The sequence below is a fragment of the Streptomyces sp. NPDC026500 genome (assembly GCF_055567635.1).
The window spans coordinates 173,015-229,546 of sequence record NZ_JBVHQB010000004.1 but is presented as its reverse complement, the minus strand read 5'-3'; the positions used below and the strand labels follow the sequence as shown (position 1 = coordinate 229,546).

Genomic DNA, 56,532 nt, shown 5'->3' with positions numbered 1-56,532 from the left:
CCTGAGTCCGTACCGCGTACGTGACCGGGCTGCCCCGCGCACACGTTCTCCTTCCGGTTCCATCGCCACGGCGAGAACCGTGCCGCGTTCCCGACCGAATGCATCCGTGCCCGGCGCACACCCACGCCCCGCACTCGACAGTGACGGAATTCCCAGTGATCACGACAACGGGCCTCACCAAGGTCTACCGCTCGCGCGGCCGTGAAGTGACCGCCCTCGACGGCGTCGATCTGCATGTCCGCGAAGGCGAGGTGTACGGCGTCATCGGTCAGTCCGGCGCCGGCAAGTCCTCGCTCATCCGCTGCGTCAACCTCCTGGAGCGTCCCACCTCCGGCACGGTCACCGTCGCCGGCCAGGACCTCACGGCCCTCGCCGGGCGCGGTCCGCGGGCCGGCCGGGAACTCCGCCAGGCGCGCAGCCGGATCGGCATGGTCTTCCAGCACTTCAACCTGCTGTCCACGCGGACGGTTCAGGACAACGTCGAGCTGCCGCTCGAGATCCTCGGCGTCTCGGGCAAGCAGCGGTCCTCCAAGGCCCTCGAACTCCTCGACCTGGTCGGTCTCTCCGACAAGGCCAAGGCGTACCCCGCGCAGCTCTCCGGCGGTCAGAAGCAGCGCGTCGGCATCGCCCGCGCGCTGGCCGGCGACCCGAAGGTGCTGCTCTCCGACGAGGCGACCAGCGCCCTCGACCCGGAGACCACCCGCTCCATCCTTCAACTGCTGCGCGACCTGAACCGCCGGCTGGGCCTGACCGTCCTGCTCATCACCCACGAGATGGACGTCGTCAAGACGGTCTGCGACTCGGCCGCGCTGATGGACAACGGCCGCATCGTCGAGTCCGGCACCGTCAGCGAACTCCTCGCGACGCCCGGCTCCGAGCTGGCCTCGGCGCTCTTCCCGGTCAGCGGCGACGCCTCCGGCGACGACCGCACCGTCATCGACGTCACCTTCCACGGAGAGTCGGCCACCCGGCCCGTCATCTCGCAGCTCTCGCGCACCTACAACATCGACATCTCGATCCTCGGCGCCGCGATGGACACCGTCGCGGGCAGGCAGGTCGGCCGGATGCGCATCGAACTGCCCGGTCGCTACGAGGAGAACGTCGTGCCGATCGGCTTCCTGCGGGAGCAGGGCCTGCAGATCGACATCCAGGACGCCCAGCCCGCGCTGGTGAAGGAAGGTGCCAAGTGAGCTGGTCGGAGATGCAGCCGCTGCTGTCCCAGGCGTGTTGGGACACGCTCTACATGGTCGGCTGGTCCACGCTCATCGCGATCGTCGGAGGTCTGCCGCTCGGCGTCCTGCTCGTCCTCACCGACCGCGGCGGCCTCCTGCAGAACGTGGTCGTGAACAAGGTCATCGGGCAGGTCGTGAACATCGCCCGCTCGCTGCCGTTCATCATCCTGATGGTCGCGCTGATGAGCTTCACGCGCACGATCACCGGAACGACCATCGGACGCGAGGCGGCCATCGTCCCGCTCGCCGTCGGCGCGATCCCGTTCTTCGCGCGGCTGGTCGAGACGGCTGTCCGCGAAGTGGACGGCGGGCTCGTCGAGGCCGTGCAGGCGATGGGCGGCAACACCTGGACCGTCGTCCGCAGGGTCCTCGTACCGGAGTCGCTGCCCTCGCTGATCTCGTCGGCGACCACCACGGTCGTCGCCCTCATCGGCTACTCGGCGATGGCCGGCACCGTCGGCGCCGGCGGGCTCGGCGACATCGCGATCCGCTACGGCTACCAGCGCTTCGAGTCCGGACTGATGTGGATCACGGTCGGCATCCTCGCCGTCGTCATCTCGGCCATCCAGTTCGCCGGCGACTACGCGGCCCGCACCCTGCACCGGCGCGGCGGGCACTCCGGTGCCGCCCCGAAGCTGCGGCTGCTGAAGGCCCGGAAGCCCGCGTCGGCGGACGTCGGCCAGGCCGCCTGAAACACCTCGGGGTCCCGGCGCGGGTCCCCGGCTCTCCCACCCGCACATTTCCCCGTTCACCCCAAGACGGGGCAGCTCCACCCATGAGGAAAGGCACTTTTCGTGCGTAACACCGCAAAGATCACCACCGCTGTCCTCGCCGCCGGAGCCCTCACCCTCGGGCTCAGCGCCTGCGGCTCCGGCAAGGACTCCGCCTCCGACACCAGTGGACCGCTCGTCGTCGCGGCCAGCCCGGTCCCGCACGCCGAGATCCTCGACTACGTCAAGGACCACCTGGCGAAGAAGGCGGGCCTGGACCTGGAGGTCAAGGAGTTCACCGACTACGTCACGCCGAACACGGCGACCGAGGACGGATCCGTGGGCGCCAACTACTTCCAGAACCAGCCGTACCTCGACGACTTCAACCAGAAGAACGGCACCCACATCGTGCCGGTCGTCACGGTGCACCTGGAGCCGCTCGGCCTCTACTCCCACAAGGTGAAGAGCGTCGACGCCCTGAAGAGCGGTGCGACGGTCGCCGTCCCGAACGACACGGTCAACGAGGCCCGCGCGCTCAAGCTGCTCGCGGCCAACGGGATCATCACGCTCAAGGACGGGGCGGGCAACAGCGCGACGGCCAAGGACATCGCGAAGAACCCGAAGAACCTCAAGTTCAAGGAGCTCGAGGCGGCCCAGACCCCGCGCTCCCTGGACGACGTCGACGCCGCGGTGATCAACGGCAACTACGCCATCGAGTCCCACCTCAAGCCCGCCGAGGACGCCCTCGTCCTGGAGTCCGCGACGAACAACCCGTACGGCAACTTTCTCGCCGTCAAGAAGGGCAACGAGGACGACCCGCGCGTGAAGAAGCTCGCGAAGCTCCTGACCTCGCCCGAGGTCAAGAAGTTCATCGAGGACAAGTACGCCGGCTCCGTCATTCCGTCCTTCAAGTAGGCCTGGGGCCGGGCCATTTGCCACCGGCGGCCTCCCTCGTCACCGCACGGGGTCCACTCCATTACCCGGAGTGGACCCCGTTGGGCCGTTCAGTGGTTTCATGCTGCATGCTGGGCAGTTCAGCGGACCAGACGGTATATCAGGTCCGGAGTCCCCGACGGTTACGGAGCGTCGCATGACGAGCACCTTCCCCGACATCTCCATCAGCACGGAGCGGTTGGTCCTGCGTGCGCTCGACGAGGACGACGTGTCTCCGCTGGCCGAGATGATGAACGACGAGATGGTGGCGGCCTGGACGTCGATCCCGCAGCCGTTCTCGGAGGACGGTGCCCGCGACTGGATCACCGACTACGCGCCCACGGAGCGCACCGAGGGGCGTGGACTCGACCTCGCCGTCACCGAGTTCCTCACCCAGCGCCTGGTCGGCATCATCCAACTCGGCAAGACGAACTGGCGCGTTCGCTCCACCGAGCTCTCCTACATCATCGCCCCCTGGGCGCGCGGCGAGGGCTACGCGTCCGAAGCCGCGCTCGCCACCGCCCGATGGCTCTTCCGCGACCAGAAGTTCGAGCGCATCGAACTGCGTACGGCCGCCGGCAACACCGCCTCGCAGCAGGTCGCCCAGAAGATCGGCTGCATCAGCGAGGGCGTGCTGCGCAGCGCCTGTATAGCGCGCACCCGGACCGAGGACGGCGCCTGGGTCGACCTGCGCACCGACTTCATCGTGTGGAGTCTCGTGCCGGAGGACCTCGACGGCATGGGTGGACGCCTCGCCGACACCGGCGGCTTCACCTCGTTCAACGACTGGAACTGAGCGGACCGGGCAGGCGTACGGCATTCCGCGCGCCGTGATCTCGCATACGTACGGGAACGGCCGTGGTGAGTCATATACGGTCGCGTCGAGTCATATGGGTGCACGGGAGTCACCTCACCGGACCGCGGTGGCATGGACCGGACGCGTGATCCGGGCACGACGGGACCCCTCCCGCGCCACGCCGACCGGCACGGCGCCGCCGGGCCCCACCAGGTACCCTCACGGAGCCCGCCCGGGCTGCACCTGACGACCTGCGAAGACCTTCTGGAGACTGAGGACGATGGCCGACCGGGTCACGGTGATCGGCTGGGACGGCTCGCCGCTGACCGCCGCGGCGCGCTCCGCTCTCGGTGCCGCCACGCTGGTGGCCGGCGCGGCCCACCATCTCGCACTCCCCGAAGTGCCCGAGGGCGCCGAACGCGTCCGGCTCGGCAGCGTGGCCCTCGCCGCCCGCAGGATCGCGAGCCACCGGGGCACCGCCGTCGTCCTCGCCGACGGGGACCCAGGATTCTTCGGCGTCGTACGCACCCTGCGCGCACCCGAGTTCGGCCTGGAGGTCGAAGTCGTACCCGGCGTCTCCTCGGTGGCCACGGCCTTCGCCCGCGCCGGAATGCCCTGGGACGACGCGCAAGTGGTCGTCGCACACAGCCGCACCCTGCGACGCGCGGTGAATGTATGCCGAGCCCACACCAAGGTCGCTGTCCTCACCTCACCAGGCGCCGGACCCGCCGAACTCGGGCTGCTTCTCGAAGGAGTGCACCGCACCTTCGTCATCTGCGAAGAGCTCGGCACCACCCGTGAACAGGTCACGATCCTGACCTCCGACAAGGCGGCCGACCACACCTGGCGCGACCCGAACGTCGTGATCGTCATCGGTGGCTTCGTCGCCGCTGCCGAAGGGGGCGGCTGGATCGCCGGCCGGGAGCCCGGCAACGAGCCGCGCGGCTGGGCGCTGCCCGCCGGGGCGTACGGCGGCGCACTCGGCGAAGGCGAGACGGATCTGCTGCGCGCCGCCCAACTCGCCCGGCTGGGACCGCGCGTCGGCGACCTCGTCTGGGACATCGGTTCCGGCAGCGGCGCCTTCGCCATCGAGGCCGCGCGCACCGGTGCCGCCGTCATCGCGGTCGACCGCAGTCCGGGCTCCTGCGCCCGCACCGAGCACTCGGCCCGCCGCTACGGCGTCCAGATGCAGATCGTGCAGGGCAGCGCCCCGCACATCCTGGAAGACCTGCCCGAACCGGACGTCGTCCGCGTCGGCGGCGGGGGAGCGGCGGTCGTCTCCGCCGTCGCCGATCGCCGGCCCCAGCGCATCGTCGCGCACGCCGCGACCCGGGACGCCGCCGAACTCATCGGCCGCGATCTGACCGAGCACGGCTACGACGTCGAGTGCGCCCTCATTCAGTCCGTCGAACTCGATACAAGGGCCTGGACGGAGAAGGAACGGAGCGTCGCGTTCCTGCTCAGCGGCCGTCTGCCGGATCGCGCCCCGTGATCCTGTTGTCCTACTGCGCGCGGTAGGCTGGCCGATCGTTGTACCGCTCCCTGGGGGTCGGCCTTTCGTAGGCCAATGTCCGGAAAACCCGCCCGTTTTGAGGCGTGTGTGGTACGGCAGAACCGGAGGACGCGCAACGTGGCGCAGTCCACAGCGGGCGCTCGCGGATCACGCTGTCGCGAGGGCGGGATGACCGGGACAATGCCAGTTAATGGCTTTGTCGTCTTTGTTGGCCGGTCGTTCGTGCCGCTGGGCACGCACGCTCGTTCTTCACTGTGGGGCGGTCGGTGCGCCGTTCCGGGCGAGCTGGACTTGGAAGCACTAACCGATGGGCGAGGGGTACGCATGACCGACACCGGCCAGGTCCCGGGCGAGGGATTGCCGGAGAACGCAGGCATGGTGGAGCAGCCGGGCGTCACCACGCCGGGCGGGTACACCTTCCTCGACCCCTCCGAGACCGCCGTCGAGGACGACGACCTCCTCCTGATGCCGGGCGCGCCCGGTGCCCAGGGCGCCTGGGGCAACGAGGTGCCGCCGCCGGCCCCGATGCCCTTCACCGACGAACCCGGCCCGCACGAGACCGACGGTCGGGACAGCGCCGCGATCGACCTCGCCGCCGTCCGCGGGCCGAGCCCGGCGCCCGCCCCGCAGCCCGTGCCGCCGCGCCGTCCGCTGCACCTCGGTCCGCCCACGCCGGACGGGTCCTCCAGTCCGGTGCGCTCTCTCGCCGACCGCGGACCCGCGGGCTCCCGCACCGGCTCGATGCCCAGCCCGGTCACTCCGCTGCGCCCCGCAGGCCCGCCGACCGCCGGTCCCGAGTACCTGGACGTGCCCCAGCCCGGCGAGGCTCTGCCGCAGGGTGCGGTGGCGTGGGGGACTCCGCCGGTGGAGGGCGAGGCCCTGGCTGCAGAAACGGTCGTCCCGGAGGCGGGACAGCTGCCCGCAACCGCGGTGGGCGTGGAGGCCGGACCGCTTCCCGAGGTGCCGCAGGCCGCGGAGGCCGAGCAGGCGCCCGGGTTCGTGGCGGCGGCCTTCGTGCCCGACCCGGCACCGGCGCCCGATGCCGCCCAGGCGTCGATGCCGCAGCTCGACGAGCTGTCGTTCGACCTCCAGGACCAGGCGGACGGACAGGCTCCCGACGCCGTGCCCGCGACGGACGGTTCGCCCGCACCGCAGGCTCCAGACGCCCCGCACTTCCCGGACACTCCGCACACCCTCGGCACGCCGGACATCACCGACGCCGCCGGACAGCCCGTCGGCGCGGCGGAGACGTCCGCGTACGAGGCCGCACCGGTGCAGATCCCCGAGGACGCCGGGCACGTCGTGCCCGCGCAGCACCCCGCCCCCGCCGAGGACCTCGCCGCCGCGCAGGTCCCGCCGCAGCCCGTCGGCCAGGACATGTACGGAGCCGACCCGGCCGAGCTCGGAGCCCAGGAGGCCGGGTTCGCCGACCCCGCCATCCACATGCCGGAACCGGCTGTCCGGTTCGCGGACGAGGCATCCCTGCCGGGAACCGAGCAGTCCGTCGGTGCCGCGGCCCCGCACGCTTTCGAGGCCCCGGAGTCCGCGCTGTCGGCGCTCTCCGCGCGCTCGGCGGAACTCTCGCAGGGCGGGCAGGACGACGGCCTCGAAGAGTTCCAGGCACAGCAGTTCAACGACCGGCCCGCGTTCGCCGAGAACGGCGCCGCCCACTCCGAGGACGCCGCCTTCTCCCACAACGGCGGCGCCTTCGCCGGGCCCGGCACCACCGAGGGCCGGCACGGCGTACCGGTGGGCGTGTCCACGCACGCGGACGCCTCCCACCCCGCCGCGGGCCACTCCCACGGCGACCAGCACTACGCGAGTGCCCCGGACGAGGTGGGCGCCCCGGGATTCCCCGGCGAGCCCCTGGTGCCGCAGGCCGACCGGAGCCTCGGCCAGTTCGTGCCTGTCGACGGCACGGTGCCGACGACCCCGCACCTGGCCCCGACCCCGCCGCACGCCATGACCGTGCCGCCGCTGCCCGTCGAGGAGCAGCCGCCGGCCCAGGAGCCCGCGCCGACCGCGGCCGTCATGGCACCCGCCCCGATCGAGGAGATCTCCGGGGCGACGTCGGAGCCTGTCGCCCAGACGCCCGTGCCCGCCCCCCGGGAAGCGGAGGCCGCGCCCGAGGCCATGCCCGAGCCCGCCCCCGTACCGGATCCGCTCGCCGCGGAGCCGGAACCCGTAGCCGCACAGCAAGCGGAGGACCTGCACACCCAGGTCGCCGACCAGGAAGAAGAGAGCACGGCCGTGGTGGAAGACGTACGAGAGTCCACCGGTCCGGCAGCCCCCGGCTACGACGACGCCGAACGCGAGGCCGTCCTGCGCGTGATGCGCGAGCGCCGTGACATCCGCAACGGCTTCCGCAGCGACCCGATCCCGCACGACGTGCTGCTGCGCGTCCTGGAGGCCGCGCACACCGCGCCGTCCGTCGGCCACTCCCAGCCCTGGGACTTCGTCGTCATCCGCTCCGCCGACACCCGGCGCAGCATGCACGAACTCGCCCAGCGCCAGCGCGAGGCCTACGCCAAGTCGCTTCCCAAGGGCCGCGCCAAGCAGTTCAAGGAACTGAAGATCGAGGCCATCCTCGACACGCCGGTCAACATCGTCGTCACCGCCGACCCGACCCGGGGCGGCCGGCACACCCTGGGCCGCCACACCCAGCCGCAGATGGCTCCGTACTCCTCCGCCCTCGCGGTCGAGAACCTGTGGCTCGCGGCCCGCGCCGAGGGCCTCGGCGTCGGCTGGGTCAGCTTCTTCGACGAGCGGGAGATGGTCCGCGCGCTGGGCCTGCCCGACCACCTCGAAGTGGTCGCCTACCTCTGCGTCGGCTACGTCGACGAGTTCCCCGACGAGCCCGAGCTGATGCAGGCCGGCTGGTCCAAGCGCCGCCCCCTGTCGTGGGTCGTGCACGAGGAGACGTACGGCCGTCGCGCGCTGCCCGGCGAGGAGCCGCACGACCTGCTCGCCGAGACGGTCTCCAATATCCGCCCCCTGGACGCCAAGGCGCTGGGCGAGGCGTGGGAGCGCCAGAAGCGGATGACCAAGCCCGCGGGCGCCCTCGGCATGCTGGAGATCATCTCCGCGCAGCTGTCGGGTCTGTCCCGGATGTGCCCGCCGCCGATCCCGGAGCCGGCCGCCGTCGCGATCTTCGCGGGCGACCACGGTGTCCACGCGCAGGGCGTCACGCCCTGGCCGCAGGAGGTCACCGGGCAGATGGTCGCCAACTTCCTGGGCGGCGGCGCGGTCTGCAACGCGTTCGCCAACCAGGTGGGCGCCGAGGTCTGTGTCGTCGACGTGGGTGTCGCCTCCGACCTGCCGGCCACGCCGGGCCTGCTGCCGCGCAAGGTCCGCGCGGGCACCGCCGACATGACGACGGGTCCCGCCATGACCCGCGAAGAGGCCGTCGCGGCACTGGAGGTGGGCATCGAGACGGCCCGCGACCTGGTGGCCGCGGGCAACAAGGCGCTGCTGACCGGTGAGATGGGCATCGCCAACACGACCGCGTCGGCGGCCCTGATCTCGGTCTTCACCGGCGCCGACCCCGCCGAGGTGACGGGCCGCGGTACCGGCATCAACGACGAGACCCTGGCCCGCAAGACCGAGGTCGTCCGCCGGGCCATCGACTTCCACCAGCCGGACCCGGCCGACCCGATCGGCGTCCTGGCGGCGATCGGCGGCCTCGAACACGCCGCCATGGTCGGCCTCCTCCTCGGCGGCGCGTCCCTGCGCACGCCGGTGATCCTGGACGGCGTCAGCGCGGGCGCCGCCGCCCTCGTGGCCCGCGCCATCGCCCCCGAGGTCCTGGCCGCCTGCATCGCGGGCCACCGCAGCGCGGAGCCCGGTCACGTGGCCGCCCTGAACAAGCTCGGCCTGCGCCCCCTGATCGACCTCGACCTGCGTCTGGGCGAGGGCACCGGCGCCCTCCTGGCCCTCCCCATCGTCCAGAGCGCGGCTCGGGCGATGCACGAGGTCGCGACGTTCGACTCGGCCGGGGTGACCGAGAAGTAGTGCGACGGCCGAGGCGGGGTGGGCAGGCGTTCCGAGCTGCCCACCCCGCCCCGCCGTAGTCTGGACCCCTGTCCGGGCCCCTACCGAAGAACCCCACGTCAAGGCCGCTCCAGAGCCGCAGCGCGCCCCCACCGCACCGCCTGCCCGTACGAGGAGCCGCACCTCCATGGCCGAACACCCCGCCTACCCCGTAGGCCTCCGTCTCGCCGGCCGTCGCGTCGTCGTCCTCGGCGGTGGCCAGGTGGCCCAGCGCCGGCTTCCCGCGCTCATCGCGGCGGGCGCGGACATCCACCTCGTGTCACCGCAGGCGACACCGTCCGTCGAGGCGATGGCGGACGCGGGCGAGATCACCTGGACGCGGCGCCCGTACGCGGACGGCGACCTCGCCGACGCCTGGTACGCGCTGATCGCCACGAGCGACTCCCGGGCCAACGCCGACGCCTCGGCCGAGGCGGAGCGCAACCGCGTCTGGTGCGTCCGCTCGGACGACGCCGACGCGGCGACCGCGTGGACCCCGGCCACCGGCCACAGCGAGGGCGTGACCGTCGCCGTCCTCACCACGAACGCCAAGGGCCGCGACCCCCGCCACACCGCCGCCATCCGCGACGCCGTGGTCGAGGGGCTGCGCGACGGCACGCTCGTCGCGCAGCACCACCGCACCCGTACCCCCGGCGTCGCCCTGGTCGGCGGAGGCCCCGGCGACCCCGACCTGATCACGGTCCGCGGCCGCCGGCTGCTCGCCGAGGCCGACGTGGTCATCGCCGACCGCCTCGGTCCCCGCGACCTGCTCGCCGAACTCCCGCCGCACGTCGAGGTGATCGACGCGGCGAAGATCCCGTACGGACGGTTCATGGCCCAGGAGGCCATCAACAACGCCCTCATCGAGCACGCGAGGCAGGGCAAGTCCGTCGTCCGGCTGAAGGGCGGCGACCCGTTCGTCTTCGGCCGGGGCATGGAGGAGGCCCAGGCACTCGCCGAGGCGGGCATCGCCTGCACGATCGTCCCGGGCATCTCCAGCTCGATCTCGGTGCCGGGCGCGGCGGGCATCCCGGTCACCCACCGGGGAGTCGCCCACGAGTTCACCGTGGTCAGCGGTCATGTCGCCCCCGACGACGAGCGCTCGCTCGTCGACTGGCCGGCCCTCGCCCAGCTGCGCGGCACCCTCGTCGTCCTCATGGGTGTCGACAAGATCGGCAGGATCGCCGACACGCTCATGGCGCACGGCAGGCCGACCGACACCCCCGTCGCACTCGTCCAGGAGGGCACGACCGCGGCACAGCGCCGGGTCGACGCCACCCTGGCCACCGTCGCCGAGACCGTTCGCGCCGAGGACGTGCGACCGCCCGCGGTCATCGTCATCGGCGAGGTCGTGAACGTCGGCTCCGGACTTCCCGAGTAACCCCGGGTAACCCAACCCGTTCCCAGCCGTTGGCACCACACCCAGGACAAGGCAGTATCACCCTGTGGCCGATCTCATCACCGTCGAGAACCCCGACGACCCGCGTCTGCGTGACTACACGGGCCTGACCGACGTGGAACTGCGCCGCAAGCGCGAACCCGTCGAGGGCCTGTTCATCGCCGAGGGCGAGAAGGTCATCAGACGGGCCAAGGACGCCGGGTACGAGATGCGCTCGATGCTGCTGTCCGCCAAGTGGGTCGACGTCATGCGCGACGTCATCGACGAGCTCCCGGCACCCGTCTACGCGGTCAGCCCGGAGCTCGCCGAGCAGGTCACCGGCTATCACGTGCACCGGGGCGCGCTCGCCTCGATGCAGCGCAAGCCGCTGCCGACGGCGGACGAGCTGCTCCGGTCGGCGCGCCGGGTCGTCGTCATGGAGTCGGTCAACGACCACACCAACATCGGCGCCATCTTCCGCTCCGCCGCCGCCCTCGGCATGGACGCCGTGCTGCTCTCCCCGGACTGCGCCGACCCCCTGTACCGCCGCTCGGTGAAGGTCTCGATGGGCGCGGTCTTCTCGGTCCCGTACGCCCGTCTCGACACCTGGCCCAAGGGCCTGGAATCGGTGCGCGACGCCGGGTTCAACCTGCTCGCCCTCACCCCGGACGAGAAGGCCAGGTCCCTCGACGAGGCCGCCCCGCACCGGATGGACCGGGTCGCGCTGATGCTCGGCGCGGAGGGCGACGGTCTGTCCACCCGGGCCCTGATGGCGGCCGACGAATGGGTCCGCATCCCGATGGCCCACGGAGTCGACTCCCTGAACGTCGGCGCGGCGGCCGCGGTCGCCTTCTACGCGGTGGCGACGGGCCGCCCCGAGAGCTGACGGCCGAGCCCGGCGCGGAGACCGGGCGGCCGCGCGGTGACGCGACGACTGTGCGCCGCGCCGACAACTGACGGCCGCACGGACGACGACGGCCGCGCGGACAACGACTGCCGAGCGGACTTGACGGTCGGGTGGGGAACTGGCGGCCGCCCGCGTCCAAGCGCCTGTCTGACCCGTCCCGCCGGGCCCGTGGCGCCTGGCACCGCACCTCGCCGCGTTGTCGCGTTGCGTTGTCGGCCACGTCCGAGTACGCCCAGTACGAGGGCGACCCTCCGCCTTGTGACGCACGCCACCGGACGCCGCGGTCAGATCCGGCGCGACGGGGCGGACAGACCCTAGCCGCGGTACCGTTCGGCCGTCGTGCCGCCGGCGGGCAGTGCCTCGTACGACGACTGCTCCTGCTGTACGTGCCCCCGCGGGTCCCCGTCATCGAGTCCGCGGGACGGCCCCTGGCACCCCTGGGCCGCCGCGATACCGAGCGCGACCAGCAGCGTCACCACCACGAACACGAAGAGCCGCTGGCGCAGCAGTCTGGGATTGGCGGGCCGCCTGCCGGTTCCGGTGGTGCGCGGACCGGGCCGTCCGGTACCGCTGCGGGGCGCGGGCCTGTTCCCGGTGCGGCCGGTGTTGCGGACGGGCGCCGGTCGGGATCCCGACCGCGATCCGCCGTTCGTCCCGCCGGCGCGCGGCGGGGGAGTGGTCCCCGGGCGCCGCTGGGTGCGCTGCTCGGCGTACTGCTCGGCCAGGCGCCCCGTCGGCCGGTCCGGATCCGTGCGCGGCGCGGGCGGCCGGGCGTCCGCCATGCCCTGGGCCTCGCGGGCCGCGATCTCCTTGAGCCGCAACGACAGTTGGAGGGTGCTGGGCCGTTCTTCGGGGTCCTTCGCCAGGCAGGCCCGGACGAGCGGTGCGAGCGCGTCCGGAACCCCGTGCAGATGCGGCTCCTCGTGCACCACCCGGTAGAGCATCACTTCGGAACTGCCCTGTCCGAAGGGCGAGTCCTGGGTCGCCGCGTACGCGAGCGTGGCCCCGAGCGCGAACACGTCCGTGGCCGGGGTGACGGCGGCACCGCGCACCTGCTCCGGCGCCAGGAAGCCGGGGGACCCGACCGCCGTGCCGACGTGCGTGAGCGTGCTCGCCCCGGTCGCCCACGCGATGCCGAAGTCGATGATCCGCGGCCCCTTCGGGGACAGCAGGATGTTGGACGGCTTGAGGTCGCGGTGGACCACCCCGGCCTCGTGCACCGCGACAAGACCCTCGGAGAGGGCGGCACCGACGGCGGCCACGTCCGCTGCCGACAGCGGCCCCTCCTCGGCGACCTTGTCGTGCAGGGAGGGGCCGGGCACGTACTGCGTGGCGAACCAGGGCCGGTCCGCCTCCAGGTCGGCGGCGACGAGCCGGGCCGTGCAGCCGCCCCTGATCCGCCGTGCCGCCGAGACCTCGCGTGCGAACCGCGAGCGGAACTCCTGATCCTCCGCCAGATCCGGCCGGATCACCTTCAGGGCGACCCGCTGGCCGCGCCGGTCGGAGCCCAGGTAGACAACACCCATACCGCCCGCGCCGAGCCGTCGGTGAAGCCTGAACGAGCCGACGACACGCGGGTCCTCGCGCCTCAGGCGCATCATCGCCATGTCCATCCCCGCTGCCCGGTCCGTTTGACGAGCCACAGCTTACGTTTCCGCGGCCGGGTGCGCGCAGAGGCCGCGCCCTCTCGTCCCGATCGATTGTCAGTGCCGGGTGGGAAACTTGAGAGGTGGTCAGAGAGCGTGCGAACAGGGCCTCTTTGGGCTGCCTGTGATCCCAACCATCCATCGCAGAAGGGGGATTGAGCCCGTGAAGGGTGACCGCGTGGAGATAGTCGTGGACGCAGGGGACACGACGCGGACGTACGAGGTGGTGGCGAGCAGGGCGGGCCGTCGGGTGGAGACGGCGGTGCGCCGAGGTGTCGTGGAAGTGAGCGAAGTCACTCGAAACGGAACAGTGGTACGGACCGCCCGCTTCATGGCGACTCGGGTGCTGGCACTCGTCGAGCAGCCGGTTCCCCGGGAGGACGGCTCGGAACAGTAGGGGCACATCGGACGCCCCCTCCGGGAAGACCCTGAGACCTGGGTCCGCGTATCCACCCACGGTAGTACTCCGCAGGTCATAGCTCATCCTCCGGGAGGCCCGGCAATCGGTACGAGGGCATGACGACTCCACGTCGCCACGCGCCTAGATTTGAGGTCAAGCGGCGGGTGCAGCACTCGTCCCCCGAGGTCAGACACCCGCCGCTGCCAGGCACAACAGAAGCTCGGTCAGGAGAGGGACCATGGCCCAGACGGCACCGCGGACAGAGCTCCGCACGCAGGGACGCAAGGCGTACATCGCCGCGTTCGGCACACGCCAGGGCCAGCGCCACCCCTTGGTGGCGACAGCGATGGTCCTTCCCCTGGCGGCCCTGCTCGTAGTCGTCTTCGGCGGCTGGGACGCAGTGGTCACACAGGCGTCGTCCGTGGGCGTGATGCTGGGGCGCTGAGCGGCGCCCCAGGCCCGGAAGAGCGGTCCGGGCGGGGACATCCGGCCATGAAACCCCGTGGGGACGGGGGTGCGGCGGACGGCACAAAGATGCCCGCGCAGCTGGGGAGCTGCGCGGGCATCTTTTTGTGCCGCGTGCCGCGTGCCGCGTGCCGCGTGCCGCGTGCCGCGTGCCGCGTGCCGCGTGCCGCGTGCCGCGTGCCGAGCCGTGTGCCGTGTGCAGTGCCGCGCCGCCGGGTGCCGGGTGCCGTGCCGCGCGCTGGGCACCGGGCGCCAGGGCCGCCCGTCGCGGCGAGGGGCGCCGTGCGACGCCCCTCGCGCACATCGCGTCCGCTGTGCCGGGTATCGCGGTGCGGCGGTGCCGGGGTCCAGGGATGCGCCGGGATGCCGGGGTCCGGGGGGCCGGGTGTCCGGGTGCGGGAGTGCCGAGTGTCCTGGTGTGGGGGTGCCGGGTGACCGGGTGCGGGGGTGCTCGCGTGTTCGGGCATGGGGGTGCCGGGTGTCCGGGTGCGGGAGTGCGGCGTGCCCGGGTCCGGGTGCCCGCGTGCGCGGGTGTGGGGGGTGCCGCCGTGCCGGGGGGCGCCTTCGGATGCGTACCCTCACCGGCAGGTGTCGTACAGCCCCAGGGGGACCCGTGACCGCAGACAGCCTGCTGCCCGCACTCGCCGCCGCGGTGCGCCACGCGGCTCACCCGGCGACGGCTGTGCCCGGCCCGCGCGGTGCCTGCACCTGTGGTGCCGAGGACGCGCTCCTCGCGGACCGCGACGACGGCACCGTGGTCCGGCACGGCGACTTCGTCGCCAAGGCCCACGCCCCGGACACGGACCCCACCGCGCTCGCCCTCCGCCTCTCCGCGGCCGCGGGCCTCCCCGGCATCCTCCTGCCTCCGCTGAACCCCACCCCCGCCGACCTCCTCGGCCGCCGGGTGACCCTTTGGCCGTACGGCCGTCCCGTCGACCCCGACAGCCCCGACGCGGCCCCCTGGGAGGCCGCCGCGACCCTGCTGGCCCGCCTGCACCGGGCTCCCGCCCCGGACGGGCTGCCGCCCATGCGCGGGCCCGTCAAGGCCGCCCGCGCGATGGCCCGGTTGCGCGCGGCCGGCCCGCACCCGGCCGCCGCCCCCGTCCTGAGGGCCTGGGCGGCCCTGCCCGGCTGGGCGCGGGCCGAGGCCCCGATGCCGGACACCATGACCCTGTGCCACGGTGACCTGCATCTCGGCCAGCTCGTACGCCACCCCGCGCCGGACGGGCCCTGGCTCCTCATCGACGTCGACGACCTGGGCGTCGGCGACCCGGCCTGGGACCTGGCGCGTCCGGCGGCCTGGTACGCCTGCGGGCTGCTGCCGCCCGACGAGTGGCTCCGCTTCCTGACCGCCTACCGGGACGCGGGCGGCCCGGCCGTTCCCGCCGACGGCGATCCCTGGCCCGCCCTGGACGTCGCGGCCCGCGCCCTCACCGTGCAGACCGCGGCCCTGGCCGTCGCCAAGTCCGCCGCCGCGGACCGGCCGTTGGACGAGGTGCAGCAGGCCGTGATCGACGCCTGTGACCGAATGAGTGCGGTCCCGCCCGAGTTGGCCCAAGGTTTCGCGACGTAGGGTGCAACCGACCGAAGCAGGGCAGTGTCTGTCCTGGCGGAAGCAGTACCGACCGGCGAGGAGTTGAGCCGAGCATGCAGTGTCCGAAATGCCATGCGCCGATGCACACGTACAACCGCAATGGCGTCCAGATCGAGCAGTGCAGCGGCTGCCGCGGGATATTTCTCGACTACGGCGAGCTGGAGGCACTGACCCGCGTGGAGTCGCAGTGGTCCCAGCCCGCGCCGCCGCCCCCCGGCGCCCCGCAGGCGTACCCGTCGGCCCCGGCGCCCGCCTGGGGTGCCCCGCAGCACGGCGGTCACGGCGGCGGTCACGGCGGTGGCCACTACGGCGGTCACGGCAGTCACCACCGGCACAAGAGCTTCGGCCACATGCTCTTCTCGTCCTGAACGACCGAAGGGGCCTCCTCCCGAGCGGAGGGGCCCCTTCGTCGTGTTCCGGCAGTCGTGTTCCGGACAGCGGTCACGGCCCATCGCGGCCGGCGCACGACGAAGCCCCCGACCGTACGAGACGGGCCGGGGGCTTTGCTGGTGCGCGATACTGGGATTGAACCAGTGACCTCTTCCGTGTCAGGGAAGCGCTCTCCCGCTGAGCTAATCGCGCGGGTCACGCGGCCGGAGCCACGCTTGCTGCTGTTACTGCGTGCGCGATACTGGGATTGAACCAGTGACCTCTTCCGTGTCAGGGAAGCGCTCTCCCGCTGAGCTAATCGCGCGGGGATCCTCGCGGATCGAGTCCTTGCGGACCAGTGGACGATACTGGGATTGAACCAGTGACCTCTTCCGTGTCAGGGAAGCGCTCTCCCGCTGAGCTAATCGTCCTTGGAGGTGGAGACGGGATTTGAACCCGTGTAGACGGCTTTGCAGGCCGTTGCCTCGCCTCTCGGCCACTCCACCAGGAGTGCGGGTTCGGGAAGATCCCCCACTTCCTGCGAGCGGACGACCAGGTTCGAACTGGCGACCTCAACCTTGGCAAGGTTGCGCTCTACCAACTGAGCTACGTCCGCTTGTCGTTTCCGTTGCGCTTGCGCGTCCCGGCGACGAGTTGAACTCTAGCGGATTCCCGGGCCAGCACAAAAACGCGTTTGTGCAGCGTGCTGCGGTCTGTCCGCCCGAGGACATGGTCAGGGCATCCGCCGGACACCCGCCCTAGACTCGTCTGCGTGCTCGACCTCCCTCCTCTCGCCCGCTTCGGTGGCCTCGTCGCGACCGGTCTCCTCGATGTCACCAGCGATCCAGCGGCCCTGGACTCGACCGGCTTCTGGGCCGTCTCGGCCGACTTCGAGGGGCGTCTGACCTGCGCCCGCTTCCGGGACGTACGAGAGGAGCCGGTGCCCGCGCCGGTGCCGGGACGGTGGCACGGGCCGGCGGCCGGTGACTGGAAGTCGTCCCTCGACCGCGCCGCGTACACGGCCGGTGTACGACGTATCCGGGAGCACATCGCGGCCGGCGAGGTCTACCAGGCGAACCTCTGCCGCGTGCTCTCCGCGCCCGTCCCGCCCGACGCCGACGTCGACGCACTGACCGCTCTGCTGGCGCGCGGCAATCCGGCACCGTATGCGGGAACGATTCGGCTGACCGGCCACGGCGTCGAGATAGCCACCGCCTCCCCGGAACTCTTCCTCCGCCGGGCGGGCCGCTCCGTCGAGTCCGGCCCGATCAAGGGCACCGGACGCACCGAGGCGGACCTCCTGGACAAGGACTACGCCGAGAACGTGATGATCGTGGACCTCGTCCGCAACGACATCGGCCAGGTCTGCGCCACCGGCACCGTGACCGTGCCCGACCTGTGCGTCGTCGAGAAGCACCCGGGGCTCGTGCACCTCGTCTCCACCGTCAGCGGCGAACTGCGCGAGGACGTCGGCTGGCCCGGACTCCTCTCCGCCGCGTTCCCGCCCGGGTCCGTCACCGGTGCCCCGAAATCCAGCGCGCTGCGGATCATCGACGCCCTGGAGACCGCGCCGCGCGGCCCCTACTGCGGAGGCGTCGGCTGGGTCGACGCCGACCGCCGCACCGGCGAGCTGGCCGTGGGCATCCGTACGTTCTGGATCGACCGCGCCGACGGCGTCCTGCGCTTCGGCACCGGGGCGGGCATCACCTGGGGGTCCGACCCCGAGGGGGAGTGGCGGGAGACCGAGCTCAAGGCGTCCCGGCTGCTCGCGGTAGCGTCGGGAGCGTACGACGCGGGTGACGGGACTCCCACGGACTGACCCGGTTCCGGGGACAACGCCGGGAGCCGGGCCGGAACGCCACGCCGGACGACGTGTCCGGCACTTTCACGCATGCGAGGTAGAGACCAGTGAAGCTTTGGCTCGACGGCGGGCTGCAGGACATCGAGGCCGCCCGCGTCTCCGTCTTCGACCACGGGCTGACCGTGGGTGACGGCATTTTCGAGACCGTGAAGGCGGTCGACGGCCGGCCCTTCGCGCTGACCCGCCACCTCGACCGGCTGGCCCGCTCGGCGCGCGGCCTCGGTCTTCCCGACCCGGACGCCGACGAGGTGCGCCGCGCCTGCGCCGCCGTCCTCGACGCCAACCCGATGCCGCTCGGCCGGCTCCGCATCACGTACACCGGCGGTCACGGCCCGCTCGGCTCCGACCGCGGAGAGCACGGTCCGACCCTCGTCGTCGCGCTCGGCACCTCGGCCCCGCGCCCCGACTCCACGGCCGTCGTCACCGTCCCCTGGACCCGCAACGAGCGCGGCGCCCTGACCGGCCTCAAGACCACCTCGTACGCCGAGAACGTGGTCGCCCTGGCCCGCGCGCGTGAACACGGCGCCTCCGAGGCGCTGTTCGCCAACACGGTGGGCCAACTCTGCGAGGGCACCGGGTCGAACGTCTTCGTCGTCCTCGACGGCGAGATCCACACCCCGCCGGTCGCCTCCGGCTGCCTCGCCGGCATCACCCGTGCCCTCACAGTCGACTGGACCGGCGCCAAGGAGACCGACCTGCCGCTGGACGCCCTGGAGCGCGCCGACGAGATCTTCCTGACCTCCACATTGCGCGATGTGCAGGCCGTGCACCGGGTCGACGCCCGTGAACTGCCGGGCGCACCGGGCCCGGTGACCGCGAAGGCGATGCGCGTCTTCGACGAGCGGGCCGGGGACGACCTCGATCCCTGACGGTCTCCGGAGGCCATCGGCCCCTGATCGAGCGGTAATTCGGCTGACCTCGCGCGGATCAACGGGTACAACGTCCCTGATGACCACGACCCTGCGGCCGACCGAGCCGCTTCAGCGCGCCGCCGACGGGACGCGTTCACGCCGCTATCAAGTGTGCGTGAACAGCCGTCCCGTGGGCCAGGTACACCTCGCGACGGACCCCGGCTCGGGACCGTCCGTCGCCAGGATCCACGAGCTCCGCATCGAGGAGCCGGACCGTGGCCGCGGTCGCGGCACCGTGGCCGCGCTGGCGGCCGAGGAAGTGGCGCGGGGCTGGGGCTGCCGACAGATCGAGGTGACCGTTCCCGGCCCCGCCGCCGCGGCCCTGGCGCTCACCAGGGCGCTCGGTTACGTCCTTCGCAACCGCGTCATGGAGAAGGCGCTCGACGGCCCCGCGCCCGTACTGCCCCCGGGCAGCGCCGACCGGACCATGACCCGGGACGAGTACGAGATCTGGGACCGGACGGGCAGGCGGCAGTACGCCGAGGACTGGATCCGGCGCGGTGTGCCGGAGGCGGATGCGCACGCCAAGGCGAGCCGAGACTTCGGCGGTGCGTTGCCGCAGGGCCCGGCCACCGCGAACATGTGGCTGAGCGTCCTGGAGCACGAGGGCGTCCCCGTGGGCGATCTCTGGCTGGGGCACAGGGGCGGTGGCGCCTTCGTCTACGACGTCGGGGTCCGCGCCGAACAGCGCGGGCGCGGACACGGCCGGACGCTGATGCGGCTCGCCGAGGCGCAGGCGATGGCCGCCGGACTGAACCGCGTCGCTCTCAACGTCTTCGCGGGGAACACCCCGGCCGAGCGGCTCTACGAGTCACTCGGCTACGAGACGACGGAGTACTGCCTGTACAAGACGTTGCTCTAGGCGGGCCCGGGCTCGTCAATGAGCCCTGAGGTGCTCGGGGAACCCCGGGCCGGACTCGTCAACGAAGCCTTGCGGTAGGCCGGTTACGCGGCTCGGCGCCGGTTCAGGCCTGCTCGGCGAGCAGCCGGTCGGCGATCTCCTCGATCCGCTCGCGCAGTCCCTCCTGGCTCTTGCCGCCGTCCAGGCGTTCCCCGCCGATGACGTACGTCGGGGTGCCGGTGACGCCGATCGCCTTGCCCTCGGCCTGGTCGGCGTCGACGATCAGGATGTGCCGGCCGTCGATCAGGGCCGTGTCGAACTCCTCGGCGTCCAGGCCGAGTTCCCGTGCGACCTCGACCAGGAAGGCTTCGCCCTTGCGGTCCAGTTCCTCGACGCGACCGAGCACGGCCTCGATGTACGGCCATGCGCTGCCCTGCTCGGCGGCCTCCTCGGCGGCCTGCGCCGCGGCGAAGGCGTGCTTGTGCTTCTCCAGGGGGAAGTGCCGCAGCCGCAGCTCCAGACGGTCGCCGTAGCGGGCGCGCAGTGCGCGCAGATCGGCGAGGGCGCCACGGCAGTCGGTGCACTGGAGCTCGCACCAGACGTCCAGGACGACGGGGGCCGGGCGTGCGGTGGAGGAGCCGGAGGAGTCGTTCATGGGATCCAGTCTCCCAGTCCGGTGAGGGGGTGACTCAACCGGGACCTGGGGAGGACGGCGACCCCGAGATGTCCCTGAGGTCTGCCCGGACCATGGCATACCGGGCATGTTGCGGTGCAGGATGGAAGGGACGAACGAGACCCCGTCCCACCGAGCCCTGCCTGGAGGACCGGAATGATCGCAGAGACCGTCTGCTCCGCCGTTTCCGTCGCCGGCCTGGGCATCGCCGCGGTGACGGCCTACCGCAAGCGTTTCCTGAAGGCCGCTCGCATAGCCGCCTACTCGCTGGTTCCGATCGGCCTGGTCATGACCGGAGTGGTCGGCTGGCTGGCCGACACCGCGTTCAGCCCGACCGCGTGGGCCGGATTCGTGGTGCTCGGCGGCGCCTGGGCGCTGTTCATGATCACCCGCGCCGTCGAGCGTCGCAGCGGCGGGACACGGAAGGAACGCAAGGCCGCGAAGGCCGCCGCCGAGCGCGAGGCGGTGGCCCCCGCCGCTTCGGCCCCGTCGCTGGGCCAGAGCAGCGGCCTCGCCGCCCGGCCGGCCGCGACACCGCGGGCGAAGGGCTCCGGTGACGACTTCAGCGACATCGAGGCGATCCTGAAGAAGCACGGCATATGACCGGCTGAAGCGACACAAGATCGCACGCGTGTCACAGCGAACGCGCGGAAGCGTTCACGTTCGAGCGCGCCCGTCACATGATCCAGCGAACTCCCGTATATTCCGGGCGTGTTGATCGCGAAGCCGGTGCCCTCTGCGTCATCATCGCCCGCGAGATGCTGGACACAACAACGAGCGACACCGCTGCTCCGCCCGAGGAGCGGCGTGGTTGTCTCTTCGCGCTCTCCCAGCCGCCGCTGATGATCTTCCTTGCGGTGATCGGCTGTCTGCTGCTCATGGCTTCGCTGCACGACCTGCTGCTGCTCTGAGCTGTACACGGAGCCCCTGGCGTCACCCGCCGAGGGCTCCGTCGGTCCGGCCCCTCCGGAGAATCGACGGGATCTCCTCCACGCCGCGCACGGGCACCCGTCGAGCGACCCGCAGGAACGCGGCACACGACTGGCATGGTCAGGCCGTCGTAGGACCCTCATGGGCAAGGCTCACGCGACCTTCGTGGGGATGTGCGGAGCGCCGTGTTCTGAGCTCGGCCGTCTGCCGCCTCGGCTGTTGTGGCTGCCTCCGCTGTCCGGCTGCTCCCGGTGTCCCGCTGTTGCCGCTGATCGCTGCGATCCCTGTGATGTCGGTGGTGTGAGGCCGTCAGCCCGCCGCTTCCTTGCGGCGCGCCCGGTAGGCGGCCACGTGGAGCCGGTTCCCGCAGGTGCGGCTGTCGCAGTAGCGGCGGGAGCGGTTGCGGGAGAGATCGACGAAGGCCCGTCGGCAGTCCGGGGCCTCGCAGCGGCGCAGCCGCTCCTGCTCTCCGGCGACCACGAAGAAGGCCAGTGCCATCCCGCAGTCGGCCGCGAGGTGGTCGGCGACGGAGGCGCCCGGCGCGAAGTAGTGGACATGCCAGTCGTAGCCGTCGTGGTCCGTCAGCCGAGGCGTGGTGCCGGCGGCGGCGACCAGTTCGTTGATGAGCGAAGCGGCGACACGAGGATCGTCGGCGGCGAAGATCCCGGCGAACAGGCCGCGAACGTCGTGTACGGCCGCGAGGTCGCGCTCCGACAGCACGCCGACATCGCTGATGTCGTGCTTTCGCACAAAATCGGCGAGGGACGGCACGTCGGCGAGCCCGTCCGCCGTCCCGTCCTCCGGCGCGGTGTTCACCAGATCCACCACGGCGTCGAGTGCGCACCGGGTGTCGTGGGTGATCAGCACGTTTCGCTCCCTGGCCTGGGGGTCGGGCGAGGGCGCCCGCCCGATGCTGGCCGATGGTAGTGGCTTCCCGGCGCGGCGGAGACGGGTGCGGGGTCGCGGGAGCGGGGAGCCCGCGCCCGGAAGGCCCCCGGGGCGACCGCCCGAGATCCCGGGGCGGCCCGGAGGGCGGTGCAGGAGGAGAGGGTGTGCTGCCTGAGCGTGAGCGAGGGCGGTGCGTGCCCGTCGGCGGAGCTGGGTGCTGCGCCCGGCGCCGGGTCAGACGGGCGGAGGGGTTGCCCGGCTATGGGGGGCAGGCCATGGGGGGGGGTAGGCCAGCGGAGGGATGTCCGGCTGTGGGGTCTGGGTGGTGGGCTGAGGTGCCCGGTTGTGGGGCAGGTGGGTGGAGGGGGCCGGCTGTGGGACCCAGGGCGGTGGGCTGAGGTACCTGGCCGTGGGTCAGGCTGCTGGAGGTAGGTGTCCGGCTGTGGGGGAAGGGGGGTGTCCGGCTGTGGGACCGGTCGGCCGGACCGAGGTGCCGGCCGTTGGGCAGACGGGCGGACGGAGGTGTCCGGCCTTGGGGCACGTCGGTGGACGCGCATCGGCGCCGCCGCCGCGGACTTTCCGCGACGCCGGCGCCGGTGCCTTCCCTATGCGGTTGTCTGGGCCCGAGCCGTCTCCCCGAGTGGACGGCGCCGGGCGGCTCTGTGGTGACGCGTCAGCTCTCGGCCAGGATGTGTGAGAGCTCCGTGTCGAGATCGAAGTGCCGGTGTTCCGTGCCGGGCGGCACGGCTGCGTCCGTTCGCTTCAGGAATGACTCCAGGGCCCTCGCAGGGGCTTCGAGCAGGGCTTCACCCTCCGGAGAGCTCAGGGCGATGCATACGACGCCCTGGCCGTGGCTTCGGGACGGCCAGACTCGGACGTCGCCGGTACCGGTGGGCCGGTGCAGGCCCTCGGCGAGGAGGTCGCGGGCGAACACCCACTCGACGGTTTCCTCGGCTCCGGTGTGGAAGGTGGCGTGCACGGCGTAGGGATCGGCCGTGTCATACCGCAGTCCTGCGGGTACAGGCAGTGAGGACTCGCTCGACACAACGAGGCGCAGGTGCAGCTCGCAGCTGACCGTGGTGTTCATAAGCGCCAGGGCCTTTCGCTCAGTGTGCGCTCGGGGATTCGCACGTCGGCGAAATCGACATGCCACCTACGGTGCCGTTGTAAACCCCTCTGAGTGTTTTGCGTGTCTTTATGTAACTCATCCGGCCGAGGGCGCGTTCTCCGGATAGGGCCATTCCGGTGACTGGTTTCTCTCGGGTAGGGTTTGGTCGTATGAATACGGGGAGTGACGAGCCGGGCGAGGTCGCCATGGCGGACGATGAGACGAAGAATGAGCGAGCGCTCGGTTCGCGGGCGCCGCAATTCATCAAGGCGCGCCGCGCGCTGCACATGAGCTGGCAGGTGGGCGTTTTCGTCGTCGGACTCGCGGTGGTCGCGGCGGGCGTGGTCATGCTTCCGCTGCCGGGTCCCGGCTGGCTGGTGATCTTCGGCGGCATGGCGATCTGGGCGACGGAGTTCGTCTGGGCCCAGCTGGTGCTCCGCTGGACGAAGCGCAAGGTCACGGAGGCCACGCAGCGGGCCCTCGACCCCAAGGTCCGCCGTCGCAACATCGTCCTCACCTCGGTGGGCCTCGTGATCGTCGCCGTCCTCGTCGGTGTCTACCTCTGGAAGTTCGGCTTCGCGATGCCGTGGAACATCAAGGAATGACAAGCCCGGCTCGGGCTTCCTCCGAGCCGTCTCCGCTGGTCGAAGCCACCCCCTGACATGGGGTAATGTTCTCCCTGCGCCCGGGCGATTAGCTCAGCGGGAGAGCGCTTCGTTCACACCGAAGAGGTCACTGGTTCGAACCCAGTATCGCCCACACATGTGACAGACGGCTCCGGCCCACGACACCGTGGACCGGAGCCGTTTGCGTCGTCGTGGGGCCGGGGTGGACTGGTCGAAGGTCCAGCTCCGGGCTGGTGCGGACTGGTCGAGGGGCCGGCACCCGGCGGTCGCGCGTGACACTCGCAGGGTGCTGCCGCCGACCCCCGCAACTGCATGATTCCTGGCATGTTCAGCGTGAGTGCGTGAGTGCGTGTCCCGGTCTCCGTGATGGGCGCGCGCGCCCATCACGGTCTGGTTCGACCTCCGGTCCGATCTCCGGTCCGGTCCGACCTCCGGTTCGGGGTGCGAGCATTGCCGTCGGCACCTCGGTAGTGGGAGACGGTGGCGCCGACCGCCAGGGGCGCCGAGGCCGACGCCGTCGCCTCGGGGGCGAGTGCGGAGCCCGTCGTCTGGCCTGCCGGCATCGGCGTGGAGCGCAGCCACCTCTGTGTGACACGCGGACGCGGGCGTGGGGCGCGGGCGTCTCGGTACGACATGCAGACGTTGGCCTGGGGCGTGGATGGCCGGTGTGGCGGGAGGCGTTGGGGCGCGGCGCACGCGTGCTTCCGTGCGGTGACGGATTCGTGGTGTGTCGGATGCGTCGGTCGTGCGCACGCGATCTCCCTGGAGACGTAGGAATGTTCGGGAGTGCAGCCGTCTGACCTGCGTTGATCCCCGGGGCAGCATGTCCGGTCGGGCCGCTCGGGCGGCGCGTGGGCGCGTCTCGCGATCGACGTCATCGGATGGCCCATCAGGTCGCGTCGCCGCCGCCGAACGACCCCTCGATGCTTGCCCCTGCGGTCCTCGCGTCGCCCGAGTGGCCTTCCGGCGGGGCGTCCTGGAGGGGGAGGGCCGGAGGCCTCTCACGAACACCGCTCTCGCCTATGGCCCTTGAGTGAGCCGTGCTTTGCTGCCGGGCCCCTGCCGGGCAGGGGTGCGCCACGAGGACCGGGGTGACCTGGGCAAAGCGACCGTACCGCGAAGGCGGCGGCAGATCCGATCGCGCCCGGGCCGGGCCCCAACCGACCATGTCGACGCAAGTCGGTCCGCGCCGACTTGGCCGCGGTCGACCGCCCGACTTGGCCGCGGTCGACCGGTCGAGCCGGGTGGCACCGAGTGGACTCGGGCCGATCCGGAGCGAGCCCGGCCGACCGTGCCGAGGTGGTTCCGTCCGCGCCGTGGGCTCAGCCGACCGGTCGATCTGGGCGACGCCGACCGGACCGCGGTCATCCAGGCCGAGGGTGCCGACTTGGTTCGTTCCGCACCGACTTGACCTCTTCCCTCCGACCGGCACAGATGCACGTGTGAGCGCACTCAACCTGGGGCTGACCTGGGGCTGACCTGGGGCTGGGCGGATCCGGGGCGATCCCGCCGAGCCCGTTGAGTCGCCCTCGCGCCGATTGAGCTGACGGACTCGAAAGCCTCAGGTCGAGCCAGCGAAGTGGGGCTGACCTGGACGGGGCTGACCGGGCCGGGCTACCCAGAGCCGGGCTGTCCCGGGGCCGGGCGAACCCCGCTCGTCCGTCCCGAGTCGCACCGAACGGTGCCGACTTGGACCGAGTCCGATCGACCAGCCGGACCCGGACACCGACTTGGGCCGAGCCGCCTGAGACGTCGACCTGCCCCGGATGCCCGCCTGGGCCGAGCTGCCTCAGACGGAGACCTCCCCTGGATGGCGACTTGGGCCGAGCCGCCAGGGACGGCGACCTGGCCGGATGCCCGCTGGGCGGAGTCTCCCCGGACGCCGACTTGAGCCGAGCCACCCCGGACGCAACCACCAGCGGGGCCCACCCCGAACGCAACCAAGAGCGAGGCCACAGAGACGACCAAGACCCGACCCACCCCAGACACGAACAAGACCCAGCCCGCCCCGGACGCCGACATGAGTCGGGCCGGAGCCTCCCGGAGCCGGGCCACCGCTCACTCTCTGTTTCCCCGCCCCCCGCCAACACCCCGTCAGCGGCCCCGAGAGCAGTACATTTTCAGCCGCGTGCCCCGCCCGCCCCGTCGCCCAAAGAACGTTCGACAGGTCGACCGCGTACGCCCGACCTGCGTACTCCCCGCCGTGCGCGCCGGACCGGGCGCAGACGGCGACGCGACGGGATCCTAGCGCCGCACATCAATTCCTGTCCGAGTCATTGACGCGCCCGAAACCCCTCCGTACCTTGTGCCAGCAAGCGCTTACTTGAAACGATTCATGCAGGCGGCGTCGACGTTGCGGGGAGGCCCGACAGTGGGAAACAACGGGAGTGTCGAGCGGCGGACGGTCCTCAAGGCGGCCGGAGCTTCGCTGGCCGCGCTGGGGCTGGCCGCGACGACGGGCTGCGGTGGTGGCAGCGGCGGAGCCGGGGACGGGACGGTGACGATCCGTTACGCCTGGTGGGGTGCGGACGAGCGGGCGAAGCGGATCAACCAGTCCATCGCGCTCTTCGAGAAGAAGTATCCGAAGATCAAGGTGCAGACGGACTTCCAGGATTATGTGGCCTTCTGGGAGAAGTTCCAGACCCAGGCCGCGGGCGGAAATCCGCCGGACGTATTCCAGAACGCCGTCGGATTTCTGCGGAAGTACGACAAGCGCGGGATCCTGCTCGACCTCAAGTCCCAGATAGACGCCGGAAATCTCAGCCTGAAAAACTTCCGCGCCGGAGTCGAGAAGGTCGGTCAGGTCGACGGAAAGCAGCTCGGTATTCCCGTCGGATCCAACACCATGTCACTTGTCATCGACGAGAAGGTGTTCGAGAAGGCGGGCATCAAGCCGAAACAGGGCTGGACCTGGGACGAGTACTTCGCCGCGCTCAAGAAGATTCACGACACCCAGAAGGTGGCCGGCGACACCGGCTACTTCAGCATCATGTACCTGTACGACCTCTACCTCCGGCAGAACGGCAAGGCGTTCTTCACCAAGGACGGACTCGGTTTCGACGAGGCAGATCTGACGGAGTGGTGGGCCGACGGCTACAACCGCGTGAAGTCCGGCATCATCACCGATCCCAAGCGGGTCGAGCAGGACAAGCCCAAGTCCTCGCTCTCGGCGGGCCACGCCGCCTCCGAGTTCACCTGGGACAACTTCACGGTCCGTTACACGGCCGAGGGCGACAGCAGTTACGGCCTGGCGCCGATCCCGACGACCGACGGCAAGCAGACCGGCCAGTACCTCGCCTCGCTGATGCTCAGCGCCTCCGCGCACACCAAGCACCCCAAGGAAGTCGCTCGGTTCATCGACTTCATGGTCCACGATCCCGAGGTCGGCAAGATCATGGGCTACGACCGCGGGATCCTCGCCACCACCGAGCAGTTCGACGCGTTCCAGCCGGCCGATGCCCCCAGCAAGGCCATCGCGCAGTACGAGCAGGACGTCGCCGCTGCCGGTGTGCTGGGCACGATCACCCCGCACCCGGCGGGCGCCGACACCGTCGAATCCGCCTTCCTGCGCATCGGCGGTGACATGTCGCAGGGCACCACCAAGGTCTCCGACGCGGTGAAGCAGTTCTTCTCCGAGGCGAAGACCGCCCTCGCCGCCTGATGGGAACCGCCGTGACGCTCGTCAAGGACTCTCCGCCCGACGCGCCGGAGACACGTCCCGAGGCCCCCGCCGCCGGAAGGCGCCGGGGACGCCGGGAGAATCTCGCCGGCTATCTCTTCATGTCGCCGTGGATCGCGGGCTTCCTGCTGCTGACCGCGGGTCCGATGGCCGCTTCCCTCTACTTCGCCTTCACCGACTACAACCTCTTCGATTCGCCGCGGTGGATCGGCTTCGACAACTTCACCGCGATGTTCGACGATCCCCGGTGGCAGAAGTCGGTCGAGGTGACGGCCAAGTACGTCGTCATCGGCACACCGCTCAAGCTGTTGCTGGCGCTCGGGGTGGCCATGCTCCTCGCCCAGAGCCGCCGCGGCCAGGCCTTCTACCGGGCCGCGTTCTACGCCCCGTCGCTGATCGGCGCGAGTGTCTCGGTCGGCTTCGTCTGGCGCGCGCTGTTCTCCGACGACGCCGTCGTGGACCGTACGCAGTCGTTCCTCGGCTTCCACACCGGAGGCTGGGTCGGCGACCCGGACTGGGTGCTCTACAGCCTGGTCGCGCTCACCGTCTGGCAGTTCGGCGCCCCCATGGTCATCTTCCTGGCCGGGCTCAAACAGGTGCCGAGGGAGCTGTACGAGGCGGCGGAGGTGGACGGCGCGGGACCGCTGCGCAGGTTCTGGAGCATCACGCTGCCGATGATTTCCCCGGTGCTGTTCTTCAACGTGCTCCTGGAGACCATCCACTCGTTCCAGATCTTCGGTTCGGCGTACGTGGTCTCCAACACCACCTGCGGTCCGGCCGACGCCACGCTCGTCTACACCTGCTACCTCTACCAAAAGGGCTTCAAGGAGTCCCAGATGGGCTTCGCCTCCGCCATGGCCTGGATGCTGCTGCTCGCCGTCGCGCTGGTGACGGCCGTCCTCTTCTGGTCGCAGAAGCGCTGGGTGCACTACGAGGAGGACGCCCGATGAGCAGCATCACCGGCAAGGCCTTCGGCTCCGGCACCGCGACCACCTCGGGACGCGCCCGGACGCCCGGACGCAAGCGCACCGGCTCGCTCGCCTGGCACATAGGGGCCCTGCTGGTCCTCGCGGTGGTCCTCTACCCCGTGCTCTGGGTCCTCGGCGCCTCGTTCAAGCCGAGCCGCGAGATCATCGGCAGCCTGGACCTGTTCCCGACCAGCCCGATCCTTGCCAACTTCAAGGGGCTGGCCGACGGCATCGCCGACATCTCGATCGCCACCTTCTTCCAGAACTCCCTCTTCTACGCGCTCGGTTCGGTCGTCGGCATCCTGATCTCCTGCTCGCTCACCGCGTACGCCTTCGCCAAGATCCGGTTCACCGGACGGAACCTGCTCTTCTCGCTGATGATCGGCACGCTCCTGCTGCCCTATCACGTACTGCTCATTCCGCAGTACGTGATGTTCCAGAAGCTGGAGTTGGTCAACACCTATGTGCCGCTGCTGATCGGCAAGTACCTGGCCACCGAGGCGTTCTTCGTCTTCCTCATGGTGCAGTTCATGCGGAACCTGCCGCGCGAGCTGGACGAGGCGGCGCGGCTCGACGGCTGCGGGCATCTGCGGATCTACTGGTCGATCGTGCTGCCGCTGTGCCGTCCGGCCCTCATCACCAGCGCGATCTTCACGTTCATCAACGCCTGGAACGACTTCATGGGCCCGCTGATCTATCTCAACGAGCCCGGCAAGTACACGGTCTCGCTAGGCATGATGATGTTCCGCGACCAGGAGGGAATCGCCAACTACGGCGGCATGATCGCGATGTCGCTGGTGGCGCTGCTGCCCGTGCTCCTCTTCTTCCTCGCCTTCCAGCGGTATCTGATCGACGGTATGGCGACGTCCGGATTGAAGGGCTGACATGACCGTCACCCAGCCGAGATCCCGGGCGGAGGCCCGGACGACCGCGCGAGGCAGCGCGAGACGGCGGGCCAGGGAGGCCAAGGCCCGCAGGGCGCCCAGGGAATCCGTCCTCGCCGAGAGGTTCGCCGTCTTCGCGGAGTGTCTGCTGACCGGTGTGTGGATCACGGCAGCATCGCTGCCCCTCGTCACCGTTCCCGCCGCGTTCGCGGCCGGCGCGCGGCATCTGCGCCGGCGCACGGCTCATGAGGGCGGCGGATGGCGGGAGTTCGTGGCCGACTTCCGGGCGGCCGTACGGGGCGGCTGGCTCGTCGGAGCCGCTGGATGGGCCGGGGCGGCGGCGGTCTGGGTGGACGTCCAGGCCGTGCGCGCCGGAATCCCCGGTGGCCCGCTCGTCGGCGCCGTCGGGCTCTTCGCGCTGATCGGGGGAGCCGTCGCGGGACTGCGCGCGGCCGCGGTCTGGGCGCCCGGGGCGGCCTGGCGCGAACTGCTCGCGGACGCCGGGCGCCGTACCGTCCTCGATCCCGCGGGGTCCTTCCTGCTCATCGGCGGGTTGGTCGTGGTGGCCTGTTCCGCCCTGATCGTCGCGCCGTTGGCGGTCCCCGTCCTGGGGGCCGTCGCGGCGGCGGCCGTCGCCGTCGAGGAGCGCCGACGCCGCTGAGTCCGCACTCCCACGGGCCGGAGCACCGAGAGCCCGGCCCATCTCCGTCATGCCCTCACCTCTGTCATGCCCCTGACCACACTGCAAGGAAAGGAAAGGTCATGTCTCCCATCCCCCGCAGGTCCCTTCTCAAGGCGGCAGCCGTCGCCGGAGCCGCCGCGCAGTTCAGCTGGGCCCTCGGAGCCACGAACGCGCAGGCCGCCCCCGGAGCCGGGGCCGCCGACGCGGACCCGGTGACCCTGGACTGGCTGGAGGCCGGCGGCCTCGGCGCCGCCCCCGGTTCCACCGTCGGCGTTCCCTGGCCGAGGGGCACCCATCAGCAGGACCAGACGTTCGCGCTGACGGATGCCGACGGCAAGGCCGTCCCCGTGCAGTCGTGGCCGATCGCCTACTGGCCGGACGGCTCCCTCAAGTGGACCGCGCACGCGGTGAGTTCGGATGCGGGGAAGCTCACGCTGACCGCCGGGGAGCCCACCGCGCCCGAGCGGAAGGTCACCGTCGACGAGAGCGGTGGCACCATCTCCGTCTCGACCGGGGTCATCACCGCGAAGATCGGCAAGAGCGGCTCCACGCTGGTCAAGTCCGTGACACGCGGCACGACCGAGATCGCCAGGAACGGCCGTCTCGTCCTCATCCGCCAGCCGGAGATCGAGGACGAGGACCAGGGCGCCGAGAAGTTCGAGCGCTTCGAGAGCGCGATCTCCGAGGTCGAGGTCGAACAGCAGGGCCCGGTACGGGCTGTCGTGCGCATCGACGGCAAACACCGTAAGGGCGACCGGAGTTGGCTGCCGTTCTCGGTCCGTCTGTACTTCTATGCGGGCGCCGACTCCTTCCGCATGGTGCACACGATCACCTTCGACGGAAAGCAGGAGCCCGGGAAGAGCAGCGGCGACTTCGTCCGCGGGCTCGGCGTCCGCTTCACCGTGCCCATGCGGGACGCCGCCTATGACCGGCACATCCGGATCGGCGGCGAGGGCACCGGTCTGCTCCGTGAGGCCGTCCAGGGCATCACCGGACTGCGCCGCGACCCCGGAGCCTCCGTCCAGGCGGCCCAGTTCGCGGGGGAGAAGCTCGCCGACCCGTCCACCTGGGACCAGCGCGTCACCACCCGGCTCCAGTACATCCCCGAGTGGGGCGACTACACCCTCTCCCAGCTCTCCGCCGACGGCTTCACCCTGCGCAAGCGCACTAAGAGGGGGCACGGCTGGATCGGCGCCGGCGGTGGCCGGCGCGCCTCCGGCTTCGGCTACGTCGGCGGCCCGAGCGGCGGATTCTCCTTCGGGCTGCGGGCCTTCTGGGAGAAGTTCCCCGCCCAGCTCGACATCCGGGACGCCCACACCGACGAGGCCGAGGTCACCCTCTGGCTCTGGTCGCCCGAGGCGCAGCCCATGGACCTGCGGTTCTACCACGACGGCATGGGCCAGGACACGTACGCCGAACAGCTCGAAGGCCTCAACATCACCTACGAGGACTACGAGCCGGGCTTCGGCACCCCCTACGGCATCGCCCGCACCTCCGAACTGCTCTTCTGGGCCAACGAGTCGACCCCCACGCCCGAGAAACTCGCCGAACAGGTCGACGCCGTACGCGTGTTGCCGCAGCTCGCCGCACCGCCCGGGCAGCTGATCAAGGCGAAGGTCTTCGGCCCCGGTCTCTACGCGGAGCCCGACCGGTCGACACCCGCCAAGGCGAAGATCGAGGACCACCTCGACTTCCTCTTCACCTACTACAAGGACCAGGTGGAGATGCGCCGTTGGTACGGCTTCTGGGACTACGGCGACATCATGCACTCGTACGACCCGGTCCGGCACCAGTGGCGCTACGACATCGGCGGCTACGCCTGGGACAACTCCGAACTGTCGCCCGACCTCTGGCTGTGGTTCGCGTACCTGCGCAGCGGCCGCGCGGACATCTTCCGCTTCGCCGAGGCGATGACCCGGCACACCGGCGAGGTCGACGTCTACCACCTCGGCCAGTGGGCGGGTCTCGGAACCCGGCACGGGGTGCAGCACTACGCCGACAGCGCCAAACAGCAGCGCATCGCCAACACCACCTACCGGCGTTACTACTACTTCCTCACCGCCGACGAGCGCGTCGGCGACCTCATGCACGCCAACGTCGACTCCGACGAGACCTTCCTCGTCCTCGACCCGATCCGCAAGATCCGCACCGAGCCGTACACACCGGACCGGCACGCGCTGTCGATCGGCTTCGGCACGGACTGGAGCGGGCTCGTCTCGGCGTGGCTGACCGAGTGGGAGCGCAAGGGCCCCAAGTGGGAGAAGGCCAAGGCGCGCGTGCTGTCGACGATGGAGACCATCGCCGCGCAGCCCAACGGATTCGTCCAGGGCTCCGGCCTGTACGACCTCGACACCGGCAGGTTCACCGTCGCCACGGAGCCCGTCGTCGGTGTGTCGCACCTCTCCGCGGTCTTCGGCCTGAACGAACTGTGCGCAGAGCTCATCGACCTCGTCGACCTGCCCGCCTTCAAGGAGGCGTACCTCGACTACTGCCGCTACTTCAACGCCACCAAGGCCGAGCAGGCTGCCCGTTACGGCACCAACTTCGGCACCCTGCTGCTCTTCCAGGGCCACTCGCGCCTCGACGCGTATGCCGCGGTCCAGACCGATGACGCGGCCCTCGCCACCCGTGCGTGGACGAAGTTCTACAGTTCCGACGGCTACACCGAGTCCTCTCCGTGGAAGGCGGAGAAGCTGAGCGGTCCGGTCACGCTGGTACCGGGCAGCGAGGCCAACTGGGTCTACACGAACGACACGGCGCTCTACGGCCTCGCAGCCATCGAGAACCTGGCACTTCTGGGCGACAGGATGCCTTCGTGACCGCTCCCGCGTGACCGGTCGCTAGTGCATCCTCCCCAATACCTCCCGCACCCGCCGTGCGTCGCGGATCCGCTGCTCGTACGTGGCACCCAGCGCGAGCAGCAGCAGACCGGCGAGTGCGGGAGGCGTCCAACGGGGGAGCGCGTCCACCACCTGCACGATGTACGGGGCGAGTTCGTGCAGGGCGTCCAGTACGAGCACGGTGCCGCCCAGCACCAGCGGAGCCTGCAGGCGGTGCCGGGCACCCAGCAGGGTGACGGCGAGCGCCGCCGTGCCCAGCAGCAGCGGACGCGACCAGTGCGCGTCGCCCCAGGCCGCGAACAGGCTCGGCACGAGCGTCACGGACAGACCCGGCCCGTACGCCGTCCACGACGACACCGTCGCGTCCTTGCGCCGCCTGAACGCACCCACGAGCAGCGCCGGAACGGTCACCGGCAGCGTGTACGCCTCCGGGGTACCGACTCCCCAGGCCGCCAGGCGCACCCAGGCGGCCAGGACGAACAGGGCCCCGGCGGCGTATCCGACGGTGCGGCGGTCCCGCCGTACGGCCGTGCCGGCGGCGATCACCCCGCACAGGGCCAGGACCGTGGCGAGCATGGCCGGTTCGGTCACCGCGAGGGCGATGGCGAGCAGCCCCGCGAGGGCACCGGTGACCTCGATCGACACGGTCGTCGGTCCGTCCTCGACGCGCGCGGCCGCCAGAGCCGCGGCCACGGGCACGATCAGCACGAGCAGCGCGGTGTGCTGGGGCTGAAGGCCGAGGGAGGCGCCCGCCGCGCACGCGAGGGCTGTCGCGTACCCGAGCGACGCGGGTGCCGCGACCGGGCCGAGGCCGGGCCGCTGGGCGGGCCTCAGGGAGGCCGCCGCGAACAGAACGGCCAGTGCGGCGAGCACGGTCAGGGTCGCGGCCTCGGAGGCCAGCGCGAGGAACGCGAGGCTGAGGGAGGTGAGCAGGGCGAGCACCGGCGCCGTCACCGAGGGGTGCGTCCGGCGGGCGAACTCCAGCAGGGCCGCCGTGGTGAGCCCGTGCACCGACAGCCCTGCCGCGTAGGGGAGTTCGAGGGTGGCCGGAAGGACGAACACCGTCGCCCACGTCAGTGTCAGCGCGCAGGCCAGGGCCTGCGGGCGCCATGCGGCGGGGCGGACGGCCGCCACCAGGACCGCCGCGACGAGCGCGAGAACCAGTGGCGCGGTGACGGCGTCCGAGGGCCAGGGCAGGCCGCCCGCCACCGCGTCCCGCGCGCTCGCCGGAACACCGGACCAGACCGAGCCCGCCCGGCCGACGGCTCCCAGCAGGGTGATCACGACCACGGGCAGTGCCCATGCCACGGAGAGGGCTCCCACGCAGCCGGCGGCGACGGCGATCCCACGGCGAACCGGCGCCGGAAGTCCGGTCCGAACGACGGCCAACAGGGCTGTCCCGCACGCCAGATGACCGGGAACCGTCCACGCGCCGGGCAGGAACGTGCGCAGCACGCCGCCGAACGCGACGACGGTGATCAGGCCCGCGGCCGTCGCGGTGCCCGTCGCGAGGCCCGGCTTCGGGGTGCCCCAGGCCGCCGTCAGCGCGATCGACGCGGCAAGGAGGAGGAGCGCCGCCGCACGGGCGGCGGCGCTCGGGCCGGCGGCCGTCCAGGACAGCCAGCCGGCGGCGAAGACGCCCCAGCCGCCCAGGCCGTACGCCCCGACGGCGGCGACGACGCGGACGGGCTTCAGGGGCATGCGCAGCGCGAGCACCGCGTCGAACGCCGCCGTGACCAGCAGGGCGGCCGTGATGGCGTGCGCACCCGCGGCGGCGGCCACCGCCCAGAGGAACAGCGGGAACTGCGCGGCGACCACGGCGGCGGGCAGCGGCAGCCACAGCGACGGACGTACACGGGGGGTGACCGCGTTCCGTCCGGTGCCTCTGCCGGTGTCGGCGCTGATGTCGCGGTCGGGGGCCGGGCTCGGGGCGGCTTCCCGTGGTCCCGTCCCGCTCGTGGCCGGTCGCCGTCCCGCGCCCGCGGCGGACGGCTCCTGGGTGCCCGTGGCTGCCGCGGCGGCCGTTCGTGGTTCCGCCGTCCGGTGCGGCGCGCCCATGGCGAGTCCGTACGCCGCCCACACCGCGGTCAGCACCGCCGACGCGAGCGCCGTGTAGGCCACGCCGTCCGTGCGGGGGAGCGCGACCGCGTACAGCGCGTAGGCGTCCAGGACCGTCAGCGAGAGGCCGAGCCCCGCCAGTGCCTCGGCCGTCGAGCGCAGCCCGCGGCGCAGCAGGAGCACGGGCGCGCCGAGCGCGGCCAGCGTCACCGCGCCGAGTACCAGCGACCGCCCCGCGATCCCCATGTGTCCCCAGCCGACAAGCGTGAACGCGACGGCGGCGACAGTCAGCAGGATGCCGCCGAGGAGCAGGAGCGCGTTCTGTACACCGGGTGCTGTGGTCTCCGGCCGACGGGCCGTGAATGCCGGGGGTGCCGGGGGAGCGGTCCGTACGGGCGGCGGCTGGAGCGCGTGGACCAGCCAGGCGCGGCGGGCCAGCAACACGGTCCGGCGCACGTCGAGTTGCCGCAGCTCGGTGTCGAGGAGCCGCAACTCCTCGGTCGGGGACGGGATCTGGGACATACACCGGAGTGTGGTGCCGGTCACGTCCGTCGGCATGAGTGCGCGTACTCACGCCGTACTCAGATCGGCAAACGGGTACGGGCCGGTACATCCGGTCCGCCGTGGGCACACTCGTTCCATGGACTGGAGCCACTACCGCTTCCACAGTGTGTGGGAGCTGCCCGCGCCGCCGGAGGACGTGTACACGGTTCTGGAGCAGGCCGAGAACTACCCGCGCTGGTGGCCCCAGGTGCGCGAGGTCACCCCGGTGGACGACCGGACCGGCGTCATCCGGATCCGCTCGGTCCTGCCGTACGACATCACCATCACCGCCCGCGCGGCGCGCCGGGACCCGGCGGCCGGCGTCCTGGAGATAGCGATGTCGGGAGACCTCGACGGCTGGGCGCGCTGGACCTTCGACGCGGCCGGCCCGGGAACCCGCGCCCGCTACGACCAGGAAGTGCACGTCACCACGCCGCTGCTGCGGCGGCTCGCCGTGCCGGGACGCCCCTTCTTCCGCGCCAACCACGCCCTGATGATGCGCGCGGGACGGCGCGGACTGAGGGCCCACCTCGAAGCGGTTTGAACCCCACCCGCCGGGACCTGTATTGTTCAGTCCGTTCCCGGGCGATTAGCTCAGTGGGAGAGCGCTTCGTTCACACCGAAGAGGTCACTGGTTCGAACCCAGTATCGCCCACCCGGAGAAGACCGGTCCGTCATCGACGGACCGGTTTTTCGTTGTGCTCGCCCGCATCGGGCCCGGTCAGGCCGCCGCCGGCAGATCCGGGCGCAGCGGCCACGCAGGATCCACCGCCTCCGGTGTGCCGCTGCGTGCGAACCAGGCCTGCAGCCCGCGCGCCTGTGCCGCGTGCCACACCGCCTGGAGCGTATGCAGCTCGGACGGCGACAGCCGCTCCAGCCGGGCCGAGAATCGGCGCCCCACCGCACGGACGACCTCCATCGAGGCCAGCGCGTCGGCCGCCGCGTCGTGCGCGCCCTCCAGCACCACCTCGTAGTGCGCGCACAGATCGGTCAGGGTGCGGCGGCCCTTGCGGTAGCGGTCCAGATGCTTGTCGAGGACGCGGGGGTCGAGCACGCGCAGCGATGCCGACTCGAACCAGTGGTCGAGGGACGAGGCGCGATGCCTGCGCAACTCCCGGTCCAGCAGCGTCAGATCGAACGGGGCGTTCATCACCACGAGCGGCCGGCCCGCCGCCGCCTGCTCACTCAGCTCTCTGGCTATCTCCTCCATGACGGGCGACGGCCAGCGGCCGTTGCGCTGCAGATGTTCGTCCGTGAGCCCGTGCACCGCCGTCGCCCCAGCGGGCACCGGCACTCCCGGGTTCACCAGCCATCGGGTCACCCGCGGACGGGAACCCGGGGCGTCCTGGACGACGACGGCGGCCGACACGATCCTGTCGGTCTCGACGTCCACGCCCGTGGTCTCCGTGTCGAACGCGGCCAAAGGGCCCTCGTACCAGCACGTCATACGCACACAACTCCTCGTTCACCCACGGCAGCTGACGCACCGTCTTCTGCCTGTTTGGTGATACCCGGGCTGTTTGCGCCGTACGCCGGTAGGAGACAACAGAGGTACGGGTCTTTGCAGTTCAGCGACCCGTCGCGCGGATACATCAAGCCTGGAAGGCTGTTGGACTCATGGCACTCGCGCAGCCCGAACGGGGCGGGCTGCTGCCCCAGCGGACGGCACCCCATCGCGGATCGCTCGCCACCACCGCCTGCATGGAGACCTTGCAGGTGGGCTACTTGCACGCCGTCGCGGCGGCCGCGGGCTGTTCGCTGTCCCAGCCGTTTCCCGACAACGGCATCGACTGGCACGTCAGCCACAGCGCCCCCGGGCACACGGTCGACGACGAAGTCACCATCAAGGTGCAGCTCAAGTGCACGTACCAGATCGCGCCCAACCCTCCGGGGCCCGCCTTCTCCTTCACGCTCGACAACGAGCACCTGGCGAAGCTCGCGCGCACCCCGGTCTCGGTGCACAAGATCCTGGTCGTGATGCTCGTGCCCAGATCCCAGGACGACTGGCTGCGCGCCAGCCACGACCGGCTCGATCTGCGGCACTGCTGCTACTGGATCAACCTCGCCGGGCACGCCATCACGGGCCGGCGCCGGACCACCGTCCGCATCCCGACGGCACGGATCTTCGACGACCGGGCCCTCTGCGAGATCATGACGAGGGTCGGGACGGGAGGCAGACCATGACACACCGCCCCATCGGCGAGGTACCGAGGCCGGTCAGGCCCCACCCCGCCGAAGCGTTCTGGAACGATCCGCCCACCCCCGACCAGGTCGACCCCGCCGTCTTCGGCGCGCTGCTGCGACGGCACGGCTGGCAGCGCCGCGGGGGAGCGGCCGGCCGGTACGGCCGATGGACCCCACCGGGGCCCGGGGGCGGCGGCACCAGCCTGCTGGTGCCGGAGAACCGGGCCTTCCCCGACAGCGACGACCTTCTCGGCGAGGCCCTCGTCGCGCTCGCCCGCAGCGGTTCCCCGTCCGCGCGCGACGTGCTCGTCGGCCTCGCCGTGCCCAGCGACGAGATCCGCTGGTGGCGGGAGGTGCCGACCGGTCCCGTGGGCGCGGCGCCCTGGACCGTCGAGGAGCAGTTGCGCGGGGCCGCCCGCCAGATGCTGCTCGCGGGCTCGCTCGCCACACGCGCGCGTGCCGGCTATTACGGCGCCCGCCACCGCAGGTCCGCCAGTGCCGCCCTGGAGAACGTCCTGGTCGGCGCCGAACCGGGCGGCCGCGGACTCACCGCCTTCGTGCCCGTCACCACCGGCCGGCCGGTCGCCGTACGACTGCACGAGGCGCTCTGCGCCGCCCGCGAGGCCATCGACTACCAGCGGGCCACCGGCGGCATGGACGCCTTCGACGCGGCCGTCGAGGCGGGCGTCAGCCATGAACTGATGGAAGCCCTGGTGGCCCTCGTCCGCGGCACCGAGGGCGCCCGGATCACCGTCGAGTGGTCGCCCGCCGCGGGCGTCCCCGAGGGCGGCGCGAACCCCGCCGAGCCCGTCGAGTTCTCGCCCGGCGACCTCCCCGTGCTGCGCGAGGCCGGCGCCCGCTATCTCCGCGAGGAACCGTCCGTGCCCGTGCGGATCACCGGCGCCGTGGTCCGGATGCGCAGGTCGGGCCCGCACGGGGAGGGCACCGTACGACTGCGCGTCATCGCGGGCGCCGAGGTCCCGCACGTCCGGATGACCCTCGACGAGGAGGCGTACCGGATAGCGGGCCAGGCCCACCTGGTCGGGCTGCCGGTGCGGGTGCACGGGCGGCTGGAGAGCCGCGGCGGATTCCGCAGGCTCACGGACGCCTCCGGCGTCGTGCCCGTACAGGTGGACGAGGCCGAGCGGGACCGGCTGATGAAGTCGCTCCAGGAGAACCTGGACTTCTTCGAGGAGGCGTGCAGCGGCGACTGACGGCGCACTGTCCACAACCGTTTCGCGGAGGGGACCCCGGGCTCGGTAGGATTCGGGGCATTGCCATGCCATGCCGTATGTGGTGTGGAGTCGCCTTCAGTCAGGAGAGTCCGGTGTCAGACGTCCGTGTGATCATCCAACGCGATTCCGAGCGGGAAGAGCGCGTGGTGACGACGGGCACTACGGCCGCCGACCTCTTCACCGGCGAGCGCACCATCGTCGCGGCCCGCGTGGCCGGCGAGCTGAGGGACCTCGCGTACGAGGTGCAGGACGGCGAGGAGGTCGAGCCCGTCGAGATCTCCTCCGAGGACGGCCTGAACATCCTGCGCCACTCCACCGCGCACGTGATGGCCCAGGCCGTGCAGGAGCTCTTCCCCGACGCCAAGCTGGGCATCGGCCCGCCGGTCAAGGACGGCTTCTACTACGACTTCGACGTCGAGAAGCCCTTCACGCCCGAGGACCTCAAGGCCGTCGAGAAGAAGATGCAGGAGATCCAGAAGCGCGGACAGCGCTTCTCCCGCCGCGTCGTCACCGACGAGGACGCCCGCGAGGAGCTGGCCGCGGAGCCGTACAAGCTGGAGCTCATCGGCATCAAGGGCCCCGCCTCCTCGGACGACGGCGCGAACGTCGAGGTGGGCGGCGGCGAGCTGACCATCTACGACAACCTCGACGCCAAGACCGGCGAGCTGTGCTGGAAGGACCTCTGCCGCGGTCCGCACCTGCCCACCACCCGTAACATCCCGGCCTTCAAGCTGATGCGCAACGCCGCCGCGTATTGGCGCGGCAGCGAGAAGAACCCCATGCTCCAGCGCATCTACGGCACCGCCTGGCCCTCCAAGGAGGAGCTGAAGGCGCACCTGGACTTCCTCGCCGAGGCCGAGAAGCGCGACCACCGCAAGCTGGGCAACGAGCTGGACCTGTTCTCCATCCCGGACCAGATCGGCTCCGGCCTCGCCGTCTTCCACCCCAAGGGCGGCGTCATCCGCCGGGTCATGGAGGACTACTCGCGCCGCCGGCACGAGGAAGAGGGCTACGAGTTCGTCTACACCCCGCACGCCACCAAGGGGAAGCTCTTCGAGACCTCGGGCCACCTGGACTGGTACGCCGACGGCATGTACCCGCCCATGCAGCTCGACGAGGGCGTGGACTACTACCTCAAGCCCATGAACTGCCCGATGCACAACCTGATCTTCGACGCGCGCGGCCGTTCGTACCGTGAACTGCCGCTGCGCCTCTTCGAGTTCGGCACCGTGTACCGGTACGAGAAGTCGGGCGTCGTGCACGGCCTGACCCGCGCCCGGGGCTTCACGCAGGACGACGCGCACATCTACTGCACCAAGGAGCAGATGGCGGAGGAGCTCGACAAGACGCTCACCTTCGTCCTGAACCTGCTGCGCGACTACGGCCTCACCGACTTCTACCTGGAGCTGTCCACCAAGGACCCGGAGAAGTTCGTCGGCTCGGACGAGGTCTGGGAAGAGGCCACCGAGACGCTCCGCCAGGTCGCCGAGAAGCAGGGCCTGCCGCTGGTCCCGGACCCGGGCGGCGCCGCCTTCTACGGCCCGAAGATCTCGGTGCAGACCAAGGACGCCATCGGGCGCACCTGGCAGATGTCGACCGTGCAGCTGGACTTCAACCTGCCCGAGCGCTTCGACCTGGAGTACACCGGCCCCGACGGCTCCAAGCAGCGCCCGGTCATGATCCACCGTGCGCTCTTCGGCTCCATCGAGCGTTTCTTCGCCGTGCTCCTGGAGCACTACGCGGGCGCGTTCCCGGCGTGGCTGGCGCCTGTCCAGGCGATCGGTATCCCGATCGGCGACGCGCACGTCGAGTACCTCCAGAAGTTCGCCGCCGAGGCCCGCAAGAAGGGCCTGCGCGTCGAGGTCGACGCGTCCTCGGACCGTATGCAGAAGAAGATCCGCAACGCGCAGAAGCAGAAGGTGCCCTTCATGGTCATCGCGGGCGACGAGGACATGACGGCCGGTGCCGTCTCCTTCCGCTACCGCGACGGCTCGCAGGAGAACGGCATTCCCCTCGACGAGGCCATCGCCAAGATCGCGAAGGTCGTCGAGGAGCGCGCGCAGGTCTGATCGGCGGGCTCGTTCAGCTCACGGCGCCAAGCCCCCGGGAAGCTCAGCTCCCCGGGGGCTTTTCGTCGCCCTCGCGCGCGAACACCTGCAGCAGCCACGAGGAGAACGACCCCGTCACCGCGCCGAGCAGCGCCAGACCGCACACCATCATGGCGGCCGCGATCGTGCGACCCTTCGGCGTCACCGGCGCCACGTCCCCGTACCCCACCGTCGAGAGCGTGGAGGCGGCCCACCACACCGAGTCACCGAAGGTGACGATCGTCGCGTGCGGTGCCTGGTACTCGGCCTGGTAGACGGCGAGGGCACCCGCGAAACCGAGCAGCAGGACCGCGATGCTCGCGTAGAACATCACCCGCGCGTACAGCGGGAGGCGAGGCTCCCCGCGGCGCCGCAGCACGGCGTCGTAGAGCTTGACCATGCGCAGTGGCCGCAGCAGCGGCAGCACGAGCACCACGGTGTCCAGCCCGTGGCTCGGGACGAACCGGAGGCCCTGGCCGCTCAGCCGCCACAGCACCAGGTAGTCGACGAGGAACGTCGTCCAGGTGAGCATGATCACCGCGAGGCAGGCGTCCCGCCCTCCCTGGGGCAGACCGTGCGCCAGCACATGGACCGCGTAGGCGGAGAGGAACAGCAGCGACGCGACCGCCAGTGGTACCTCGGTGCGCTGCTCCCAGCGGGTCATCGGGCTGTCGTCGTCCATGGCCACAGCTTCGCCGGAGGCGCCTTTGCCCGACACCCGCCGACACGCCGCGAACGGGCGAAGCAATATGCTGCAACACATGACGAGTGAGCCGGAGCAGCAGATCGGAGTCGGAACGCGGGACGCGTTCCAGCGCCTTTGGACGCCCCACCGGATGGCTTACATCCAGGGCGAGAACAAGCCCACCGGCCCGGGGGCCGAGGACGGTTGTCCCTTCTGCTCGATTCCGGCCAAGTCCGACGAGGACGGGCTGATCGTGAGGCGCGGGGAGCACGTGTACGCGGTGCTCAACCTCTACCCGTACAACGGCGGGCACCTGATGGTCGTGCCCTACCGGCACGTCGCGGACTACACGGACCTGACCGGGCCGGAGACCGCCGAACTCGGTGAGCTGACCAAGCAGGCCATGACCGCGCTGCGCACCGCCTCCGGCGCCCATGGCTTCAACATCGGCATGAACCAGGGCTCGGTCGCTGGCGCCGGCATCGCCGCGCATCTGCACCAGCACATCGTGCCCCGCTGGGGCGGCGACACGAACTTCATGCCGGTCGTCGGCCACACCAAGGTTCTGCCCCAACTCCTCGCGGACACCCGCAAGATGCTGGCGGAGGCCTGGCCCACGTCGTAGTCCGGCCCGGCGCGGGGCACCCGTCGGGGCGCCCCGGCCGTCGCGCGGCTACGCGTCGTACAGGTCGGCCTTGCGCGGCGCGGGATCCTGCACCGCGGTACTGAGGAAGGCCGAGCGGTTGCCGAACTTCTCCGTGTCGACGCCGTTCTCCTCGAGGACCTTGATCGCCGCCGAGTGCACCACGCGCAGTACGGGTGTCGCGGCCCGCAGCGCGTCGTCCGCCATGAAACGGTGCCGCCACGGCTGATCGGCCCAGGCGTGCCGCACGCCGAACGGCTCGGGCAGTTCCAGACTCCCGCCGAGCCAGTTCAGCAGCGGCGGATACCAGGTGAGGGGCGCCCGCGCGGCGAGCCGTACGACCTCGTCCGCCGTGACCAGCGGCAGACTCACCTTGCGGGTCTCCCAGAACTTGACGGCCTTCGCGACCTCCTTGGTCGGGGCCTCCGGCTTACTGGTGAACAGCGGGTTCACCGGCCCCAGCGCGTGCCCGGTCACCTCGATGCGCAGCGTCTGGTGCAGCACGGTCACCGTGATCATCATGGTGATGATCAACTGGCCGTCCCAGAGCGTCCACTGGACCCCGAGGTAGTGCCGGTCGCCGCTGCCGAACTGCTGCTTGTTGCAGATGTCCTGCACCGCGTGCGTCTTGATCGTGTAGGCGTCGACGTCCGTGCCGCCCGGCCGGGACACCGCCTTCGCATTCTCGCCGATCGGTGTGACGATCCAGTGCTTTATCGAAGGCGCCGGAAAACCGCCGGTGTTGAGCGGGCCGCGCTCCAGCATGCGCAACTGGTCGTGGACGTTGCGGATGACGTCCCAGCTGCGGAACGGGTGGATCTCCTTGTTCGCGTCCCGCGCCACCAGGTCCTCGGCGAGCTGCCAGCTGCCCCAGCGGGTGCCCATGCCGAGTATGCCCTTGGGGCCGGCGTAGAAGACCGAGTTGGACTGCTGCTCCGCGGTGAGCCGGGCGAGCGCCTGACGCAGCCGCTCCGCCGCCGTCTCACCGGGGCTGCCGGGGACCGCCTCGGGAATCTTGGCGCCGATGCCGCCGCCCGACAACAGGTTGTCCCAGCGCGCCCGCAGATCCTTGGCGGTGCGCTCGCAGATCTGCTTCGCCCACAGCCAGCCGACGACGGGAAGGACCACCGTGGCGCGCGCGTACCAGGCCCAGAAGCCCGTGAACGGCATGCGGACGAGGAAGAGGACGGCCAGCGCGCCGACGGCGATCAGGAGTGTGGTGCCGAGCGCGGAACCGCGCTTGTCCGCGCGCTTGGCGATCTGCGTACGGATCTGGAAGACCAACAGCCACACCAGCAGTCCGGGCAGGAACAGCAGCCCGCACAGCACCATGACGGCCGACAGCCAGTTGTCGCGGTCCCGGCGGATGTTGGTCGCCGCGAGGCAGTGCTCCACGATGACCTGCGGTTCGGTTCCGAAGGACTGGATGAGCGGTTTGCGGCCCGCGCCCAGCATGCGGGCGGTGACGGCCCCCGCGAAGGCCTCGCCGAGATTCGGCGCGAACAGCTTGATCCGCCCGGCCTTGACCGTGGACTGGTGCCATTCGTTGTCGGCCTTGAGGATCTCCTCCACCGGACTGTCGCGGTACGCCGCCGAGGCCAGCGCGAAGGTCGCCGCCGTCTGCCCCGCGGTGCCCGTGAGCGGCACTTGCGCCCCGGGAGTGAAATCGAAACCGTCGAACGCCACTTCCGCCCCCATCGCCGCCGCACCCGCTCCTGCGGCTTTCCCGACTTCGGTGTCCCGCACACCTGTTGATCAGGTCTTCGTCTTGATCAGGTTCTCAGGGTATCGGCCGCGACCGACATTCGTCGGCGGACGGCGGAAGCCGCCCACCGACGGATGAAGTCCCCGACGAAGTCCCCAACGTTCAGGTACCCGGGACCTGTTCGCGGAGCCGCACGGCGATCTGCTGCGGCATGGGCTCGTGCCGCGCGTAACGCCGGTCGAAGCGCGCGGTGCCGTGCGAGATCGACCGCAGATCCACGGCGTACCGCCCGATCTCGATCTCCGGCACCTCGGCCCGGACGAGCGTGCGCCCGCCGCCCGCCTGCTCGGTGCCGACGACCCGGCCGCGCCGCCCCGACAGGTCGCTCATCACCGCGCCCACGTAGTCGTCGCCGACCAGGACGGTCACCTCGGCCACCGGCTCCAGGAGATGGATCCTGGCGTCGCGGGCCGCCTCGCGCAGCGCGAGCGCGCCGGCCGTCTGGAACGCGGCGTCGGAGGAGTCCACCGAGTGCGCCTTGCCGTCGAGCAGGGTGACCCGTACGTCGATGAGCGGATAGCCGGCGGCCACGCCCTTGGCGGCCTGGGCGCGCACACCCTTCTCGACGGACGGGATGAACTGCCGGGGCACGGCGCCGCCGACGACCTTGTCGACGAACTCGATGCCCGAGCCGCCGGGCAGCGGTTCGACCTCGATCTCGCAGATCGCGAACTGGCCGTGCCCGCCGGACTGCTTCACATGGCGACCGCGCCCGGTGGACGGGTCGGCGAACGTCTCCCGCAGGGAGACCTTGTGCGGGACCACGTCGACCTGCACGCCGTACCGGTTGCGCAGCCGTTCCAGGGCGACGTCCGCGTGCGCCTCGCCCAGGCACCACAGGACGACCTGATGGGTGTTCGGATTCTGCTCCAGGCGCATCGTGGGGTCCTCGGCCACCAGCCGGCCGAGCCCCTGCGAGAGCTTGTCCTCGTCCGCCTTGCTGTGTGCCTCGATGGCGAGCGGGAGCAGCGGGTCGGGCATCCGCCACGGCTCCATGAGCAGCGGGTCGCCCTTGGCCGAAAGGGTGTCTCCCGTCTCGGCGCGGTTCAGCTTCGCCACACAGGCGAGGTCGCCCGCGATGCAGTGCGTGAGGGTGCGCTGCTGCTTGCCGAACGGCCCGGACAGGGCGCCGATCCGCTCGTCGACGTCGTGGTCCTCGTGTCCGCGGTCGGTCAGCCCGTGCCCGGAGACGTGCACCGTCTCGTCGGGACGCAGGGTTCCGGAGAAGACCCGGACCAGGGAGATACGGCCCACGTACGGGTCGGACGCGGTCTTGACGACCTCCGCGACCAGTGGCCCGTCGGGGTCGCAGGCCTTCACCTCGCGCGCGGCGCCGTCCGGCGTGGTCACTGTGGGCGCCGGGCGCTCCAGGGGGGTGGGGAAGCCGCCGGTGATCAGTTCGAGGAGCTCGACCGTGCCGAGCCCCTGACGGGCTCCCTCGGCGGCCGGCGCCGCGGCCAGCACCGGGAAGAAACTTCCTCGAGCCACGGCGCGTTCCAGGTCCTGCACGAGTGTCTTGAGGTCGATCTCCTCGCCGCCCAGATAGCGGTCCATGAGCGTCTCGTCCTCGCTCTCGGCGATGATCCCCTCGATCAGCCGGTTGCGGGCCGCCTCGATGAGCGCTTGCTGCTCGGGTCCCGGCTCCGCCCCCTTGCGCTCCCCCGAGGAGTAGTCGAACAGCTGCCGGGTGAGCAGTCCGATCAGGCCGGTCACGGGCGCGTGCCCGTCCGGTGCCTCGGCGCCGTGCAACGGCAGATACAGCGGCAGTACGGCGTCGGGGTCGTCCCCGCCGAACGCCTCCGCGCAGGTCCGGGTCATCCCCTCGAAGTCCGACCGGGCCGATTCGAGGTGGGTGACCACGATGGCCCGGGGCATGCCGACGGCCGCGCACTCCTCCCACAGCATCCGGGTCGAGCCGTCCACCCCGTCCGAGGCCGAGACGACGAAAAGGGCCGCGTCCGCCGCTCGCAGACCGGCCCTCAGCTCCCCGACGAAATCGGCGTACCCGGGGGTGTCCAAAATGTTGATCTTGTATCCGTCCCAGTCGACGGGTACCAGGGAGAGCTGCACCGAACGCTGCTGCCGGTGCTCGATCTCGTCGTAGTCGGAGACGGTGCCGCCGTCCTCCACGCGGCCCGCCCGGTTCACTGCTCCCGCTGTCAGCGCGAGAGCCTCCACCAATGTCGTCTTGCCCGATCCGCTGTGGCCGACCAGCACCACATTCCGTACGGACGCGGGGTGGTCGGCCGCCGTAGCCCTGCCGGCGGCTCCGGAGTGTGCATTCGCCTTGTCGCCCATGGTCTTGCCTCCCGTGCACGGTGAGGTCTCTGTGGGCGCGGGACATGCCGGGCCGCGTGCGGTGGCGGCTCCGGTGACGCCCGCGGTGTCTTCGAGCTTTGCACTCGCGTCACGGTGCGTCCATACGGTGGACGCGATCGCGCCGTGACACCGGCGGCATCGGGTCGTGACACGGGGTGCGGGTGCCCGACCATCGCACAAGCGCACGCGTGGCTACGATGGGCCAGCCGACGGCCAACAGGGGCCGTCCGGCGACACCGACCCTCGGGAAGGCCATGCTGAACAAGTACGCGCGTGCATTCTTCACGCGTGTCCTCACACCGTTCGCCGCGTTTCTCATCCGCCGGGGGGTAAGCCCCGACACGGTCACCCTCCTGGGCACGGCCGGAGTCATGGCGGGCGCGCTGGTCTTCTACCCCAGGGGAGAGTTCTTCTGGGGAACGATCGTCATCACGCTCTTCGTGTTCTCCGACCTGGTCGACGGGAACATGGCGCGCCAGCTCGGCCGCTCCAGCCGCTGGGGCGCCTTCCTGGACTCCACGCTCGACCGGGTCGCCGACGGCGCGATCTTCGGCGGCTTCGCGCTCTGGTACGCGGGCAACGGCAACGACAACGTCCTGTGCGCCGTCTCGATCTTCTGCCTGGCCAGCGGCCAGGTGGTGTCGTACACCAAGGCCCGCGGTGAGTCGATCGGTCTGCCGGTCGCGGTCAACGGTCTCGTCGAGCGGGCCGAACGGCTCGTGATCTCGCTGGTCGCGGCCGGTCTGGCCGGCCTGCACACGTTCGGTGTGCCCGGCATCCAGGTGCTGCTGCCCATCGCGCTGTGGATCGTCGCCGTCGGCAGCCTCGTCACGCTGATCCAGCGCGTCGTCACCGTCCGCCGGGAGGCCGCCGAGGCGGACGCCGCGGTCGCCGCCGAGAACAGTGAGGCCACCTCGTGACCAGCCTGCAGGACCGGCTGGTGGACGGCGCCTACGCTCTCGGCTGGAGCACCGTCAAGAAGCTCCCCGAGCCGGTCGCCGTGCGCCTCGGCCGCGCGATCGCCGACGTCGCCTGGAAGAGGCGCGGCAAGGGGGTCCAGCGCCTGGAGAGCAACTACGCGCGCGTGGTGCCGGACGCGACACCCGAGCGGCTCGCCGAGCTCTCCAGGGCCGGCATGCGCTCGTACCTGCGCTACTGGATGGAGTCGTTCCGGCTTCCCGCGTGGAGCGAGGAGCGGGTGCGGAACGGGTTCGAGATCAAGGACGTGCACCGTCTCACCGACGGGATCGCCTCCGACCGGGGCGTCATCCTGGCCCTTCCGCACATGGCGAACTGGGACCTCGCGGGCGCCTGGGTCACCACCGGGCTGAAGACGCCGTTCACGACCGTCGCCGAGCGCCTCAAGCCCGAATCGCTGTACGACCGTTTCGTCGCCTATCGCGAGGGCCTCGGCATGGAGGTCCTGCCGCACAGCGGCGGTACCGCGTTCGCCACGCTGGCCCGGCGGCTGCGGGACGGCGGACTGATCTGCCTGGTCGCCGAACGGGACCTGTCCGCGTCGGGCGTCGAGGTGGAGTTCTTCGGCGAGGCGACCCGGATGCCCGCGGGACCGGCCCTGCTCGCCCAGCAGACCGGCGCCATCCTCATGCCCGTGACGCTCTGGTACGACGACTCGCCCGTCATGCGGGGCCAGGTGCACCCGCCCGTCGAGGTCCCCGAGTCAGGCACCCGTGCCGAAAAGACGTCAGTCATGACACAGGCGCTGGCCGACGCCTTCGCCACCGGCATCGCCGACCACCCGGAGGACTGGCACATGTTGCAGCGTTTGTGGCTCAAGGACCTCGACTCCGGGAAGGCTCCCCAGGAGGAGTCAAGCGCGCAGGATCCCGAGAAGAGGACCCCGTGAGGATCGGCATCGTCTGCCCGTACTCCTGGGACGTTCCGGGCGGCGTCCAGTTCCACATCCGCGACCTGGCCGAGCATCTCATCGGCCTGGGGCACGAGGTGTCCGTCCTCGCCCCAGCGGACGACGACACCCCCCTGCCGCCGTACGTCGTCTCGGCGGGCCGCGCTGTCCCGGTGCCGTACAACGGCTCGGTGGCGCGGCTGAACTTCGGCTTCCTGTCGGCGGCCCGGGTACGGCGCTGGCTGCACGACGGCACCTTCGACGTGGTCCACATCCACGAACCGTCCTCGCCGTCGCTCGGCCTGCTGACGTGCTGGGCCGCGCAGGGCCCGATCGTCGCGACCTTCCACACCTCGAACCCGCGCTCCAGGGCGATGGTCGCCGCGTACTCCATCCTCCAGGCCGCCCTGGAGAAGATCAGCGCGCGGATCGCCGTGAGCGAGTACGCCCGGCGCACCCTCGTCGAGCACCTCGGCGGCGACGCCGTCGTCATCCCGAACGGCGTCGACGTCGACTTCTTCGCCCGCGCCAAGCCCAAGCCCGAATGGCAGGGCGACACGATCGGCTTCATCGGCCGCATCGACGAGCCCCGCAAGGGCCTGCCGGTGCTCATGAAGGCCCTGCCGAAGATCCTGGCCGAGCGCCCGCAGACACGCCTGCTGGTCGCCGGACGCGGCGACGAGAAGGAGGCCGTGGAGTCGCTGCCCGCCGAGATGCGCTCGCGCGTCGAGTTCCTCGGCATGATCAGCGACGAGGACAAGGCCCGCCTCCTGCGCAGCATCGACCTCTACGTCGCGCCCAACACCGGCGGCGAGAGCTTCGGGATCATCCTGGTCGAGGCGATGTCCGCCGGAGCGCCGGTGCTCGCGGCGGATCTGGACGCGTTCGCCCAGGTACTCGACCAGGGCTCCGCGGGTGAGCTGTTCGCCAACGAGGACGCGGACGCCCTGGCCGCCGCCGCGGTGCGCCTGCTCGCCGACCCGGAGCGCCGCGCCGGACTGCGCGAGCGGGGGAGCGCCCACGTACGGCGCTTCGACTGGTCGACGGTCGGCGCGGACATCCTGTCCGTGTACGAGACGGTCACGGACGGCGCCGCCGCGGTCGCCACTGACGAACGCACAGGATTCCGGGCCCGCTTCGGGCTGGCCCGGGACTGAACCCGGCCGGACACCCGGACCGAATCCCACCCCGCACTCGCCGCGCGGGCCGGTCGTCCCACCCGGGACTCACGACGCCCGGAACCGCACTCCCGCGCGCGGGAGGCCGTTCCGGTTCCCGCACGGAACGCGGACAGCCCGCCGATCCGGCCTCGCGTCGCGCTTTCGCGCGCAGGCGGTTCGTCCGGCGTGGGGATGCGGAGGCCGCGAATCGGTACTCCCGCGGATGCGGCCGCGCGTCGCGCTTCCGCGTGCGCAAGTGCCGATCGTCCGTAAGGGGCTCGGGACGCCGCAGAATCGTCCGCGCCGCGTGGGGAGCACCGGTCCGCTTGCCCGACGGGACGCTGAAGGGCCCGTTGAGCCGAGAACGGCCTGAACACGACGGTTCTGCGCACGCCGTCCGGGCAGTGGCTCCGTGGATGGCGCCGTTCGGATGCCATGCGTGCGCGCCGGAGGGCGGGGTCCGCGGTGATCCTCCTGCGTGCTCCGCCGGACGCGCGAGCCCTCGCGCCGGACCCGGGGAGCGGGAACGCGCGGTGGCTCCTCGCTCTGCCGCGCCTCCCGGCCGGGGGACCCCGCGTTGCCGGTCCCGCCGGGGACAGGCCCGACTCCCCGCCCCGACGGGGCGGTTCACGTCGCGCACGGGACCGGAGGGGGCCGGCGCCGTCGCACGGGTAGCCTTGCCGCCCGTGACCGCAACCCTCATCTGGATCCTCGTCGGCCTCGTCGCGATCGGCCTCTACCTGAGCTGGACCGCCGGCCGTCTCGACCGGCTGCACGCCCGCATCGACGCCGCCCGCGCCGCCCTCGACGCGCAGCTGCTGCGCCGGGCCTCCGTGACCCAGGAACTGGCCACCTCCGGTGTGCTCGACCCGGCCGCCTCGATCGTGCTCTACGAAGCGGCGCACGCGGCCCGGCAGGCCGAGGAGGAGCAGCGCGAGGTGGCCGAGAGCGAGCTGAGCCAGGCCCTGCGGGCGGTGTTCGGGGAGACACAGCAGGTCGAGGCCGTACGCGAGGTGCCCGGCGGCGAGGAGGCGGCCGGCGAGCTGGCCCAGGCCGTACGCCGGGTGCCCATGGCGCGGCGCTTCCACAACGACGCCGTACGCGCCGCCCGCGCCCTCCGCCGGCACCGCAAGGTCCGCTGGTTCCGCCTCGCGGGCCACGCCCCGTTCCCGATGGCCTTCGAGATGGACGACGAGCCCCCGACGGCCCTGGCGGACCGTCCGACGACCTGATGTACGGGGGTGGGCGGGAACGAAAACGATCCACCGCCTCCCCATTGGCCCTTGCAGTGGACTGGTCACCTCGCGTTTCCTCGGAGTGCAGAAATCCTCTTTCACCGAGTGAGGTCAACCCGTGTCCAGCATGCTCTCCAACTCCGCCCAGTCCGCTGAGAACACCGCGATCGGCACCGCCCGCGTCAAGCGCGGCATGGCCGAGCAGCTCAAGGGCGGCGTGATCATGGACGTGGTCAACGCCGAGCAGGCGAAGATCGCCGAGGACGCCGGCGCCGTGGCCGTCATGGCCCTGGAGCGGGTCCCCGCCGACATCCGCAAGGACGGCGGCGTCGCCCGGATGTCGGACCCGAACATGATCGAGGAGATCATCGAAGCGGTCTCCATCCCGGTGATGGCCAAGTCCCGCATCGGCCACTTCGTCGAGGCCCAGGTCCTGCAGTCCCTCGGTGTCGACTACATCGACGAGTCCGAGGTCCTCACCCCGGCCGACGAGGTCAACCACTCCGACAAGTGGGCGTTCACCACCCCCTTCGTCTGCGGCGCCACCAACCTGGGCGAGGCCCTGCGCCGTATCGCCGAGGGCGCGGCCATGATCCGCTCCAAGGGCGAGGCCGGCACCGGCAACGTCGTCGAGGCCGTCCGCCACCTGCGTCAGATCAAGAACGAGATCGCCAGGCTGCGCGGCTTCGACAACAACGAGCTGTACGCCGCCGCCAAGGAGCTGCGCGCCCCGTACGAGATCGTCAAGGAGGTCGCCGAGCTCGGTAAGCTCCCGGTCGTCCTGTTCTCCGCCGGTGGTGTCGCCACCCCCGCCGACGCCGCGCTCATGCGCCAGCTCGGCGCCGAGGGCGTCTTCGTCGGCTCCGGCATCTTCAAGTCCGGCGACCCGGCCAAGCGCGCCGCCGCCATCGTGAAGGCCACCACCTTCTACGACGACCCGAAGATCATCGCGGACGCGTCCCGCAACCTCGGCGAGGCCATGGTCGGCATCAACTGCGACACCCTCCCCGAGACCGAGCGCTACGCCAACCGCGGCTGGTAGTCACATGAGCACTCCTGTCATTGGCGTCCTGGCTCTCCAGGGCGACGTACGGGAACACCTCATCGCCCTGGCCGCGGCGGACGCCGTGGCCAGGCCGGTGAGGCGCCCCGAGGAGCTCGCCGAGATCGACGGTCTGGTCATCCCCGGCGGCGAGTCCACCACCATCTCCAAGCTGGCCGTCCTCTTCGGAGTGATGGAGCCCCTGCGCGCACGGGTCCGCGACGGCATGCCCGTCTACGGCACCTGCGCCGGCATGATCATGCTCGCCGACAAGATCCTCGACCCGCGCTCGGGCCAGGAGACGATCGGCGGCATCGACATGATCGTGCGCCGCAACGCCTTCGGACGGCAGAACGAGTCCTTCGAGGCGGCGGTCGACGTCCGCGGCGTCGAGGGCGATCCTGTGGAGGGCGTCTTCATCCGCGCACCCTGGGTCGAGTCCGTGGGCGCCGAGGCCGAGGTGCTCGCCGAGCACGAGGGCCACATCGTCGCGGTACGCCAGGGAAACGCGCTCGCCACGTCGTTCCACCCGGAGCTGACGGGCGACCACCGTGTTCACGGTTTGTTCGTCGACATGGTGCGCGCGAACCGGACACCGGCGTCCTTGTAGGATCTGTGGGGTCTTCCCAGGCTCCCAATGTCTGGGGGAGTCCGTACAGGTTGGGTTACGCGAAGGAGACAGGCAGATGTCCGGCCACTCTAAATGGGCTACGACGAAGCACAAGAAGGCCGTGATCGACGCCAAGCGCGGCAAGCTCTTCGCGAAGATGATCAAGAACATCGAGGTCGCGGCCCGCACGGGCGGCGCCGACGTGTCCGGCAACCCGACGCTGTTCGACGCCATTCAGAAGGCCAAGAAGAGCTCGGTCCCGAACAAGAACATCGACTCCGCGGTCAAGCGCGGCGCCGGTCTCGAGGCCGGTGGCGCGGACTACGAGACGATCATGTACGAGGGTTACGGCCCGAACGGTGTCGCCGTGCTCATCGAGTGCCTCACCGACAACCGCAACCGCGCGGCCTCGGACGTCCGTGTCGCCATGACCCGCAACGGCGGGAACATGGCCGACCCCGGCTCCGTCTCGTACCTCTTCAACCGCAAGGGTGTCGTCATCGTCCCCAAGGGCGAGCTGGCCGAGGACGACGTCCTCGGTGCCGTGCTCGACGCGGGCGCCGAAGAGGTCAACGACCTCGGCGAGTCCTTCGAGGTCATCTCCGAGGCCACCGACCTGGTCGCGGTGCGCACCGCGCTCCAGGACGCCGGCATCGACTACGACTCCGCCGACGCCAACTTCGTCCCGACCATGCAGGTCGAGCTCGACGAGGAGGGCGCCCGGAAGATCTTCAAGCTGATCGACGCCCTGGAGGACAGCGACGACGTGCAGAACGTCTTCGCCAACTTCGACGTCAGCGACGAGGTCATGGAGAAGGTCGACGCCTGATCGAGGGCTTGCACGGAGCGACGGGCCGACGGGACACCCCCGTCGGCCCGTCGCTCTGTCAGTGGCACCCGATAGCCTGCACGAAAGCCTGCACGAACTGGGGATACCTCCCAGCGACGGCCGGTGAAATCGAAGGAGGGCCCGGGTGCGGGTGCTGGGTGTTGACCCCGGGTTGACCCGGTGCGGTGTCGGGGTGGTCGAGGGAGTCGCGGGCCGGCCCCTGACCATGCGCGGCGTCGGAGTCGTACGCACCCCCGCGGACGCCGAGCTGGGCCTGCGGCTGGTCGCCATCGAGCAGGGCATCGAGCAGTGGCTCGACGAGTACGAACCCGAATACGTCGCCGTGGAGCGGGTGTTCAGCCAGCACAACGTCCGTACGGTGATGGGAACCGCCCAGGCCAGCGCCGTCGCCATGCTCTGCGCGGCCCGGCGCGGCATCCCCGTCGCCCTGCACACCCCGAGCGAGGTCAAGGCCGCCGTCACCGGCAACGGACGCGCGGACAAGGCCCAGGTCGGCGCGATGGTCACCCGCCTGCTCCGGCTCGCCGAGCCGCCCAGACCCGCGGACGCGGCGGACGCCCTCGCCCTCGCCATCTGCCACATCTGGCGCGCCCCCGCCCAGAACAGGCTCCAGCAGGCCGCCGCACGGATCGGCCCCGGCCGGCCCGTCGCGCAGAACAGACTTCAGCAGGCCGCAGCCGCGCACGCCTCGCACCAAGCATCGAAAGGCCGTACCGCATGATCGCCTTCGTCAGCGGCCCGGTCGCCGCCCTCGCCCCCGACTCAGCGGTGGTCGAGGTCGGCGGCATCGGCATCGCCGTCCAGTGCACGCCCAACACGCTCTCCGGGCTGCGCACGGGACAGCAGGCCAAACTCGCCACCTCCCTCGTCGTCCGCGAGGACTCGCTCACCCTCTACGGCTTCGCCGACGACGACGAGCGCCAGGTCTTCGAGCTGCTCCAGACCGCGAGCGGAGTCGGCCCGCGCCTCGCCCAGGCGATGCTCGCCGTGCACACCCCGGACGCCCTGCGCCGCGCCGTGTCCAGTGGGGACGAGAAGGCGCTCATCGCCGTCCCCGGCATCGGCAAGAAGGGCGCCCAGAAGCTGCTGCTGGACCTCAAGGACCGGCTCGGCGAACCCCTCGGCCCCGGCGGCCCGGCCATCGGCACGGCGGTCACCGCCGGCTGGCGCGACCAGCTGCATGCCGCGCTCGTCGGCCTCGGGTACGCGACCCGCGAGGCCGACGAGGCGGTCTCCGCCGTCGCCCCGCAGGCCGAGGCCGCCGAGGGAACCCCGCAGGTCGGCCAGCTCCTCAGGGCCGCCCTGCAGACCCTGAACCGAGCACGCTGAACGGCCCGGGCCCCCGGGCCGCGCGCGCCCCGGTGCGGCCCGCGCCCGCCGCACCGCCGACCGCCCCACCACCACGAGACCACGAGGCACCACCGATGAACTGGGACGACACGAGAGACGAAGCCGCCGACGAGCGGCTCGTCGGCCCCGCCGCGGAGCGGTTGGTGGGATCGGTCGCCGACGGCGAGGACCAGGCCGTCGAGGCCGCGCTGCGCCCCAAGGACCTGGACGAGTTCATCGGCCAGGAGAAGGTCCGCGAGCAGCTCGACCTGGTCCTGCGCGCCGCACGCGCGCGGGGGGCCACCGCCGACCACGTGCTGCTCTCCGGCGCTCCCGGGCTCGGCAAGACCACCCTCTCGATGATCATCGCGGCCGAGATGGGCGCCCCCATCCGCATCACCAGCGGCCCCGCCATCCAGCACGCCGGAGACCTCGCCGCGATCCTCTCCTCCCTCCAGGAGGGGGAGGTCCTGTTCCTCGACGAGATCCACCGCATGTCCCGGCCCGCCGAGGAGATGCTCTACATGGCGATGGAGGACTTCCGTGTCGACGTCATCGTCGGCAAGGGCCCCGGCGCCACCGCCATCCCGTTGGAGCTGCCCCCCTTCACCCTGGTCGGCGCGACCACGCGCGCGGGACTGCTGCCGCCGCCCCTGCGCGACCGCTTCGGCTTCACCGGGCACATGGAGTTCTACGAGCCCGCCGAGCTGGAGCGCGTCATCCACCGCTCCGCCGGCCTCCTGGACGTCGAGATCGGCGCCGAGGGCGCCGCGGAGATCGCGGGCCGTTCCCGCGGCACGCCCCGCATCGCCAACCGCCTGCTGCGCCGCGTACGCGACTACGCGCAGGTCAGAGCGGACGGGATCGTCACCCGGGAGATCGCCGGGGCGGCACTGAAGGTCTACGAGGTCGACGCCCGGGGACTGGACCGTCTCGACCGCGGTGTCCTCGAAGCCCTGATCAAGCTTTTCGGCGGCGGCCCTGTCGGATTGTCCACACTTGCTGTCGCTGTGGGGGAGGAGCGTGAGACCGTGGAAGAGGTCGCCGAGCCCTTCCTCGTACGAGAGGGACTCCTCGCCCGCACTCCCCGTGGCCGGGTGGCGACACCCGCGGCATGGGTACATCTCGGCCTCACGCCACCCCGCCGGTCAGCAGGCGGAAACGGACAAGAAGACCTGTTCGGGGCGTGACGGCGTGCGCACGTAACGGGGCAGGAACCCCGGTGCCATGCTGAGCGTTGTTCCCTGAGTGCGGACTCGCTTAGACTCCGCCGATGCCGCCCTTGTCGACGGCATACATACCCCCATCCAGCAGGCCGCTCACCTTTGCGGTTGAAGAAGGAAGTCCCGACCCGTGAGTCCTCTGACCCTCCTCCCGTTCATCGTGCTCATCGGGGCCATGTTCCTGATGACCCGGTCGGCCAAGAAGAAGCAGCAGCAGGCGGCTTCCATGCGCAACGAGCTGCAGCCCGGCTCCGGCGTGCGCACGATCGGCGGTATGTACGCCACCGTCAAGGAGGTCAACGAGGACACGGTTCTCCTTGACGCTGCCCCGGGCGTGGACCTGCTCTTCGCGAAGAACGCGATCGGTGCCGTCCTCACGGACGACGAGTACAACCGCATCGTCCACGGCATCGAGCACGACCTGAAGGCGGACGGCACCGTCGTGCCGGACGACGCCTCCTCCCTCACCGAGACCGACGAGCCCGCCGCCGACGCCTCTTCCGACGCCTCCGACGACAAGCCCCTCGACCTCGGCAAGAAGGACGCGGCGGACAAGCCGGCCGACGAGGCCGTCGAGGCGAAGGCCGACCAGGCCTCCGACGTCGACGACGCAGAGCCGAAGAAGACCGACGGCGAGGCCGACGCGAAGTAGTCACGACCCGGGAGCGCGGCGCGATCCGCTCGCGCCTCTCATCTCCCGGGACGTGCTGTTCTCGCACGGAGTCCCGACACCATGGCATGGCCGTCCACGCGCTCACCCGGCGCAGGGCGGCCCGAGAGGGAGTACGAGAAGGTGGCAGCACCGAAGAAGGGCCGGAGCGCGAGCGCCCAGAG

General features: G+C 71.1%; 49 protein-coding genes and 7 tRNA genes (1 of these 56 running past the window's edge). 42 read left to right on the top strand and 14 right to left on the bottom strand.

The window, feature by feature from the left end; translation table 11 throughout:
* The first annotated feature begins 98 nt into the window (after positions 1-98).
* The 8 genes from ACZ4N5_RS09295 to ACZ4N5_RS09260 all read left to right on the top strand — a co-directional run bounded on the left by ACZ4N5_RS09295 (position 99) and on the right by ACZ4N5_RS09260 (position 11,477).
* A complete protein-coding gene (locus ACZ4N5_RS09295) occupies positions 99-1,190 on the top strand; it encodes a methionine ABC transporter ATP-binding protein (RefSeq protein WP_467756487.1) in 1,092 nt (363 codons plus the stop codon).
* Entirely contained in the window at positions 1,187-1,924 is a 738-nt protein-coding gene (locus ACZ4N5_RS09290; protein ID WP_467756486.1) for a methionine ABC transporter permease, read from the top strand. The genes ACZ4N5_RS09295 and ACZ4N5_RS09290 overlap by 4 nt, the downstream gene beginning before the upstream one ends.
* Positions 1,925-2,026: 102 nt before the next feature.
* Positions 2,027-2,857 (top strand): MetQ/NlpA family ABC transporter substrate-binding protein, encoded by an 831-nt coding sequence (locus tag ACZ4N5_RS09285; protein WP_467756485.1) that lies wholly within the window; start codon positions 2,027-2,029, stop codon positions 2,855-2,857.
* A gap of 175 nt (positions 2,858-3,032) precedes the next feature.
* Positions 3,033-3,671, top strand: a complete 639-nt coding sequence (locus tag ACZ4N5_RS09280; RefSeq protein ID WP_467756484.1) for a GNAT family N-acetyltransferase — start codon at positions 3,033-3,035, stop codon at positions 3,669-3,671.
* Between the two features lie 280 nt (positions 3,672-3,951).
* A complete protein-coding gene (gene cbiE, locus ACZ4N5_RS09275; RefSeq protein WP_467756483.1) occupies positions 3,952-5,163 on the top strand; it encodes a precorrin-6y C5,15-methyltransferase (decarboxylating) subunit CbiE in 1,212 nt (403 codons plus the stop codon).
* 345 nt (positions 5,164-5,508) lie between these two features.
* Positions 5,509-9,195, top strand: coding sequence for a nicotinate-nucleotide--dimethylbenzimidazole phosphoribosyltransferase (gene cobT, locus ACZ4N5_RS09270; RefSeq protein ID WP_467756482.1), 3,687 nt, complete (start codon positions 5,509-5,511; stop codon positions 9,193-9,195).
* Between the two features lie 166 nt (positions 9,196-9,361).
* Positions 9,362-10,594, top strand: a complete 1,233-nt coding sequence (gene cobA / locus ACZ4N5_RS09265) for a uroporphyrinogen-III C-methyltransferase (protein WP_467756481.1) — start codon at positions 9,362-9,364, stop codon at positions 10,592-10,594.
* 64 nt (positions 10,595-10,658) lie between these two features.
* Positions 10,659-11,477, top strand: a complete 819-nt coding sequence (locus ACZ4N5_RS09260; protein WP_467756480.1) for a TrmH family RNA methyltransferase — start codon at positions 10,659-10,661, stop codon at positions 11,475-11,477.
* A gap of 335 nt (positions 11,478-11,812) precedes the next feature.
* Here the strand turns inward: ACZ4N5_RS09260 and ACZ4N5_RS09255 are convergent, their stop codons facing one another.
* Entirely contained in the window at positions 11,813-13,111 is a 1,299-nt protein-coding gene (locus ACZ4N5_RS09255) for a serine/threonine-protein kinase (protein WP_467756479.1), read from the bottom strand.
* A gap of 196 nt (positions 13,112-13,307) precedes the next feature.
* Between ACZ4N5_RS09255 and ACZ4N5_RS09250 the strand changes: the two genes are divergently transcribed.
* The 4 genes from ACZ4N5_RS09250 (at position 13,308) to ACZ4N5_RS09235 (ending at position 15,971) form a co-directional block, all read left to right on the top strand.
* Positions 13,308-13,541, top strand: a complete 234-nt coding sequence (locus ACZ4N5_RS09250; RefSeq protein ID WP_103547844.1) for a hypothetical protein — start codon at positions 13,308-13,310, stop codon at positions 13,539-13,541.
* A gap of 241 nt (positions 13,542-13,782) precedes the next feature.
* Positions 13,783-13,989: a hypothetical protein gene (locus tag ACZ4N5_RS09245; protein ID WP_355839639.1), complete on the top strand. Its 207-nt coding sequence runs from the start codon at positions 13,783-13,785 to the stop codon at positions 13,987-13,989.
* Between the two features lie 633 nt (positions 13,990-14,622).
* On the top strand, positions 14,623-15,582 hold the full coding sequence (locus ACZ4N5_RS09240; RefSeq protein ID WP_467756478.1) for a phosphotransferase family protein: 960 nt from the start codon (positions 14,623-14,625) through the stop codon (positions 15,580-15,582).
* Positions 15,583-15,656: 74 nt separating this feature from the next.
* On the top strand, positions 15,657-15,971 hold the full coding sequence (locus ACZ4N5_RS09235; RefSeq protein WP_467756477.1) for a TFIIB-type zinc ribbon-containing protein: 315 nt from the start codon (positions 15,657-15,659) through the stop codon (positions 15,969-15,971).
* Between the two features lie 139 nt (positions 15,972-16,110).
* On the opposite strand, the gene ACZ4N5_RS09230 is transcribed toward ACZ4N5_RS09235, so the two are convergent.
* From ACZ4N5_RS09230 to ACZ4N5_RS09210, 5 genes are all read right to left on the bottom strand, one after another.
* Positions 16,111-16,185: transfer RNA gene (locus ACZ4N5_RS09230), tRNA-Val, on the bottom strand.
* A 40-nt stretch (positions 16,186-16,225) separates the two neighbouring features.
* A tRNA-Val gene (locus ACZ4N5_RS09225) sits at positions 16,226-16,297 on the bottom strand.
* 34 nt (positions 16,298-16,331) lie between these two features.
* Positions 16,332-16,403, bottom strand: a tRNA-Val gene (locus ACZ4N5_RS09220).
* A gap of 1 nt (position 16,404) precedes the next feature.
* Positions 16,405-16,478, bottom strand: a tRNA-Cys gene (locus ACZ4N5_RS09215).
* Positions 16,479-16,515: 37 nt separating this feature from the next.
* A tRNA-Gly gene (locus ACZ4N5_RS09210) sits at positions 16,516-16,588 on the bottom strand.
* A gap of 156 nt (positions 16,589-16,744) precedes the next feature.
* On the opposite strand from ACZ4N5_RS09210, the gene ACZ4N5_RS09205 reads away from it, so the two are divergent.
* The 3 genes from ACZ4N5_RS09205 to ACZ4N5_RS09195 all read left to right on the top strand — a co-directional run bounded on the left by ACZ4N5_RS09205 (position 16,745) and on the right by ACZ4N5_RS09195 (position 19,606).
* On the top strand, positions 16,745-17,791 hold the full coding sequence (locus tag ACZ4N5_RS09205) for a chorismate-binding protein (RefSeq protein ID WP_467756476.1): 1,047 nt from the start codon (positions 16,745-16,747) through the stop codon (positions 17,789-17,791).
* An 89-nt stretch (positions 17,792-17,880) separates the two neighbouring features.
* A complete protein-coding gene (locus ACZ4N5_RS09200; RefSeq protein WP_467756475.1) occupies positions 17,881-18,702 on the top strand; it encodes an aminotransferase class IV in 822 nt (273 codons plus the stop codon).
* Between the two features lie 79 nt (positions 18,703-18,781).
* A complete protein-coding gene (locus ACZ4N5_RS09195; protein ID WP_467756474.1) occupies positions 18,782-19,606 on the top strand; it encodes a GNAT family N-acetyltransferase in 825 nt (274 codons plus the stop codon).
* A gap of 103 nt (positions 19,607-19,709) precedes the next feature.
* On the opposite strand, the gene ACZ4N5_RS09190 is transcribed toward ACZ4N5_RS09195, so the two are convergent.
* On the bottom strand, positions 19,710-20,240 hold the full coding sequence (locus ACZ4N5_RS09190) for a DsbA family protein (protein ID WP_467756473.1): 531 nt from the start codon (positions 20,238-20,240) through the stop codon (positions 19,710-19,712).
* A gap of 174 nt (positions 20,241-20,414) precedes the next feature.
* Between ACZ4N5_RS09190 and ACZ4N5_RS09185 the strand changes: the two genes are divergently transcribed.
* Both ACZ4N5_RS09185 and ACZ4N5_RS09180 read left to right on the top strand, forming a co-directional pair.
* On the top strand, positions 20,415-20,861 hold the full coding sequence (locus ACZ4N5_RS09185) for a hypothetical protein (RefSeq protein WP_467756472.1): 447 nt from the start codon (positions 20,415-20,417) through the stop codon (positions 20,859-20,861).
* A 155-nt stretch (positions 20,862-21,016) separates the two neighbouring features.
* Positions 21,017-21,169: a hypothetical protein gene (locus ACZ4N5_RS09180; RefSeq protein WP_167455603.1), complete on the top strand. Its 153-nt coding sequence runs from the start codon at positions 21,017-21,019 to the stop codon at positions 21,167-21,169.
* Between the two features lie 328 nt (positions 21,170-21,497).
* Here the strand turns inward: ACZ4N5_RS09180 and ACZ4N5_RS09175 are convergent, their stop codons facing one another.
* Complete coding sequence (locus tag ACZ4N5_RS09175) at positions 21,498-22,055, bottom strand: CGNR zinc finger domain-containing protein (RefSeq protein WP_467756471.1); 558 nt, start codon at positions 22,053-22,055, stop codon at positions 21,498-21,500.
* A gap of 694 nt (positions 22,056-22,749) precedes the next feature.
* On the bottom strand, positions 22,750-23,163 hold the full coding sequence (locus tag ACZ4N5_RS09170; protein ID WP_003959770.1) for an SsgA family sporulation/cell division regulator: 414 nt from the start codon (positions 23,161-23,163) through the stop codon (positions 22,750-22,752).
* Between the two features lie 191 nt (positions 23,164-23,354).
* Here ACZ4N5_RS09170 and ACZ4N5_RS09165 point away from each other — a divergent pair, with 191 nt between their 5' ends.
* The 7 genes from ACZ4N5_RS09165 to ACZ4N5_RS09135 all read left to right on the top strand — a co-directional run bounded on the left by ACZ4N5_RS09165 (position 23,355) and on the right by ACZ4N5_RS09135 (position 32,842).
* Positions 23,355-23,789 carry a TIGR02611 family protein gene (locus ACZ4N5_RS09165; protein WP_467756470.1) on the top strand — a complete coding sequence of 145 codons (435 nt, stop codon included), beginning with the start codon at positions 23,355-23,357 and terminating at the stop codon, positions 23,787-23,789.
* 82 nt (positions 23,790-23,871) lie between these two features.
* Positions 23,872-23,943: transfer RNA gene (locus ACZ4N5_RS09160), tRNA-Val, on the top strand.
* 2,238 nt (positions 23,944-26,181) lie between these two features.
* Positions 26,182-27,471, top strand: coding sequence for an ABC transporter substrate-binding protein (locus ACZ4N5_RS09155; RefSeq protein WP_467756469.1), 1,290 nt, complete (start codon positions 26,182-26,184; stop codon positions 27,469-27,471).
* An 11-nt stretch (positions 27,472-27,482) separates the two neighbouring features.
* Entirely contained in the window at positions 27,483-28,439 is a 957-nt protein-coding gene (locus tag ACZ4N5_RS09150; RefSeq protein ID WP_467756468.1) for a carbohydrate ABC transporter permease, read from the top strand.
* Positions 28,436-29,341: a carbohydrate ABC transporter permease gene (locus tag ACZ4N5_RS09145; RefSeq protein WP_467756467.1), complete on the top strand. Its 906-nt coding sequence runs from the start codon at positions 28,436-28,438 to the stop codon at positions 29,339-29,341. Before ACZ4N5_RS09150 ends, ACZ4N5_RS09145 begins: the two co-directional genes overlap by 4 nt.
* Position 29,342: 1 nt before the next feature.
* Positions 29,343-30,002, top strand: a complete 660-nt coding sequence (locus tag ACZ4N5_RS09140; protein WP_467756466.1) for a hypothetical protein — start codon at positions 29,343-29,345, stop codon at positions 30,000-30,002.
* A 101-nt stretch (positions 30,003-30,103) separates the two neighbouring features.
* A complete protein-coding gene (locus ACZ4N5_RS09135; protein WP_467756465.1) occupies positions 30,104-32,842 on the top strand; it encodes an exo-rhamnogalacturonan lyase family protein in 2,739 nt (912 codons plus the stop codon).
* 21 nt (positions 32,843-32,863) lie between these two features.
* Here ACZ4N5_RS09135 and ACZ4N5_RS09130 read toward each other — a convergent pair whose 3' ends face one another.
* The gene (locus tag ACZ4N5_RS09130) at positions 32,864-35,443 is read right to left on the bottom strand and encodes an SCO7613 C-terminal domain-containing membrane protein (RefSeq protein ID WP_467756464.1); all 2,580 of its coding nucleotides are present in this window, start codon (positions 35,441-35,443) and stop codon (positions 32,864-32,866) included.
* A gap of 118 nt (positions 35,444-35,561) precedes the next feature.
* On the opposite strand from ACZ4N5_RS09130, the gene ACZ4N5_RS09125 reads away from it, so the two are divergent.
* On the top strand, positions 35,562-36,008 hold the full coding sequence (locus ACZ4N5_RS09125) for an SRPBCC family protein (protein WP_467756463.1): 447 nt from the start codon (positions 35,562-35,564) through the stop codon (positions 36,006-36,008).
* A gap of 39 nt (positions 36,009-36,047) precedes the next feature.
* Positions 36,048-36,119: transfer RNA gene (locus tag ACZ4N5_RS09120), tRNA-Val, on the top strand.
* A gap of 66 nt (positions 36,120-36,185) precedes the next feature.
* Here the strand turns inward: ACZ4N5_RS09120 and ACZ4N5_RS09115 are convergent.
* Complete coding sequence (locus tag ACZ4N5_RS09115; protein WP_467756462.1) at positions 36,186-36,911, bottom strand: exonuclease domain-containing protein; 726 nt, start codon at positions 36,909-36,911, stop codon at positions 36,186-36,188.
* 170 nt (positions 36,912-37,081) lie between these two features.
* Here ACZ4N5_RS09115 and ACZ4N5_RS09110 point away from each other — a divergent pair, with 170 nt between their 5' ends.
* From ACZ4N5_RS09110 to thrS, 3 genes are all read left to right on the top strand, one after another.
* Positions 37,082-37,648, top strand: coding sequence for a DUF4365 domain-containing protein (locus ACZ4N5_RS09110; protein WP_467756461.1), 567 nt, complete (start codon positions 37,082-37,084; stop codon positions 37,646-37,648).
* On the top strand, positions 37,645-38,862 hold the full coding sequence (locus ACZ4N5_RS09105) for a hypothetical protein (RefSeq protein WP_467756460.1): 1,218 nt from the start codon (positions 37,645-37,647) through the stop codon (positions 38,860-38,862). The genes ACZ4N5_RS09110 and ACZ4N5_RS09105 overlap by 4 nt, the downstream gene beginning before the upstream one ends.
* Positions 38,863-38,975: 113 nt before the next feature.
* On the top strand, positions 38,976-40,952 hold the full coding sequence (gene thrS, locus ACZ4N5_RS09100; RefSeq protein WP_467756459.1) for a threonine--tRNA ligase: 1,977 nt from the start codon (positions 38,976-38,978) through the stop codon (positions 40,950-40,952).
* Between the two features lie 43 nt (positions 40,953-40,995).
* Here thrS and ACZ4N5_RS09095 read toward each other — a convergent pair whose 3' ends face one another.
* Positions 40,996-41,652 carry a potassium channel family protein gene (locus ACZ4N5_RS09095; RefSeq protein ID WP_467756458.1) on the bottom strand — a complete coding sequence of 219 codons (657 nt, stop codon included), beginning with the start codon at positions 41,650-41,652 and terminating at the stop codon, positions 40,996-40,998.
* A gap of 67 nt (positions 41,653-41,719) precedes the next feature.
* Between ACZ4N5_RS09095 and ACZ4N5_RS09090 the strand changes: the two genes are divergently transcribed.
* Positions 41,720-42,280: an HIT family protein gene (locus tag ACZ4N5_RS09090; RefSeq protein ID WP_467756457.1), complete on the top strand. Its 561-nt coding sequence runs from the start codon at positions 41,720-41,722 to the stop codon at positions 42,278-42,280.
* A 48-nt stretch (positions 42,281-42,328) separates the two neighbouring features.
* On the opposite strand, the gene ACZ4N5_RS09085 is transcribed toward ACZ4N5_RS09090, so the two are convergent.
* Both ACZ4N5_RS09085 and ACZ4N5_RS09080 read right to left on the bottom strand, forming a co-directional pair.
* Positions 42,329-43,996: a hypothetical protein gene (locus ACZ4N5_RS09085; RefSeq protein ID WP_467756456.1), complete on the bottom strand. Its 1,668-nt coding sequence runs from the start codon at positions 43,994-43,996 to the stop codon at positions 42,329-42,331.
* Between the two features lie 169 nt (positions 43,997-44,165).
* Positions 44,166-46,361, bottom strand: a complete 2,196-nt coding sequence (locus ACZ4N5_RS09080; protein ID WP_467756455.1) for an elongation factor G-like protein EF-G2 — start codon at positions 46,359-46,361, stop codon at positions 44,166-44,168.
* A gap of 218 nt (positions 46,362-46,579) precedes the next feature.
* On the opposite strand from ACZ4N5_RS09080, the gene pgsA reads away from it, so the two are divergent.
* The 12 genes from pgsA to secD all read left to right on the top strand — a co-directional run.
* A complete protein-coding gene (gene pgsA / locus ACZ4N5_RS09075; protein ID WP_467756725.1) occupies positions 46,580-47,302 on the top strand; it encodes a phosphatidylinositol phosphate synthase in 723 nt (240 codons plus the stop codon).
* Positions 47,299-48,249: a phosphatidylinositol mannoside acyltransferase gene (locus ACZ4N5_RS09070; RefSeq protein ID WP_467756454.1), complete on the top strand. Its 951-nt coding sequence runs from the start codon at positions 47,299-47,301 to the stop codon at positions 48,247-48,249. Before pgsA ends, ACZ4N5_RS09070 begins: the two co-directional genes overlap by 4 nt.
* Complete coding sequence (locus tag ACZ4N5_RS09065; protein ID WP_467756453.1) at positions 48,246-49,406, top strand: glycosyltransferase family 4 protein; 1,161 nt, start codon at positions 48,246-48,248, stop codon at positions 49,404-49,406. Before ACZ4N5_RS09070 ends, ACZ4N5_RS09065 begins: the two co-directional genes overlap by 4 nt.
* Positions 49,407-50,095: 689 nt before the next feature.
* Complete coding sequence (locus ACZ4N5_RS09060; protein WP_329298629.1) at positions 50,096-50,641, top strand: hypothetical protein; 546 nt, start codon at positions 50,096-50,098, stop codon at positions 50,639-50,641.
* 130 nt (positions 50,642-50,771) lie between these two features.
* Positions 50,772-51,686, top strand: coding sequence for a pyridoxal 5'-phosphate synthase lyase subunit PdxS (pdxS, locus tag ACZ4N5_RS09055; RefSeq protein ID WP_467756724.1), 915 nt, complete (start codon positions 50,772-50,774; stop codon positions 51,684-51,686).
* A gap of 4 nt (positions 51,687-51,690) precedes the next feature.
* Positions 51,691-52,296, top strand: coding sequence for a pyridoxal 5'-phosphate synthase glutaminase subunit PdxT (gene pdxT / locus ACZ4N5_RS09050; RefSeq protein WP_351130312.1), 606 nt, complete (start codon positions 51,691-51,693; stop codon positions 52,294-52,296).
* Between the two features lie 76 nt (positions 52,297-52,372).
* Complete coding sequence (locus ACZ4N5_RS09045; protein WP_467756452.1) at positions 52,373-53,125, top strand: YebC/PmpR family DNA-binding transcriptional regulator; 753 nt, start codon at positions 52,373-52,375, stop codon at positions 53,123-53,125.
* Between the two features lie 145 nt (positions 53,126-53,270).
* On the top strand, positions 53,271-53,867 hold the full coding sequence (gene ruvC, locus ACZ4N5_RS09040; protein WP_467756451.1) for a crossover junction endodeoxyribonuclease RuvC: 597 nt from the start codon (positions 53,271-53,273) through the stop codon (positions 53,865-53,867).
* Complete coding sequence (gene ruvA / locus ACZ4N5_RS09035) at positions 53,864-54,475, top strand: Holliday junction branch migration protein RuvA (RefSeq protein ID WP_467756450.1); 612 nt, start codon at positions 53,864-53,866, stop codon at positions 54,473-54,475. Before ruvC ends, ruvA begins: the two co-directional genes overlap by 4 nt.
* 95 nt (positions 54,476-54,570) lie before the next feature.
* Positions 54,571-55,665 carry a Holliday junction branch migration DNA helicase RuvB gene (gene ruvB, locus ACZ4N5_RS09030; protein WP_467756449.1) on the top strand — a complete coding sequence of 365 codons (1,095 nt, stop codon included), beginning with the start codon at positions 54,571-54,573 and terminating at the stop codon, positions 55,663-55,665.
* Between the two features lie 163 nt (positions 55,666-55,828).
* Positions 55,829-56,350: a preprotein translocase subunit YajC gene (gene yajC / locus ACZ4N5_RS09025; RefSeq protein WP_467756448.1), complete on the top strand. Its 522-nt coding sequence runs from the start codon at positions 55,829-55,831 to the stop codon at positions 56,348-56,350.
* A gap of 141 nt (positions 56,351-56,491) precedes the next feature.
* On the top strand, positions 56,492-56,532 hold the beginning of the coding sequence (secD, locus tag ACZ4N5_RS09020) for a protein translocase subunit SecD (RefSeq protein WP_467756447.1). 1,717 nt of this gene lie beyond the right edge of the window; the window shows 41 of its 1,758 coding nt (coding positions 1-41); its start codon is at positions 56,492-56,494; the stop codon falls past the right edge of the window.

Excerpts from the sequence above, each read along its gene's own strand:
- ACZ4N5_RS09295 (WP_467756487.1), top strand. The coding sequence starts at position 99 with ATGCATCCGTGCCCGGCGCACACCCACGCCCCGCACTCGACAGTGACG.
- ACZ4N5_RS09280 (WP_467756484.1), top strand. The coding sequence starts at position 3,033 with ATGACGAGCACCTTCCCCGACATCTCCATCAGCACGGAGCGGTTGGTC.
- cbiE (WP_467756483.1), top strand. The coding sequence starts at position 3,952 with ATGGCCGACCGGGTCACGGTGATCGGCTGGGACGGCTCGCCGCTGACC.
- cobT (WP_467756482.1), top strand. The coding sequence starts at position 5,509 with ATGACCGACACCGGCCAGGTCCCGGGCGAGGGATTGCCGGAGAACGCA.
- cobA (WP_467756481.1), top strand. The coding sequence starts at position 9,362 with ATGGCCGAACACCCCGCCTACCCCGTAGGCCTCCGTCTCGCCGGCCGT.
- ACZ4N5_RS09255 (WP_467756479.1), bottom strand. The coding sequence starts at position 13,111 with ATGGACATGGCGATGATGCGCCTGAGGCGCGAGGACCCGCGTGTCGTC.
- ACZ4N5_RS09245 (WP_355839639.1), top strand. The coding sequence starts at position 13,783 with ATGGCCCAGACGGCACCGCGGACAGAGCTCCGCACGCAGGGACGCAAG.
- ACZ4N5_RS09235 (WP_467756477.1), top strand. The coding sequence starts at position 15,657 with ATGCAGTGTCCGAAATGCCATGCGCCGATGCACACGTACAACCGCAAT.
- ACZ4N5_RS09195 (WP_467756474.1), top strand. The coding sequence starts at position 18,782 with ATGACCACGACCCTGCGGCCGACCGAGCCGCTTCAGCGCGCCGCCGAC.
- ACZ4N5_RS09190 (WP_467756473.1), bottom strand. The coding sequence starts at position 20,240 with ATGAACGACTCCTCCGGCTCCTCCACCGCACGCCCGGCCCCCGTCGTC.
- ACZ4N5_RS09185 (WP_467756472.1), top strand. The coding sequence starts at position 20,415 with ATGATCGCAGAGACCGTCTGCTCCGCCGTTTCCGTCGCCGGCCTGGGC.
- ACZ4N5_RS09180 (WP_167455603.1), top strand. The coding sequence starts at position 21,017 with ATGCTGGACACAACAACGAGCGACACCGCTGCTCCGCCCGAGGAGCGG.
- ACZ4N5_RS09170 (WP_003959770.1), bottom strand. The coding sequence starts at position 23,163 with ATGAACACCACGGTCAGCTGCGAGCTGCACCTGCGCCTCGTTGTGTCG.
- ACZ4N5_RS09165 (WP_467756470.1), top strand. The coding sequence starts at position 23,355 with ATGAATACGGGGAGTGACGAGCCGGGCGAGGTCGCCATGGCGGACGAT.
- ACZ4N5_RS09145 (WP_467756467.1), top strand. The coding sequence starts at position 28,436 with ATGAGCAGCATCACCGGCAAGGCCTTCGGCTCCGGCACCGCGACCACC.
- ACZ4N5_RS09140 (WP_467756466.1), top strand. The coding sequence starts at position 29,343 with ATGACCGTCACCCAGCCGAGATCCCGGGCGGAGGCCCGGACGACCGCG.
- ACZ4N5_RS09135 (WP_467756465.1), top strand. The coding sequence starts at position 30,104 with ATGTCTCCCATCCCCCGCAGGTCCCTTCTCAAGGCGGCAGCCGTCGCC.
- ACZ4N5_RS09130 (WP_467756464.1), bottom strand. The coding sequence starts at position 35,443 with ATGTCCCAGATCCCGTCCCCGACCGAGGAGTTGCGGCTCCTCGACACC.
- ACZ4N5_RS09125 (WP_467756463.1), top strand. The coding sequence starts at position 35,562 with ATGGACTGGAGCCACTACCGCTTCCACAGTGTGTGGGAGCTGCCCGCG.
- ACZ4N5_RS09115 (WP_467756462.1), bottom strand. The coding sequence starts at position 36,911 with ATGACGTGCTGGTACGAGGGCCCTTTGGCCGCGTTCGACACGGAGACC.
- ACZ4N5_RS09110 (WP_467756461.1), top strand. The coding sequence starts at position 37,082 with ATGGCACTCGCGCAGCCCGAACGGGGCGGGCTGCTGCCCCAGCGGACG.
- ACZ4N5_RS09105 (WP_467756460.1), top strand. The coding sequence starts at position 37,645 with ATGACACACCGCCCCATCGGCGAGGTACCGAGGCCGGTCAGGCCCCAC.
- ACZ4N5_RS09095 (WP_467756458.1), bottom strand. The coding sequence starts at position 41,652 with ATGGACGACGACAGCCCGATGACCCGCTGGGAGCAGCGCACCGAGGTA.
- ACZ4N5_RS09090 (WP_467756457.1), top strand. The coding sequence starts at position 41,720 with ATGCTGCAACACATGACGAGTGAGCCGGAGCAGCAGATCGGAGTCGGA.
- ACZ4N5_RS09085 (WP_467756456.1), bottom strand. The coding sequence starts at position 43,996 with ATGGGGGCGGAAGTGGCGTTCGACGGTTTCGATTTCACTCCCGGGGCG.
- ACZ4N5_RS09080 (WP_467756455.1), bottom strand. The coding sequence starts at position 46,361 with ATGGGCGACAAGGCGAATGCACACTCCGGAGCCGCCGGCAGGGCTACG.
- pgsA (WP_467756725.1), top strand. The coding sequence starts at position 46,580 with ATGGGCCAGCCGACGGCCAACAGGGGCCGTCCGGCGACACCGACCCTC.
- pdxS (WP_467756724.1), top strand. The coding sequence starts at position 50,772 with ATGCTCTCCAACTCCGCCCAGTCCGCTGAGAACACCGCGATCGGCACC.
- pdxT (WP_351130312.1), top strand. The coding sequence starts at position 51,691 with ATGAGCACTCCTGTCATTGGCGTCCTGGCTCTCCAGGGCGACGTACGG.
- ACZ4N5_RS09045 (WP_467756452.1), top strand. The coding sequence starts at position 52,373 with ATGTCCGGCCACTCTAAATGGGCTACGACGAAGCACAAGAAGGCCGTG.
- ruvA (WP_467756450.1), top strand. The coding sequence starts at position 53,864 with ATGATCGCCTTCGTCAGCGGCCCGGTCGCCGCCCTCGCCCCCGACTCA.
- ruvB (WP_467756449.1), top strand. The coding sequence starts at position 54,571 with ATGAACTGGGACGACACGAGAGACGAAGCCGCCGACGAGCGGCTCGTC.